Raw genomic sequence first — 57,671 nt, forward strand, 5'->3', positions numbered from 1 at the left:
TCTTGGAAAGATCATAACGGCGGTGACCTCCTGCAGTATGCTCAGAAATAATTTTGCCTTCACATTCCCAACGGCTTAGAGTTGCTGATCGAAACACGCAAAGCTTGAACGGCCTTATCTATCCCAACAAATCTATCCATAATGAAGATTATTACACAGATATAAATAGATAAATAGATTACAAGTAAAATGTTAAAGCCCTGTCGTGTTTTTTGAAGGTGTTCATTTTGTTTTAAAAATGTGCGTGTGCTCAAGAGTGAAAGCTTCCCTTTATCTTTAGGCAAGAGATTGTATCATTTCTAAACGTTGTGAGTCCTCTTTGTTCGAAGGGGATCTGATATTTGGTTTTGAAAGCGTTTTCCAAAGACATTGTGGATTATGATAGCTAATCTTGTGGGGATTGATACGATCCTTGCCCAAAAAACTTATCCTACACGCTAATATTTGCAGTCAGCATGACAAGAGACATGTTGGCAAAAAGCAAATCAAGATTGGACTTAGAAAATTTATTGCTGTGGTGAATAACTTGGTTCAAGATTTCTGTTTTTTTCACTTTGATAATCGGAATGATATTATCCAAATATCTTCAGTTTTTTGAAGAGAATCAAAAATATAAAAATTATTGCCGTTAAAAATTCTGTTTCAATGCATAAAAAAAATGACATCTCTGTCTTTCTGCTTTCCTCAACTAAGAAAAAATTGCGGTAGAATGGTGTATATTTTTATAGAAATTGCCTTTTATCAAAGGCTTCTTTAAAAAAATTAAAGATTTCAAACGTCTATTCTGGCGATTTGATAGAAATTTTTTTCTTTTATGAGGGGCTTGGTCTTTGCTTCAATGGTTCTTCGGCTTAGAAAGTGAAGTGCATAGATATAGAGTAAAAGAAGCTTTTTAGGGATCTATGTTATGATTTTTGAAGAGGCATTAAAGATGCTTTTTGTTTTTGCGGATAGATATATTGTAGTATATTTTACCACGCAATTTGCAGTAAGCGGACAAAATATTGATTTATAATGATAAATTATTGTTTTGCATGTTGAATGAGAACTCTTAATGCCGCAAGATTCTCTCATTTCAAATCTTTCTATATTGAAACAATCACAATCATTCGCTTGCACGTTACAAGCGCGATGAGCGTGTGGATAAAAACTATTAAGATAAGGAGTCGATATGCTTTTTATGAATCGTCTTAAATGCTAAGAGCTGGTACAACATTTTGAGCTGAAAGAGTATGATAGTGCCAGCTTAACCTTCATAAGCGCAAAGAGAATGATGCACAATGGATTTACTGTTATACCTTTCACGAGCACCGTCGCGAAATGGGTTTGGGTACATTAAGAGATGTCTCTTTAAAACAAGTCTTTGAATTGGCAACTCAATGGCGTTCTGTTTTGCGGGATGAGGACCACGACCAGTTGCAGAAAAAAGAAATCATTGCGAGAAAATAGGCGCGTTTTTTCAAAATTTTTAGAGCTTATGGTGAGAAGGGTACGCAGACTTTTGTTGTAGTATCACGCCTTCCTTTCCTATTCTCAGTGGGTATTGTCTATAGATCGCCGTCAATCCGCTTTTATGGATGTAATTCAAAGAATTTTTACGCCTCATAAGGTTAAGAAAATATAAAGCTAGATTTGTTGTGTTTGGTGTTTTGCAAGGTTTTTTATAAAGAATAGGAATAGCTTTCCAATCCATTGCTGGAAAGTTTGTGATTTTATGGCGTTGTTTCCCTTAATAAAAGCTCGTATTTTTGCTGTTACTTTGTAAATCAATAATTGAGATCTAGCACAGCAGCATGTTTGAGATAAAGATCAAGGCGGTTTAGTGCTATATGGGCAGTCTTTGTATGCCAGATGGAGCACTGGTAGTTCGGTTTGTGTCATCTCTAAAAGGCAAGAAAAAGCCTCATTTGGAGAGGATATGAAGTGGTGACGATAGAAACTATTTTTCAACCTTACTCTTACCTTTTGATCCGGCTTTACCACTTTCAAAAGCATTCATGGCAACGTCTTTTAAATAATAGAGAATGCATATTATTTTACGCTTTTGTTTATCGCATTTTTTATTAATAGAATTACGCATCTTTATAAAGAGCAGAACGCCATTTGTGTTGCCAATTCACGTGCTTATTTTAAGAAACATTTTTCAATGCTCTCAAGCCTATTTCACGACGGTGCTCGTGAAGGGTATAACGGTAAATCTATTGGTTCCGCCACCTTTACGCTTATGAAGGAGTAAGTTGGCACCGTTATTCCCTTGGTTAGTACAAAATGTTGTGACAGCCTTTGGCACTTAAGACAGTTCATAAGGGGCATTTTTATTTTTTTAAGTTGTTTTTATTCACACGCCAGTCTCGCTTTTGCCGTACAAGGAAATGATTTTAAGTGATTCACTAGGAGAGGGGTTGAGATGAGAGAATCCTTATGATGTTCGAGGTTCTCATTTAAGTTGAAAAATGATAAATTAATTTATAAATCAATATCTTGTCTATTTTTCAAAAAACCGCTCTTTCTTAGAAGCGGTTTTCTGTATCTTTCGTTGGTCTATAAAGAATAAATTTAAAATTGTAATTTTCTCTCTTCTTGGTGTTCTCTTATACAGGTAGGAAGCCCCATATGATCGAGATATTTGAGAAAAGGATGCGGTGGTAGTTCTTCTATGTTAACCATGGTTTTCACATCCCATTCGCCAGTGGCAATAAGAAGAGCAGTTGCTGCTGCGGGTACACCGGCTGTGTAAGAAATAGCTTGTGCACCGGTTTCATGAAAAGCTTGTTTATGATCAGCTATATTATAGATAAACACTTCTCTTGGTTTTCCATCTTTTTCGCCTTTAATAAGGTCTCCAATACAGGTTTTTCCTGTATAATCGGGTGCTAAAGAAGAGGGATCAGGTAAGACAGCTTTTACGACTTTTAAAGGAACAACTTCTTGTCCCTCTGCTGTTTTAACCGGTTGTTCAGATAAAAGGCCTAGATTTTTCAAAACAGTAAAAACAGTAATATAACGTTCGCCAAACCCCATCCAGAAGCGGATATTTTGAACATCAAGATTTTTAGATAACGAGTGAATCTCATCATGTCCCGTCATATAGGCTTTTTGTTTTCCAACAATGGGGAGATCCCATTCATGGCTGACTTCAAACATTTGATTGGAGGCCCATTTTTTATTTTGCCATGACCATACTTGTCCTGTAAATTCGCGAAAGTTAATTTCTGGATCAAAGTTTGTGGCAAACCAACGCCCATGGTTTCCTGCATTAATATCAATGATATCAATATCTGTGATTTTGTCGAAATAATCATTGTTCGCCAATGCTGCGTAAGCATTCACGACGCCTGGATCAAATCCAGCACCTAAAATGGCAGTTATACCAGCTTTTTCACATTCTTCACGTCTCGGCCATTCATAATTACTATACCAAGGAGGTGTTTCACAAATTTTCAAAGGGTCTTCATGAATTGCGGTATCGATATAAGCACACTTTGTTTCGATACAGGCTGAGAGAACAGACATATTAAGGAAAGAAGAGCCAACATTGATAACAATTTCACATTTGGTTTTTTGGATGAGTTGCACAGTTTCTGCAACATCCATTGCATTGAGTGTATGGCTTTTGAGAATGCCTTCTACTTTCATTGCTTTTTTATTTTTAATGGATGCAACAATTGCTTCACATTTTTTGAGTGTCCGTGAAGCGATATGAATTTCACCAAAAATATCGTTGTTTTGGGCACATTTATGCGCAACAACTTGTGCAACACCTCCAGCACCAATAATGAGAACATTTTTCTTCATTTTTAGTTTATCTCCTTCATTAATATTGCCGTATGATGGTTTTTTGTCGATTTGAATTATGAAAGACTTTTTTGATAATCATTGTAACTAAATTGACGTTGAATTGTTAGAGCTCCGCTACACTCTTTAATGACAATGGCTGGCATTGTGACGCCATTAAACCAGTTCTTTTTGACCATTGTATAGCCTGCTGCATCCTGAAAAGATAATCTGTCACCTATTTTGAGAGGTTCAGGAAACTGAAATGTTCCAAAAATATCACCAGCAAGACAAGATTTTCCACAAACCATAATTTCATGGGGACCTTGATTTTGTTCTAGTTTGGCATTTTCACGATAGATTAAAAGATCAAGCATATGAGCTTCTATTGAGCTATCAACTATGGCAAGATTTTTTTTCATTATACAATGTATCAAGCACACTTACTTCTAATGTTGTGCTTTTGGTGATAGCAGCTTCTCCTGGTTCTAGAAAAATGGTGACGCCATAGGTTTTTGAAAAATGTCTTAAGCGTTCTGCAAAAGTTTCTAGAGGATAATCTTTAGCCGTGAAATGAATTCCACCTCCAAGGCTTATCCAATCAACCGCAGCAAAAAGTTCTGCAAATTTTTCTTCCATATATTTTAGCATTTTGTCGAAAAGATTAAAATCGGCATTTTCACAATTATTATGAATCATTAAGCCGTTTATAAGAGGCAAAACTTCTTTAATAGCCTTTTGGTTGGTTTCACCTAAGCGGCTAAAAGGGCGAGAGGGGTTGGCAAGATCAAAGTTTGAGGCACTGATTCCTGGATTTAATCTTAAACCTCGCTGGATGGTTTTTGTCGCGTTGGCAAAACGGTGAAGCTGTTGGATGGAATTAAAGATAATTTTATCTGCATAACTACAGGTTTCATCAATTTCATGGTCTGCCCAAGCTACTGAATAGGCATGGGTTTCTTTGCCAAATTTTTCTCTTCCTAAACGGAGTTCATAAAGGGAAGATGAGGTCGTTCCATCCATATATTGGGACATTAAATCAAAAACACCCCATGTGGCAAAGCATTTCAAGGCGAGCAAAATTTTTGCTCCCGACATTTCTCGTAAGCGAGCGATGATTTCCATATTCCTTATGAGTTTGGATTTATCGATAAGATAATAGGGAGTTCTAATCATTTTTTATCCATTTTTTGAAGGATCTTATTCTTCAGATCAACGTTTAGTACATGGAGTAGCAGAATGTCTCAAGCAAAAAGAATCGTAAAAGAAAATCTGCGTCTTGTTTGGTGCGGAAGAGAGACTCTGTAATCCAATTTTGGTTCCGTTGTTATGGGATTTGTAATATGCTTATGATGAAGAGTTTTTATTATGCTTTGATTATTGCAATTATCGGAAGTGTTTTCATAATAGTAACCAATATCATTGGTTCTGTGCAAAAAAGTTATCCTGAGATGAGGGTATCTTATCCAGCTTCCATTCAAGAAAATACGGTTCCTTTAATTGTTACAGGGCGTAGAGAACTTAATGGTTTTAAAGGTTATCGTCATTATCGACGCGGTTATCGTAAATATAGTGATGATTGGTGGTATCCTGAAATGGCATTCGTTGCATTTCCAAATCAAAATGCAAAGCATGTGCCCTTAAAAGCAAGATCAACTTCGCACAGAATGCTTTTAATTTCTTCTTTGGAAGAAAAAGAACCGTGGATGCTCAAACAACATCTTGATTCTTGTCATGCACGTTATCGTTCTTACAATGAAAGTGACAATAGCTATCAACCTTTTTATGGACCTCGTAAGCAGTGTTTTTCTCGTTTTTTTAAAGGATAGGAAATGCTTGATTTTTTAAGGGATAAAAAGTGAAAAATCTTAAAGCAGTTTGTATTTTGAGCATTTTTTCAGCTAATAGTTGTTTTGTGAAAATTTTAACCGCTTTTAAGTTTTATTAAATCTTCTTGTCGTAAATAGTAGATGGGGAGGTGTAATGAAAATTTTCATTTTGTCATAGACAAAATGTTAAAGGCAAGATGGAGCTTGGAGAATGACAACACGGGAAGCAATGTTGATATTGCTGGTTTTGCTTCCCTTTGGTGGCAGTGCTGTTATTGGCTTTTTTCGTTCGACAGCAAAAAATAATGAAGCTTGGTTTGCTGGAGGTATAGCACTTTTCAGCTTTCTTTTTACAATAATGCTTTATCCGGCGATTCGCGCAAACCGTGTGGTGCGTTTGGATATCTCTTGGCTTCCTGAATGGGGGAGTGATTTGATCTTCCGTATGGATGGGTTGGCATGGCTTTTTTGCTTACTCATTACAGGAATTGGGCTGCTTGTTGTTGTCTATGCGCGCTATTATATGGATCCGGCAGATTCTGTACCACGATTTTTTTCCTTTTTTTTGGCCTTTATGGGATCAATGACAGGAATAGTTTTGTCAGGGAATCTCGTCTTTTTGGTCGTTTTTTGGGAACTCACTAGTATTTTTTCTTTTTTGTTGATTGGCTATTGGTACCATAATGCAAGCGCGCGTGATGGTGCACGTATGGCTTTAACAATCACAGGTTTTGGTGGTTTTGCCCTTTTTATTGGCGTGTTATTGATTGGATCTATCGTTGGCAGTTTTGATTTGGATAAAGTGCTGCAATCTGGAAATCTGATTCGGTCAAGCTCTCTTTATAGTCCTATCCTTATTTGTATTTTATTGGGAGCATTAACGAAAAGTGCCCAGTTTCCATTCCACTTTTGGTTGCCTCATGCGATGGCTGCTCCAACACCTGTCTCATCTTATTTGCATTCGGCAACAATGGTGAAAGCCGGGCTGTTTCTGCTTGTTCGTTTATGGCCAGTTTTATCAGGAACAGAATCTTGGTTTTGGTTGGTTGGCTTTTCAGGACTCTCAACACTGCTGCTTGGCGCCTATTTTTCCATGTTTCAGCAAGATCTGAAAGGCTTGCTTGCTTATTCAACCATTAGTCATCTTGGATTGATTACAACGCTTTTAAGTCTTGGGAGCTCACTAGCATGTGTTGCAGCGATCTTTCATATGGCTAATCATGCTACGTTTAAAGCTTCTTTATTTATGGCTGCTGGTATTATTGATCACGAAACAGGGACGCGTGATATGCGTAAGCTGACAGGACTTTATCGCTCTATGCCTATTACAGCAACCCTCGCTTTGGTGGCGAGCGCAGCAATGGCAGGAGTTCCTTTGCTGAATGGTTTTTTATCAAAAGAAATGTTTTTTGCTGAAGCTGTTGAACAACATATGGAATCATGGCTCGATTGGATTGCACCTTATGTAGCAACACTGGCAAGCCTTTTTAGTGTGACCTATTCTATACGCTTTATTCATGGTGTCTTTTTAGGACCAAAACCTGTCGACTTACCAAAAAATCCACATGAACCACCGCATTTTATGCGTCTACCAATGGAACTTTTGGTGTTTATTTGTTTGACGGTTGGTATTATGCCTCATTTAACAATCGGACCTATTTTGGATAATGCCGTTGTCTCTGTTTTAGGGCCAATGACAATTCCCTATAGTTTAGCTGTTTGGCATGGGTTTAATACTCCCTTAATGATGAGTTTTGTGGCATTATTAGGAGGTGCATTGCTCTATGCTGTCGGGCATCGTTACTTTTTATCCTGTGATGATGGAGCGCCTTTTTTTCGTCACTTAAACGGACCGCGTATTTTTGAACGTATTCTTGTGATTCTTTCTTGGAAATGGGCGCGTGCAGTGGAAGCTGTTTTATCGACACGCCGTTTGCAGATACAGTTGCACTGGATTTTCTTGCTGTGTTTTGCATTTGTTGCTCTTTTGCTGTGGTGTGATGGTTTTATTTCAGCAGGTTCATTGCCACTTTTCCCACTTGATCTTCCTTTTCTTGCTCTTTGGTTGGTTGGCGGATTGTGCGCGCTTTTAGTTGCTTGGCAAGCAAAATTTCATCGTCTTGCATCACTCATGCTGTTGGGGGGAGCAGGGTTGATGACTTGTGCGACCTTTTTATGGCTTTCTGCACCTGATTTGGCAATAACACAATTGGTTGTTGAAGTTGTGACTGTTGTCTTGTTATTGCTTGGTTTGCGATGGTTGCCTAAACGGTTATATAATCCTGCTCCAACTCCTGTTCATTTTTTTGTACGTTTGCGCCGTATGCGTGATTTCATCATAGCACTCTTGGGAGGTGGTGGTGTTGCATGGCTCTCCTTTGTGGTGATGACACGCCCTCAAGGTCAGACCGTTTCTGATTTTTTTCTAACAAGTGCTTATTCGAATGCTGGTGGTCGTAATGTTGTCAATGTGTTGTTAGTTGATTTCCGTGGTTTTGATACTATGGGAGAAATTGTCGTTTTGGGTGTTGTTTCCCTCACTGTCTTTGCTCTTTTGCGACGGTTTCGTCCTGCTCCTGAAAGTATAGATGCACCTTTTCAACAACGTATTCAGAAAGCTTTTGATATGGCACAGTCTGATCAAAATGTGGGAGATACAGTATTCAATTATCTCACTGTGCCAGTTGTTATTATGGGGTGGCTCTTTCCCATTATTATCGCTTTTTCAGTTTATTTATTTATACGGGGGCATAATCTTCCAGGAGGGGGATTTGTCGGTGGTGTGACTTTAGCGATAGGATTTATTTTACAATATCTTGCCCGTGATATTCGTTGGGTGGAAAACCATTTGAAGGTTTTGCCTTTACGTTGGATAGGATTTGGCTTGTCGTTGTCAGTTTTAACGGGAATGGGGGCTTTGCTCTTTGGGTATCCTTTTTTAACCTCCTTTTTTCAAGATACGCATCTGCCACTGATTGGAAACATTCCTGTATCCTCTGCTTTTTTATTTGATTTGGGTGTGTTTTCTCTTGTGTTGGGAGCTACAGTTCTCATTTTAATTGCGCTTGCACACCAGTCAATTCGTAGTTACCGAATCGGTAAGAAACCTCTTTTGAAAGAGAAGGAAAATTAATGGAAATTATTCTTTCTTTAGGCATTGGTGTTCTCGTTGGATCAGGAATTTGGCTTGTTTTGCGTCCACGAACTTTTCAAGTCATTCTTGGTTTGTCTTTGATCTCTTATGGTGTCAATCTTTTCATATTTTCAATGAGTAGACCACGTAGTAATGCTGCGCCAATTGTTGATCCTACCACTGTTATCAATCCAGCTAATTATGTCGATCCTCTCCCTCAAGCTTTGGTTTTAACTGCGATTGTTATTGGTTTTGCAACCACAGCTTTATTTTTGGTTATCCTTCTGGTTTCACGCGGTTTAACGGGTTCAGATCACGTTGATGGACGTGAGGTGCAGTGATGAAAATTGGAGTAAATCATCTCATTATTTTACCTATTCTTTTGCCGTTAATTACTGGAGCACTTCTTCTTTTTTGCGATGAACGTCGTTCAAAATTGAAATCATTGATCAGCATTTCTTCTGCCGGATTATTGGTTGTTCTTGCTGTTTTATTGATACTCCATGCTCTGGAAGTTGCACCAGCTGCGGATGTTTATCGGCTTGGCAATTGGCCTTCTCCCTTTGGAATTGTCTTGGTCCTTGATCGATTAAGTTCTATGATGCTGTTACTTTCTAGTTTGTTGATCACTGCTGCATTAGTTTTTGCACAAGCGCATTGGTATAAAGCTGGTCCTCACTTTCAGTCACTCATGCAATTTTTCATGGTTGGAATAAACGGCGCTTTTTTGACAGGTGATTTGTTTAATTTATTTGTGTTTTTTGAAGTGATGTTAACGGCTTCTTATGGTCTTGCGTTGCATGGCTCTGGTCCTTTACGTGTACGTGCAGGATTGCATTATGTCGTTGTTAATCTTATTGCTTCTTTGTTGTTTCTCATTGGTACCGCACTCATTTATGGAATCGTTGGTACCCTTAATATGGCCGATTTGGCTGTAAAAATGAAACATATAGCTTCTGCTGATATTGTTTTATTTGAAATAGGTGCGGCGCTTTTGGGGGTTGCTTTCTTGCTTAAAGCCGGTATGTGGCCACTTAATTTTTGGTTGATGCCAACTTACAGTGCGGCAGCAGCGCCCGTTGGAGCTTCTTTTGCACTTTTAAGCAAGGTAGGTATTTATATTATTTTACGTTTAACATTGTTGTGGTTTGGTCCTGAAAGTGAATATCTGAGCCACTTTGGTCAAACCGTTTTATTTTATGGCGGACTTGCAACTATGGCTTTTGGCTTTATTGGAGTCTTGGCCAGCCAAGTTTTGGTACGTTTGGCCGCTTATAGCGTTCTTGTCTCTTCTGGTACTTTGTTAGCAACTATTGGGATCGGCAGTACAGCACTCACAGCAGGTGCACTCTTTTACATTGTTTCTTCAACTTTAGCACTTGGCGCTTTTTTTCTTCTGGTGGAGCTCGTTGAACGTTGTCAAGATGTCGCTGCCAATGTTTTAACTGTCACCATGGAAGTTTATGGTGACGATGAAGAAGAGGAAGAAGATGAAGTTGGTACTTATTTGCCGTTAACTTTGGCCATTCTCGGGGGGTGTTTTTGTGTCTGTGCTCTTTTAATTATTGGGTTGCCGCCTTTTTCCGGTTTCGTAGCTAAATTTATGATGTTTATGGCAATTTTAAACCACACTAAGGGAGATTTATCTGTTTTTCTACCTGCTTATCAGGATTGGCTTTTTGTAATTTTTGTTACCATCTCCGGTTTTGCAGCTTTGATTGCTCTGACAAGAACAGGTATTCGAACTTTTTGGGTATCTCATGAAGGCATAATTCCGCGTGTGCAGGTGATCGAATTTGCACCTATTGCCGTTCTCCTTACTTTATGTTTTCTTATAACAATTCTAGCTGGTCCTGTTAGCCACTATATGTCTGAAACTGCTAAGACTTTGTATGAACCCCAGAACTATATTAGGAGCGTTTTAGATGATTTTTCTCTCAAAAATAGGGAGATAAATCGATGAAATATTTTTGTCTTTTTCCTGTTTTTAGTGCAGTCATTGTTTTTATGTGGCTGATTTTAAATGGTTTTAGTTTAGGTCAATTGCTTTTAGGTATTATAATTGCTTTATTTGGTGGTTGGATGATGCGGCTTCTTGCACTGGAAAAGACCACTATTAAAAGTTGGAGTGCGGTCTTTCGTCTGATTTTTCGCGTATTTATTGATTCTATAATTTCAAATATTGCTGTCGCTTGGTTTATTGTAACAAAAAAGTTCCGAGAACAACAATCAGGTTTTATTGTTGTGCCTCTTTCGCTTGAGGGCCGTACTGCTTTGGCTCTTTTAGCTTGCATCCTTTCGGTCACTCCAGGAACTTTTTGGATTGCCTATAATAGAAAAAATGGTGAACTTTTACTTCATGTCTTAAATTTAAAAAATGGATATGATTACCAACGGTTGATTAAACAACGCTATGAGCAATTACTTTTGGAGATTTTCTCATGAGTATGGTGATTCTTTATTGGGGGATTTTTCTTTCGCAGTTTTTTTTAAGTTTAGCGATGATTTTTGCATTGTTTCGGTTGATTCGTGGTCCACGGGCGCAGGATCGTGTTGTTGGTTTAGATGCTCTTTATATAACCACTATCCTTTTGTTTCTTACCTTCGATATTCGTTCAGGAACAACCATCTATTTTGTAGCAGCTCTTATTATTGCTCTTTTAGGTCCTGTCTCAAGTATTGCTTTGGCAAAATTTTTAATGCGCGGGGAAGTTATTGAATGAAGGATGAAGTATCGCTGACAGTTGCTCTTGTTATCACTCTTTTCTTAATATTAGGATCTGGACTGACACTGATTGGAACAATAGGTTTGGTACGTTTTTCCAGTTTTTACGAGCGTTTACATATGCTTTCATTGGCTACAAGCTGGGGTGTTTGGAGCATTCTCATTGCCTCATTTCTTTATTCAATTCTTGTAGATCACTGTTTTGTTTTTCATGAAATACTGCTGATGCTTTTTTTGTTTCTAACAACACCTGTTGCTTCTATGCTGCTCTCACAAGCAGCGGCTTATCGACATCATTCAGAAGATCAATCGGAAAAGCCGCTGTCTCTCTTATTGCATCAAACGCAAGGAAAGTTGTCCAAATCAGAGAAAACATCATGCGATGAAAGATAGCGGTTTTTGAAGTGGAACAGCCTTAATTCTACTCTGTGCTTTTTTCTTCCACACAGTGGATGGGCTTTTCTTCTTTAGGATCATTCATGAGATCATAAAGGACAACTCCATTTTTGGTTGTCCACCAAATATATTCGCCTCCTACATATTTTGCTCCAGAAGCAGCAATGACATTGGAACCAATAATGCGCTTATCTTCCCATTTTAAATCAACCAGCGCAATGGTACCAGCATTGTGATAGGTTGCTTCAACACGCTCTTTATTTGTTCCCATAGCGCATTGATAGGTAATAGTTTCAGTTGTTGGTTCTGGATCATCTGGAACCTCAATGACTAAAGAACCAGCAAAAGAATTGATTGAACCGAAGAATGATAAACTTAAAGCTATGAAAAATCGTACAATAAAAAGTTGTTTTTTCATGATATTTCCTTAGTTATTTAGAATAATAAGGTTGATTCATCTATACAGAGGATAGGTTTTTTTTCCTCGGGATCTTGCACAAGATCATAAAGGGTGACCTCGTTATTTTTCTTCCACCATATATACTGACCTCCCGCATATTTTATTCCTGTATTAGAAATGATCTTGGTGGCAATAACGCGATCACTGTTCCATATGAAATCAACCAACGAAATATTGTCCGCATTGAGATAGATTGCTTCAACACGTTTTTTATGGGTTCCGACCTTACACTCATAGGCAATGGTCTGAGTTGTTGTTTCTACATCCTCTGGAACTTCAATGATTAAAGAAGCAGCTAAGGTGTTGCTTGCGCTGAAGAGTGATAAGTTTAAAGCGGCGAAAAATCCTAAAATGTGTAAAGTTTTTCTCATAATGCTTCCTTATTGAGCAGAAAGAATAATTTGACTGATACGATGGTGTCTACGGCAGGATTCGAACCTGCGGCCCCAGGATTCATACCACTTCGATTTTCATCGCCAGCTTTATAGGCTGTTTGTGGTCTGGACTGTCTCTTCACCTTGGAGCTTATGCTCTTTAGGTGCTGCCCGTTCAGTCTCTACACCTTCCTCTCTTTTCAAGAGAGGTTTGGCTCGGGATTGGCATATAGTCTTCCTCTCCTATGAAGCTTTCCCCGAATTTGAGCAGATCCACTTTGAGGATTTCTCCTTAAGGTGCCCAATTTCTTTAGGAATCCTGTGCTCTATCCTACTGAGCTACGCAGACATCATCGTACTTACTCTTTTAATAGAAGTATAAAAACGAATCAATTATATTCAATATGAATTAACTGATTTCCGCTAATTTTTGTTCCAGAAAAGTTAAAACTGCTTCTGGGAGAACATTTTTTGCAACAAATGATTGACCAATTCCGCGTGTTAAGATGAAGGTTAAATTATTTTGCGAGACTTTTTTATCTTGGGCAATAAAAGTCATCAATGTTTCAGCATTTGGTAATTTTCCTGCGATATCTTTTAGCTGTGTAGGTAGTCCCATAGCTTTAAAATGTGTTTCAATGCGTTGTATGAGTGCTGGATTTATTAAATTGAGTTGAGCAGAGAATTGGTGCGCTAGAATCATCCCAATGGCTACAGCTTCGCCATGGATTAAGCGGTTTGGGTCATAAGCGGTTGCTGTTTCAAGCATGTGTCCAAATGTATGACCAAGATTTAAGAGTGCGCGTTCCCCTGTTTCGTATTCATCACGTGCTACAATATCGGCTTTAAATTGGCATGAATGAACAATGGCTTGTATTCGTGTTGGGCCGTTGGAAAAAACTTTTTGTCCGTTTTTTTCGAGCCATTCAAAGAAATCAGGCTGGTTAATGAGACCATATTTGACCATTTCCGCGTAACCAGCGCGAAATTCACGTGGTGGCAGTGTATCAAGAAGACAGGTGTCAGAAATAACGCATTGCGGTTGATAAAAAGTACCAATAAGATTTTTACCGTGTTGGCTATTGATGCCCGTTTTTCCACCAACAGAGGAGTCAATTTGTGCAAGCAGTGTTGTGGGCATCTGAATAAAGTTCATTCCACGGCGTATAATACTTGCGGCAAATCCCGCCAAGTCACCAATCACACCACCTCCAAAAGCAATAACGCAATCGCCTCTTTCTAAACGTGCAGTAAGAATTTTATCAATGATAGTTTGCAGCGTTGAAAATGATTTTGATTGTTCTCCTGCTTCGACAATAATTGGAACAGTATGAATTTTATTTTTTGTGAGTTCTTCCTGCAATGTCTCTAAATGGAGAGATGCGACATTCGTATCTGTAATAATTGCCAAACGCATTTGATGAAAATTTTTTCTGTGAAGAGAATTCTTAATCTGCAAAGCAGCTGTTGCAACCAAGCCTGGACCAATGAGGATATTGTAACAGTGTTTATCCACTTTAACAGTGACGATTTTGGTTTGCATGCTGGTTAATTCCTATGGTTATTTTCTGTTTCGAGGTAGTGTTGTACAGACCTTATGACATTTTTTGCTACGGTTTGGCGGCTTTCCTTATGACTGTTAATTGTTAAGTTTGCTTTTGCATAGATAGGATAGCGTTGTTCCATGAGCTTTTGCATGGTTTCTTTAGGACTTGCTGTTTGAAGAAGTGGTCGTGTTTTGCGCTTTGAGACACGTTGCATAAGAATATCAAGATCGACTTTAAGCCATATCGCTATACCATTTTGATGAATGGCTTGTCGGATATCGTCATTTATGTAGGCACCCCCACCTGTTGCTAAAACAAGAGGTCTGTTTTTAAGGAGATTGAGAATAACACGTTGTTCAAGAGCGCGGAATTCTGATTCACCATAAACTTTAAAGAGTTCAGTGATAGTCATTTGTGCAGCTTTTTCAATTTCTTGATCGGAATCATAGAAGGGCAAACAGAGCATGGTGGCAACGCGTTTTCCGATCACTGATTTGCCTGCACCCATAAGACCAATAAGTACGAGCGCTCGTTTATCAAGAGATGATAAAAGTTGATTTTTTATTTGGGTTATCGGAATATGTTTTGGTCGGTTACTTTTCATGGTTTTATTTCGGCATTTATCCGCCTTAAAGTCAATTCCTGTTAATCTTTATGAGGCATGATAAGCGATAAAGTATTTTTGGATAGTATTGTCTTATGCCAACATTGACCAGATGTTTTATGATTATTTTCATTTTGCTTGTTGTTTTTTTCAGTGTAATGGTTGCTCTCGTGGTTTGGGTTGAGCCGATAACTGTAGATATGTATGTCGATGTCCCTTTGGATTCATGGAATCTTTCTGCAAAAGCGAATCAATAAAATGAAAAGTAATGCTGTGATAGATCATTTTCTTGAGATGATGAGTGCTGAGCGAGGGGCTTGTGAGCATACGCTTGCCGCTTATCAACATGATTTGCAGTGGGCACAAGAGGAATTGTCTTCGCACTCTGTTTCGCTTTTTTCAGCGCAAAGAGAAGATTTAATTGGTCTTTTGTCGCTTATGTATACTCTTGGTTTTGCAGCGTCTTCGCAAGCACGTCGTTTATCGACTTTACGTCAGTTTTATCAATTTCTTTATGCTGAAGGATTGAGAGCAGATGATCCGTCTCATAATATTGAGGCACCGCGTCAGGGGCGTCCTTTGCCTAAAGTTATCAGTGAGGATGTGGTGGCGAAATTGCTCGATTTGGCGCAGTTGGAAGTCAATCAGGAAGATTATGGGTCTAAAGGTCACTTGCGCGCATTGCGTTTACAGTTGTTGATTGAAATGCTTTATGCAACAGGGCTTCGTATCAGTGAGTTGGTGAGCCTTCCAGTGCAGGCTGTCCGCGGAAAAGATTACAGTATTTTGGTTCGGGGTAAGGGCAAAAAAGAACGAATGGTGCTGTTATCAAAAAAAGCATGTCAAGTTCTTTCTCAGTGGTTAAACTTGCGTGATCAGGGAAAATATGCTGAGAGTGTTTATCTTTTTCCTGCGCGTTCAGAGACAGGGTATATTGCGCGTCAAGTCGTTGCACGGGAGTTGAAAAGTCTCGCTAAAAGAGCAGGCATAAAAAGTGATGATTTTTCGCCCCATGTTTTGCGTCATGCTTTTGCTAGTCATCTTTTGCAGAATGGTGCTGATTTGCGTGCCGTTCAGCATTTGTTAGGCCACTCTGATATTGCAACCACTCAGATTTACACACATGTGTTGGAAGAAGGACTCTCTCGTTTAGTCAATGAACATCATCCCCTTGCCGATGAGCAGAATGCTAGGTAAAGAGGATGTTTTTGAAAATACTTTATAAAGCGAATTATAAGTGTATAACTTACACTAAATAAGTTGGATGCAATGTATAATTATCTTGATTTTGAAAAACCGGTTGCTGATCTCGATGGGAAAATTCTTGAATTAAAAAAGATTTCTCAGGAAGAAGGCAGTCTTGATATGAGTGATGAGATTGCGCGTCTTGAAATGCGCTCTAAAAACGCATTGCGCGATATTTATAAAAAATTATCGCCTTGGCAAAAAACGCAAGTGGCTCGTCATCCTGACCGTCCCCATTTTATGGACTATTCTGCACGGTTGCTCAGTGATGTTACGCCTTTGGCGGGAGACCGCAAGTTTGCCGAAGATGAGGCTATCCAAGCCGGATTTGCTCGTTTTAAAGGACAAGCAGTCGCTTATATAGGGCAAGAGAAAGGTCATGATACGCAAACACGTTTGCGCTATAATTTTGGTTCTGCTCGTCCAGAAGGATATCGCAAAGCTGTACGTATTATGGAAATGGCTGACCGTTTTGGTTTGCCTTTACTCACTTTTGTCGATACAGCAGGGGCCTATCCTGGTGTTAGTGCTGAAGAGCGTGGTCAAGCAGAAGCGATTGCCCAATCAACAGCAGCAACTTTGCGTTTAAAAGTTCCTGTCGTTTCCGTTGTTATTGGAGAAGGCGGTTCTGGGGGGGCAATAGCAATTGCTGCCGCCAACAAAGTTTATATGTTAGAGCATGCAATTTACTCTGTTATTTCTCCAGAAGGAGCGGCTTCTATTTTATGGCGTGATCCAACCCGTGCGAAAGATGCGGCAATGAATATGCGTATTACTGCGCAAGATCTCTTTCAGTTAAAGATTATTGATGGCATTATTTCAGAGCCTTTAGGAGGAGCTCATAGAGGGAAAGAAAATGTAATTGATGCAACGGGCGATGTTATTTCTTCCGCTTTAGAAGCTATGGCTGGCAAAGAGGGGGACGTTCTTAAAAAAGAACGTTGGGAAAAATATCTCCAAATTGGTCGCTCTCTAGCATAACTTGTTCTTGTGAGGGGATGGATTGGAGTTTTATTCGATGACATTCAAAAGATTCCTCCCAGTATGTGTTCTGTTTGCAACTGGAATATTAACAGCATGTGAGGGAAGATTACCAGCTTCTATTCGTGCTAAAGTTGAACAGCCGCTTCCACGAGAAGTTCAAAATAGAATGCTTTTGTATAATGTTGATCCTTATGCGCCGATTATGATGCGGTTTTTTAAGGAAGAAAATATTGCCGAAATTTGGAAACAATCCCGTTCTGGACCTTTTGTGCTGATAGCCCGATATGGCATTTGTAAATGGTCAGGTCAGCTTGGACCTAAATATAAGGAAGGGGATCTTCAGACACCAGAAGGCTTTTATACTATTAGCGCAAATCAAATGAATCCTTATTCGAAATATTATCTTTCCTTTAACATAGGATTTCCTAACCTTTATGATCAAGCCCATGGTCGCACAGGGCGCAATCTTATGGTGCACGGTTCTTGCTTTTCTGCTGGGTGTTATTCCATGAGCGATAAAAATATGGCACAGATTTACGCTTTTGCACGGGATGCTTTTAGAGGTGGGCAGAGAGAATTTCAGTTGCAGGCTTTTCCTTTCCGCATGACTGATGCTAATATGGCACGTCATAGCTCTGATCCCCATTATCAATTCTGGATGATGCTTAAGGAAGGTTATGATCTCTTTGAGAAGAATCGTAAGCCTCCGACGGTTGAGGTTTATGAAAAACGTTATGTTTTTAATATTGATGAAACTGTAGTCTCTCTAAAACCATGAGTCCTACTTTATCGTAAAAGAGAGACCTTTTTGCCTCTTTCAGAATGTTTTGTTCTTCTTTAACAGAAGAAGACGTTGCACTTTTGCTGGTTTTTAAAACTATAGAACGATTAAAGTACAGATCAGGAGTTCCATAAAACAAGCTTTTTATCAAATTATAAGAAGAACTATCTCAAGAATTTAAGTTTATTGAAAAAGTAATATTTTTATAAGGGCATTCGTCATTGTTATGTATTGTTTTTTCGTTGTGACACGAAGAAGCAAGAAGAGTGCTGTTATATTTCTTCAACCGTTTTTTCTTGTCTCTGAAGTATAATCTTTATTAGGAATAACTTATGTATTTTCGAACCTTTAAAAAATTGAGAGGTTTGAATCGTATCATTCTCATTACCTTTATGAGAAAAAATACAAAGCTTGATCCAAAATATTTACTCTAGAATCACTTGTCATGGTAAATCTTGGTTTGCTTTTCGCTTATGGTGAATTTCATCTATAGACTCTAGCATAGGGAGGAGTCTGGACAAAAGGTGGTATTGATCTTCTATAGTCTATCGTTTCTTGACAAGTTTTTTCCACAATTGGATATGAGATCGCTTTCTGAAACCAGGAATTCATACCGTTTAAGAATATTACACCGTTTTTGAGTATAAGGGAAAACCTCATCCTCCCCTGAGCTTTCGCTTTAAAAGTAACGTGAACATTCTCCACAAACAACGGATAAAGTTTTTTCTTTTCACGCGTTTGTAAGAGACTTATTCTCAATAGATGGAACATCCTTTGCCAATCCTTACAGTTGGCAGAATATTTTACCTAGGTAATTTGTTTGTTCTTTCCAAATGGAACATTCTAATTCTCCACTTTGCTTTCAAATTTTAACTCTTAAAATATGGAAATGAGGATGTTTTAGAGTCTCTTTGAAAATCTGCTCTCTCTATCGGCCAAAAATTTTCTTTCATTGAAGTTTAGAGAGAAAATTAAAATTTGATTCCTGGAATAAGCAGTGGGTTCTCCAATATGGCGGTTTTGTCTGCGGTATCTATTGCTGGTTTATTTAAAAAAGCATTGAAGAGTTTTTGTACCGCTTCTTTTTCGACACCATCGGCAATGATGACAAAACGGGTTTGTGTGATTTCTTTTGGCCACGCTGGAAGTCTTATTGGTGGGTGAAAAAATGTTTGTACACTGTGCAGTACAAGCGGACGTAGGGGATCATCACGCAATGCGATAATTGCTTTTATCCGTAATAATTTTGCGCCATAAAGGTTTTTTAGGAGATCTAAAAAAGCATCGAGGGTAGCGTAATCAATCGGCTCTTCACAGTCCAGAGAAAAGGCATGAATAGTCGACTGGTGGGTATGATTGTCTGGCACAATGGAGCAGCAGTGTTTAAGCCGCGCATTTTCTATTTTTTCATCCCATAATGTTTTATTTATGAGTGCAGTTGAAAAGAAATGGTCAGAGTGAACATCGATAATTTGTGCTATAGGATTAATCGTTTTGAGTGTACTAAGAAGCGTATTTGAAAGTGTTTTTTGGGTAGCAAGATCTGTTTTTGTAAGGATAATTTTGTCAGCAAGCGCTAATTGTTTTTGTATTTCAGGGTGGTGTTTAAGGATGGAAGGCGTATTTAATGTATCGAATGTTGCAAGAACAGCATCGATGGATAATGTTTGTCTTAAAAATGGGTGGTTTAGAAGAGCTTGTAAAATAGGAGCTGGATCAGCCATTCCTGTTGTTTCAATGAGAATGTGATTGAGTTGTTTGAGATGTCCTGTATGAACGCGATTAATTAAATCGATTAATGTATCAATGAGATTGCTGCGTAAATTACAACATAAGCAACCATTCGCGAGTTCAATGATTCCTTCTGTTGTTTTTTCAACCAAAAGGTGATCAATACTCACGTCACCAAATTCATTGATGATAACAGCGCTGTCAGTTAAAAGAGGATTGCGTAGCATCCGGTTGAGCAAAGTCGTTTTGCCAGAACCTAGAAAACCGGTAATAAGTGTGAGAGGGATGCGCTTTGTTTTCATGGAAATTATCGCGCGTGTTTTGCGGACTTTGTCAGCTGGCGATTTGCGTGTTTTTTACTCGGCATAGAAAAATTTTTTAGCGATTTTCCTTTGACTTTAGGTTTCTGTGGTGCACTAATAAGTCTTACTGGTAAAGGAAGAACAGAAGAAGGTGGCGCCGCTATAAAAGGAGAGATGAGGATAATATTTCCTTGATCATCATAAGAATTTGCATTCATTTCTACGGCTTCAGGCGTGCATGTTTGTTGTCTCATATCGCTTGCTTGTGTCATTTTAGTGCCATAAGGTTCGAGTGTTGCTAATGTTAAGTGTAATGATCCTTGACGCGAAAATCCTGTTTCAAGCAGTTTTGCAGCTTTTTTTTCTCTTTCACTGATGTTGTTAGATCCTAAAATGACAGCAATAATTGTGCGTTTATTGCGGGTCGCTGAGGCAACAAGATTAAAGCCAGACGCACAAATAAAGCCTGTTTTCATACCGTCTATTCCATCAAAACGACCAATGAGGTTATTTGAATTGGATTGGATTTTGCGTTTGTTACCAAAATCAATGGCTGGAATAGAAAAATAATGGGAATATTGAGGAAATTCTCGGCGAATTTGAACTGCTAAAAGAGCAATATCACGTGCTGTGGAATAATTATTGGGGTCTGGTAAGCCACTTGCATTGGCAAAATGGGTCCCAAACATGCCTAGGCGTTGAGCTTCAGCGTTCATTCTTTGCACAAAGGCTTCCTGTGAACCAGCAACCGCTTCACTCATGGCAATGGCTAAATCATTGGTGGATTTAACCATGGTGATGCTTAATGCTGTATCAAGTGTGAGAACAGAACCAGCTTTATAACCTGAACGATATGTGGGCGCTTTTGCTGCATATTCGCTGATGGTGACGTGTTTGTTGGATGAAATTTCTCCTCGGCTCATGGCGCGAAAAATGACATAAGCGGTCATTAATTTCGTTAAGGAAGCAGGATACCAACGCTCAAAGGCTTGATTGTGTTCTAGAATGCATCCCGTTTCAACATCGACAGAAATAAAAGGCTGGGCTACAGCCAAGCTGCTTGTCAAACTTAAAACGAAAGCCAAAAACAATTTATAAAGGAGTCGCCGCATTAAGTGAATCCAATTCTTTCATTACTCGTGAGTATTTAGAATTACTTTAAATTTAGCACACAATGCTTTTGTGTCCATAATCAGAGAGGAAAGATGGTTAATGACGTATTTGTTTTTCTTCGGGGGTAAAACGAGTATTCATCTTTACAATTTCCTTGTAATGCGGCTTTCCGGCTTTCAAAAATATCAAGATTACTCTCTTTTTAATCACGGTAATTGCTGAGAAGCATACATTTTTGTCTTTCGTGTTCTTTGATTTTAGGCAGATTAAGCCTCTTACAAAAGAACAAGAAGCTATTTTCCACTCAATTCATGATTGTGCTTAAAGAGACATTCTCACTTTACTCTGTTCCTCGCATTCCTTGGTAGTTTTGGTGAAAGGAAGAGCTGTTTTTTTTACAATTTTTACTTTTAGTGAAAGGAGACATTGGCATTATATAACGATATAGCGGTGTCCTTGAATAGTGTTGTAAAAGCCATCGTGTACATCCCTCTTGATGCTTAGTTGCAAGCCGATACTATCTTGTCAATCCACATACTATCTTGTCAATCCACTATGTTGCAACAGTCCTTGTATTAAGGCGGTTGCTGAGAATCATTTATTCCTTTCTTGAAGAATTTTTATCTATATACCAATCCCGCTTGTGATGTGCAAACATTTGATTGATTCACTATGAGAAAGTTTGATAGGAGAGAATCTCACTGTTTTTAGGGCAATCATTCAACATATAAAACGACAAATTATCTTTATAAATCAATCTTGTTATTATATTCTTTTTTCTACCTCCCCATATTATTACACCTGCTCTTACAATAAAATAGTTCATAAAAAGCATGTGAGTCTTTGTTTTGAATAATGCTTCTCCATCATTTTCTTTTATGGTGTACAAACACACATTTTTTGATTTTGAATCAGAGAATTTAGAATGAGAAAAATTTCCTGTATTTTATACTCTCCATTTAAAAGACAAGTTTATAGATTATCTTTATGAATCAATGGATTCTTTACAGTCCTTCAGTTTTTGAAGCTTTTTAAGAGCACAAGGTGGCAGAGGTGGAGCGTTCTGGTCTTGTGCTGCTAATAAAAGCAATTCATCACAGGCTTTTTCTATTTTTTGGATGAGTTGGTCTAGAAAATCACGTTTACTTAAACCAGCATCTATGGGGGGAAGAATGCGGACACGGATTGTTCCAGGATAGCGGCGAAAATTGCCACGTGGCCAATATAAGCCGGCATTGTGCGCAATGGGGACAACTTGAAGTTTCAACTCATTATAAAGAGCAACAATTCCCGATTTATAATCTGGTTCTTGACCTGGCTGTCGGCGTGTTCCTTCGGGAAAAATCAGAATTTGACGCCCTTGTTTTGCTTTTTCTTTGGCTTTTTGTATGATAATTTTCAAGGACTTAATGGGTGTTGTTCGGTTAATGGGGATAATTTGTGTTTTTGCCATGTACCAGCCAAAAAATGGAATCCACGTTAGTTCACGTTTTAAAATCAGAGCGGGGTCATCAAAATAGGGGACAAGGCTAAAGGTTTCCCACGCAGATTGATGCTTTGGAGCGATGATGTAGGCGCCTTTGGGAAGATTTTCTAATCCTTCAATTTCGTAATTTGTGCCTGCAATGTATTTTTGCAAAAAGAGAGTGACACGCGCCCATGTTTTAGGGACAATCCACGCTTTTTTGCGTGGCATTAAAAAATAGATGGGAGCATAGAGAATCATTTGGATGAAAGTTGTTGTATAAAAAGCGAAGGTAAAAAGAAGAGAACGAAGGATCAGCACTAAATTTTCCATTTTATATTTACAAGAAGACTGTTTATATAACTTACTTTGACGTTGGAAAACACCTCTCTTTTATGTTTTTTCAGACATCTAACTTGGGGATACTTCTTTTTTTAATATTTAAAAACATAAGGAAAAAGGCTGATGACATTGCAGGTTAGCCAAGACACTCTTTTTATTCCACGAATTTTATCTATTGCGGGAACGGATCCTTCTGGTGGTGCTGGGATGCAAGCCGATTTGAAAGTTTTTTCAGCCATGAAAACCTATGGAATGAGTGTGGTTACCGCTGTGGTTGCACAAAATACTCAAGGTGTACGTGCTTTTCAGGCATTGGATGCGTCTTTTGTTGCTGATCAAATTGATGCGGTTTTTGAAGATATTCATGTTGATGCTGTTAAAATTGGTATGGTGGCAAATGCTCAGATTGCACAGACTATTGCAGAGCGTCTTGCTTATCATAAAGCGCGTTTCATCGTTTTTGATCCCGTTATGGTGGCAAAAAGTGGTGATGTCCTTTTAAAGCCTGATGCGATTGAAATTATGCGTGATGTTCTTGTGCCGATGTCAACTTTGATTACGCCAAATTTACCTGAAGCATCTTTGTTGTTGGGATGTGAGGTGGAATGGTCTTTAGATGCTCTGTACCAATATGGTCCACAGCTTCTAGCTCTAGGGTGTCATGCAGTTCTGTTAAAGGGGGGGCATTTGAACGTTCTTGCTCGTACAAATGAGGTAAATTACGATTGTTCTAGTCCAGATCTTTATTGTGATTGTGAAGACCTTGCCCTACTTGAAGCCCCTCGTTTTATAACCACTCATGATCATGGTACAGGTTGCACTATCTCAGCTGCGATTGCAGCTTTGTTGCCTACCAAGCCTTTGGTTGATGCGGTTAAACAAGCAAAAGACTATTTAAATGGAGCTTTATCTATCTCAAACGTTTTACAAGTAGGGAAAGGACATGGTCCCCTTCACCATTTTTATGAATTATGGAAGAATGTATAAAACAAATGATTGTAAAGCAAAAATTTTCTGCTACGCTGCATGTTTCATTATTATACTTTCCGTGGGTATACAAAACGAATCAAAAAAAGTGTCGTTTGAAAGGTTGTTTTTTATTAAATGGAAAAGGGGGGCTGAGGGAAGAAAGGTGATCATTTCTTATTTTGATGACTACTTTTTACCGTTTAATATTTTACCAAAATAGATTTTAATATCTAAAAATCGAAAAGAGAGTAACAATCACAAATATCAGGATTTGGTATAAAAATGAAAGAAGGTTTTTAAAGAGTCTTTGAAAACTCAGGAAACACTTTTAAAAAGCCTTGGAGGAAAATTCAAATAAAGAGTTTAACGTGCTTGAAAAATAGCCAAATATGAAAAAAAGATTTCTATGATCATTGGTTGGTGAGAGAGATATCTCTCTTTAATTATAGACGATAAAGACAGTCGCTCTTTTTTAGTCTGGAACTTTAGAATTGATGAGAAGAACTATTATTCTCATTTTCCTTCCAAGTTTTTCATTTCTGTTTCGTCAACGGTAATGTCGATTGACTTTTAGACCATGCTCTGCCCTCAACAATTACTGTTATGAGGGAGGGCATTTTTTATCAGTCATTGAGTAAAATGTGTCGGGAAAAATATAAAGGGAAATCCTAGTGAATATTGCGATTATTTTGGGGTGTGTACGTCAACCATCATTAACAAGAACTTTTAGCCTATTGGCTTGGCTGATTGCCTTTTGATGCAGGGTCTATCGCTTGATTGGGTTGATTTACGTGAACAGCCCTTGCCGATTGTTGATCCAGATTATCATAATCATGTAGAGGATAATCCAAGCTTTGTGGTACGTCAGTTTATTAAAACAATCGCGGCGGTTGATGGTGTTATTCTTGCAAGCCCCCTTTATCAAGGGTCTTATTCGGGTGTTTTAAAAAATGCTCTTGATTATTTAACTTATGATGCCTTTTTAAGAAAACCGATAGGGCTTATTTCTCATGGTAGTACAGCTAAAAGATGTGCGCAACCGTGTGAGCATTTATTGCCGGTAGTGCGCATGCTTTATGGTTATCCGCTGCAATGTCAAGTTGCTTCGGCTAAGCAAGATTTTGCATCGGAGGATGAGGGGCGTACATGGAAAGTCATAAGTGAAGAGGTGCGGGAGCGTTGTGAGCGGTTTGCTGATGAAATGCGTGAATTTCTAAACCAGAAAAGTGAGAGAGATGATAGGATAAAAAGTTGAGCAATCTTGTTCTTTAGTAGTAGGCAACACGAGGATACTTGTCCACTTGTGTCATTTACTAGAGTTGCAAGAGCTTATTATTGCTGCACGCTTTTTTCTCATCCGCATCAACTGGAGGTCTTGCAAAAAACTATCTGTGTGTATCGCTGAATTATTATTGTACAGCTTCGTGGAGATAATTTTTAGAAGCTGTAATATAATGGCATGGGTTCAAATATAGTACATTGTGGGTTTGTTTGTCTGCCTATGCATTTTCTTGTGCATTCATTGAGTGATTCGCCCTTTTAGCTAAGCCCTCATATGTTTTTCATGTTTTTGGTTTTACCTTATCATGGATAGAATGATTGTTGGTTACGCGCGCAAAAATAGGGTTGGTTTTATAGTTTGTTGAGTTAGAAAAAAAGAAAACGCCAAATGATTGGGAGTTGTTTTCATACTAGAAGATAAGCAAAACAGCTCTTGGAAGCAATGAAGGGTTATGTGAATGAACGAAAATGGTGATTTTTGGAGATAGCGCATTGCGTTGGGGATTTTTGTCTATTCTTTTGGAAGGTAAAGACTTGTTATGAAGAGACTCGTATCAAAGTTGGTTAAGATTTTTCTACAGTATCGCTGCAGGTTGGCTTGTACGAGGTTTGGCAAGAATGTGTGAGAAAGGTCGAAGTTAGCATAGCTACGAAGGTGGCGTACCAGTTCGCGTTGCAACTGTGCAAGACAGAGTTTGAGAGAGTTAGTGCACAAAAAAACAATCTTATATGAGGAGGCAGAAGAAATTATAGAAGACTTAAAGTGATTAAGCACTAAAGAGGAAAAATTATCAATATACTATAAAGTGCAGTGGGCGGTTTGTATGCATGATTGAAATGCGTGTTTTTTTGATGTATAAACGGAGCCGTTTTTACAAGCTTTTGCTGCTGCAGATGTTATGCTGGTTGTCCATCAATGCCGTCAAAGAATTTACTGTAAAGCTTAAAAGACAAACACTGTGTTTGCCTGAGTTTGAAACTTTAGGGATGAAGATCAATAAAAAATACTTATCGTGTGTAAGATATACTAAAGATAGAGAGATAAAAAATTTCAGCCAATTTGAAAGAGAGGTAAGAGCAGTTTATTCGTATAACGTCTTACATAATGCGATCCTCGTTGAGGGAGCATATTATCACTAATTTTGGTCTTTTCAGAGAAGAAGAAAAGACTCGTTAAGGGGTTTAAATGACCTTTGAAAGGTCTTTGAAGACCCTTTGAGAACCCCTTAAAAATCATGTGAAACAAAATAAATTGGTACAAAACTAGGTGCTAAGATAGACAAAACCTAGCGGCAAGCTACAATAAAATAGTCATTATACTACGGAGTTATTATACAATACATGGAGCGGGCGATGGGATTCGAACCCACGACCCCAACCTTGGCAAGGTTGTGCTCTACCCCTGAGCTACACCCGCTCACTGATTCGAAACATATTTGCTTCAGATGCTGTCTGTATGGCTTAGGCTTTAACGAATTGCAACAAAAAAATAACATTTCAATTCAATTTATTTTACGAATTTTGCAGAGGTAAAAATAAAGATTGATTTTGAAGGTACTCTTCAATAGAATAACCGCTCTTTAATTGTTGCAAAAGAGGGGCGGAGTGGAATGTCAAAAAAAATCAACATATTATGGGCCATAGTTGCAGCTGTTTTTATCATGAATAGTTTTGCAAAAGCAGGTGATCACATTAGACACGTTAAAGTTGCAGTTACACAAATTATGGTACATCCTGCTGCTGATGCTGTCCGTAAAGGGGTTTTGGATGCCCTGGTAGAAAATGGTTATAAACAGGGTGAAAATTTCGAGCTCACTTTTTTATCTGCACAGGGTAATATTTCTACAGCAACGCAAATTGCACGTAAATTTGTTGGTGATAAGCCCGATGTTATCGTAGCAATTACTACACCTTCGGCCCAAACAATGCTTGCGGCAACAAAAACAATTCCCATTGTTTTTGCTGCAATTTCTGATCCTATTGGAGCTAAAATAGTCTCTTCTCTTACCAAACCTGGCGGCAATATCACAGGAAGTTCTGATCGTATCGATGTGGCAGGAAGTGTTAAGCTTTTGCAGGAAGTAAAGCCAGATTTGAAAAAAATTGGTTATCTTTATAATGCCTCTGAAGCCAATTCTGTTTCAACATTGAAGACGTTAAAGGATGTTGCAAGTAAAGCTGGACTTGAGATTATTCCTTCATCTGCGCCTAAGCCTTCTGATGTTCAAGCGGCAACACGGGCTTTAGTTGGTAAAGTGGATGTCATTTTTATTCCTGCTGATAATACGGTTCTTTCTGTTTTAGAGGGTGCAATAAAGGTGACACAAGAAGCAAATGTGCCTGTATTTACTGTCGATTTTAATGCTATTGGTCGCGGTCCTTTTATGACACAGGGCGTAAATTTCTATGATGTAGGGGTTGAAGCGGGGAAACTGGTTGTGCGTATTCTAAAAGGTGAAAAGCCTGGTGATATTGATGTTGTGCAAGTTGCTAATAATGATATTAGAATTGATATGAAAGCAGTACAAAAGCTTGATATCGTTATTCCACAGACAGTTATAGAACGCGCAACAAAGATTCTTCAATAGTCTTTCATGGATATGATGTTGATACGATAAATCTGCGTTGGATTTTTATGGGGATGATCTTGAATGAGTATATTTGCGTTTTCTGGCGCTGTGGAGTTAGGTCTTATTTATGCATTTGTTGCTATAGGGGTTTATCTCTCCTTTCGCGTCTTAGATTTTCCTGATTTAACGGTCGATGGTTCGTTTCTTCTTGGATCCTGTGTTTGTGGCGTTTTGATTCTTTTAGGGTTTAATGCATGGATTGCTATGGCATGCGCTTTTTTTGCCGGTATGGTGGCAGGTCTATTAACAGCTTTGCTGAATTTGCGTTTTGGCATTTTGAATCTTTTGGCTTCTATTTTGACAATGTCGGCGCTTTATACAATTAATCTTCGTGTGATGGGGATTATGGGAGGGTCTAATATTAATTTGGCACTTGCTGACACGGCTTTAACACCCTTGTATAATCTGTTTGGCGTTCCTGATATTTTTGTGCGTCCTCTTTTCGTTGGTGCTGTCTTACTGGTGGTAGCATTTTTGATCTGGCGCTTTTTGGAAAGTGAAATAGGTCTTGCTATGCGCGCAATGGGAGCTAATCCACGGATGGCTACCGCGCAAGGAGTTCACACTTCAGCATTGATTTATTTTGGTATGGGGCTTTCTAATGCTTGTGTTGCGCTTGGGGGCTCTCTTTATATTCAAACGGCTATTGCTACCGATATTACTGGTGGAGCCGGGACGATTGTTTTCGGTTTAGCGGCCGTTATTATTGGGGAAACTCTCTTTCGTACGCGCAATATTTTTTGGGTTATTGTAAGCTGTATTGTTGGATCTATCCTTTATCGTGTTGCAGTGCAATTTGCGTTTGAGGCAAACGGGATTGGCATTGATACGTCGACGGATCTTCAGTTGATTACTGCGCTTTTAGTCGTTGCTGCTCTTGTCATACCACGCTATTGGGGGAGGCGTAAACATGATTGAATTTTCTCATGTAGGTGTCACTTTTAAACCGCAAACGCCATTGGAAAAACAAGCCTTAATTGATATTAACCTCAAAATTGATCGGGGGAGTTTTGTTACTGTTATTGGATCAAATGGTGCTGGTAAATCAACTTTGCTGAGTGTTTTGGCGGGCACAATTCTTCCTACGGAAGGAAAAGTGATCATTAACGGACAAAATGTTTCTAGGCAATCAGTTAGTGAGAGAGCTGGAAGGGTTGCTTGTGTTTTTCAAGATTCATTGGTGGGAAGCTGTGGTTCTTTAACAATTGAAGAAAATTTAGCTCTGGCTGCGCTTCGCGGGAGCCGTCGTAGTTTGCGTTCAGCTTTAAATCACCAAAAACGGCAATTCTTCCGAGATGAAATCGCTCAATTAGGCATCGGTCTTGAAGCATATATCCATAATCCTATGGACAGTTTGTCTGGTGGACAACGCCAAGCAGTGTGTCTTGTGATGGCTACTTTAGCACATGCAGATGTTTTATTGCTTGATGAGCATACTTCAGCATTAGATCCAGGAATGGCTGATTTTGTGATGCGTTTAACTGAAAAAATCGTTGAAGAGAAAAAATTAACAACTATTATGGTGACACATTCTATGCGTCAGGCTCTTGATTATGGAGATCGCACATTGATGTTGCATGGTGGAAAAGTGATTTTGGATGTGTGTCAGGAAGAGCGTAAGGGTTTGAATGTCAACGATTTAATTGGTATGTTTCAGAAAGTGCGTGGGGAAGCTCTTGATGATGATGAACTGTTAATAGGTTAATATTTTGGTTCAGAAAAAAGCGCATGAAGTTGATCATTTTCTAAAGCGCTTGTCGCGTTCTTTTCCTATTGTTCTTATTTACGGACCAGATCGTGGTCTTGTTTGCGAGCGTGTGCAACATTTTATTAAGCTCACGCGGATAGCTGTGGAAGATCCTTTTTCCAGTGTCCGTCTGGATGCGGCTGAAATTGATAAAGATCCTGCTCGATTGGTAGATGAGGCACGTACTTTATCGCTTTTGGGGGGTGATCGTTTGATATGGGTGTCTAACGGCGCTAATCAAAAAAACTTCCTTGCTGCGCTTAAGATTCTAATTCAAGAACCACCAGAGAAAAGTTTTATTCTCATTGAGGCAGGGGACCTCAAGAAAGGAACAGGGCTGCGGAATATTATTGAAACGGCATCCATAGCCATGGCTTTGCCTTGTTTTGCGGATGATATTCGTGCTCTCGATACATTAATTGATGAAGTCTTGGGTCATTTTAAGATGACCGTTTCTTTGGATGCCCGTAAGTGGTTGCTTCATCATTTGGGAGGGGATCATCTTGTTTCGCGTGGTGAATTGGAAAAGCTCTGTCTTTATACCTTGGAGAAACAACATATTGCTCTTGAGGATGTGAAAGCTGTAGTAAGCGATGTGAGTGCGCTTTCTCAAGATGAGGTGATCGATGCTGTTTTACTAGGAGATGTGGTAGGTTTTGAAGCGCATTTTAGTCGAAATGCGACATTGCAAAGCACCCTTTTTTTTATTTTAAGTACTGCGCAAAGGCATTTTCAGCAATTACAGCTTCTGCGTTATCAAATAGATGTTGAGGGTAAAAGTATGTTTACGGCGATTTCTCAGGCGCAACCGCCGATTTTTTTTCAGCGGAAAAAAACTATTGAGCGTGCTTTGGGCTATTGGGGGAGAGAACAAATTTCTTATGCCATGGAACGAATCCAACATGCTGTTTTAGAGAGTCGTAAAAATCCGCTTTTGGGTGAGGCTATTATTCGTCAAACTTTGTTGGGATTAGCAATTGTTGCACGGCGCCGAATGGCTGCTTAAAATATTGAGCCTGGTTGTGGAAAAGCCAATTTTCTTCATATTTGCTTGATTTATGGTGTTATGGCGAAGAGAGAATGTTTTTAGAAACACGATATCTTTTTACACGAGTCGCTTAAAGAAATTTCCAGCATGTAAAAAAGTTGTATTGATCGCTATCTTAGGATTTTTAGGCGATATAGCCAAACTTTTGAGGAGAAAACTTAGTATTTGCTTACTACTTTAGAGAATTTTGGGGAATGAAACTGGTGATATTTTTTGCGGAGAAGTTGTTATTATTGATTGAAAATGGATGAGAGGCATTTGTATTTTATGGAGTAACGCATGCTTTTAAGCAATAAATTAAAAAATTTTAGAGCTTGATATTGCGTTTTATCACCCATTTGTTGGGGGAATTTTCCAGATAAAAGGAATCTTTTAGGAGCTTGCGCAGATGATGATAGGGGGACGCGTGACTTTATTCTTCATTTTCTTTTTTCAGTTGTAGTTTTTTAAATGTTTGATACATCACTTTTGAATAAATAAGAGACCAATTGTGGTTTTATTGCCGTTTTCAAAGGGTTTTTAAAGGTGAAAAATGCTCGATATTCAGTTTGAAAAAATAGCACTCATTGGAATCGGTCTGATTGGGTCTTCTTTAGCAAGAGTCATTCGAAAGAAGAATCTTGCGGCTCATATTTCTATTGCAACGCGTCGGCAAGAAACGCTGAGAAGAGCACGCGAATTGCAACTTGGGGATTTTTATACCACGGATAATGCAAAAGCTGTTGAGGGAGCGGATTTGGTTATTCTTTCTGTTCCTGTAGGGGCTAGTGCGCAAGTAGCAAAATCACTTCATGATCATTTAAAACCTGGAGCGATTGTGAGTGATGTTGGTTCTACAAAGGCGTTGGTTATTGCAGAAATGGCACCTTTATTGCCCAAAACAGTTCATTTTATTCCTGGTCATCCGATTGCTGGAACAGAATATTCAGGACCAGATGCTGGTTTTGCTGATTTGTTTATGAATCGTTGGTGTATTTTAACGCCTTTGGCTGAAAGTGATCCTGCGGCTGTAGCGCAGTTGACGGCTTTTTGGGAGGCTTGTGGTGCGCGTGTTGAGAAGATGGATGCTAAACATCATGACCTTGTTTTGGCTATTGTTTCTCATTTGCCGCATTTGATTGCTTATAATACTGTTGGAACAGCGAGTGATTTAGAAAAGGTAACAAATTCAGAAGTCATTGCTTATTCCGCTTCAGGTTTTCGTGATTTTACCCGTTTGGCTGCTTCTGATCCCGTTATGTGGCGCGATATTTGTTTGCATAATAAGGATGCTATTTTAGAAATGTTGAGCCGTTTTAGCGAAGGACTTTCTTTTTTAGAACGGGCAATTCGTATGGGAGATGGGGATACACTGTTTCATTTTTTTACGCGTACACGTGCTGTTCGCCGTAATATTATTGATGCAGGGCAGGAAATTGATGCTCCTGATTTTGGGCGTCAAAGTGTTTTTAAAGGAAGCACCTAAAAACAAGGGATTTTTTTTATTAAACTTTGTTAGTTTTTCTAGAAACTATAAGAAATTTTCTGTTTTTTCATTTTCAGTCAATGATTGTGATGAAAAAAATGGGAAATTACTTCGGTGTGGGCAATGGCTCGAAGACAGATGGCTATGATTGAAAGATTTTATCCGTGTCATATGTCAAATGATTATACTTGGTGCTCTAGCACATAAGGTGCTTTAGAGACAAACAATTGATTTATAATGATAAATAAATAATTTTTTGTTGAAAAAAGCACTTTGATATTGCAATATATACCTGTTTCATGCACGTTCAGCAAAATTCATTCAATCATCAAAAAGGTGGATGAGAAGCGGATTGGTATGCAGGTGATGAATCGTTTGAGTATAAAGCAGTCACAACGTTAAGCGCTGGTAAAGCTGGTAAATATAATGATCCCGCTATCTTTAGCTTTATAAGCACGAGCATGGGAAAGTTCGGTGGTGGGGAGTGCGAACGATTCATGGATGGCGGTGAAAAATGCGGTGAGAGATCTTTAAAAGCTTTGGGAGATTCTGGTGAAGATATGTTCTTTAAAATTAACAGGGTTGGCTGAACAGGGGTGTGGTATTGTCTGTGGTTTGCGTTCTATTATAAAAAATGTGATAGATTGCAGCGTGAGAATCTATATTCCATGCGTTGAGAGAAATTATTCTTGATATTATGAAAAAGCTTTCGATTTCATAAGATGTAAAATTATGATTTTTATTATCCATTTTTATTTCCTACTTCGGTAAGAAAGTATCGTGGTTATAAAATTCTAGTTTTCAAAAAATAAGTGATAATGCAATTTTATTCATACCAAAAAAATATTGCCTTATTTTTGCAAGAAGTCATAAATTAAATAGTGTTTTATTGTGTTTGAATCCTCTTAACGAATTCATACTTTAATGCATGTTTATAAGGGGGCATTTTTTATAAAAAATTGCTATCTATGAACAGCGCATAAAAAACAAATTATGATGCAAATATTGTGATGCATATAAGCATTCAGAGGAGCTGCAAAGCAGCTATCATCATAACAGTTCATAATAGGTTTTTATTAATCTCCATAATCACTGTTAAGACCTTATCTTTTAAAATTATCGATTACAATAAATTACATGTGTTTAAAGAGCATATCTTAATAATTAGAGTGTTAATTCCATTAAATGGCAAATTTGAAGAATGGTACGGTTTTTGCTAAAAAAATAGTGAAATCTTAAACAGTCAATTTCTCAATATTTCGCAAAATCTATCTCTTTTGTGGAAATATTAGATTACATTCTTAAAAGAGGTAATTGTTTAAAACTGTCAATCATGTAAATTGTATGTGTTTAAAGAAAGACATCATAGGTTATGTCTTCAAGTTTGCAGTAAAAACCCCATGTTGTTTAGCATGGTTTATGGATGCATCCCTCTGTTTTATCAAAAATATTAACAGTTAGCGTGTAATGATCTTACTGTCTTTTGTTCTTGCTGCGCAAAATTTACCGTTTCGTCCCCTTTTCTTTTAATATAAAGTTAGGCTTGACCGTATGGATTATTGCCTTTTATATTGGCATTTATTGCCGGGATCCTTGATGATTTTTATAAAGCTTGGATAGATTGAAGAAGAGTTTTTACCAGAAAGTATGAAGATTTGTTAAGACGTATCTTTTGGTATAGTTATCGCATTTTTGTTGATGCAGTAAGCCATTATTGGCGTGATAATGGCAGTGCTTTTGCAAGTCATGTCGCCCTTTCAGGGCTTTTAGCATTTTTTCCTTTTTTATTTTTGGCACATCTCTTGCTAGTTTTATCGGTGCTTTTACATATACGCCGCAAAAAATTAAAGCACTTTTACAATTATTGCCAGATGTTATTGCAGAGCCTTTATCTCAAGAAATTGTCAATGTTTTAACCATTCAACGAGGGGGGGTGTTGACTGTTTCTGTTCTTGGAGCAGCTTATTTTGCCTCTAATGGGGTGGAGGCTTTGCGCACGGCTTTGAATAAAGCTTACCGTGTGGTTGATCAACGTAGTTTGTTGTTTTGTCGTTTTCAAAGTTTGTTTTTTGTAATCCTTGGGGCTTTTGGTCTTGTTGTGATCAGCTTTTTGTTGATTCTAGCGCCTTTGCTTATCAAAATTGTGCAAAATCATCCTCTTTTTATCACTGAATATATTGGTGTCATTCGTCTTTGGCGTTACATAATTGCTGCAGTTGTTTTATTTGTAAGTCTTTTGATTGTTCATAAATGGCTCCCTGCTCAACGACGCAAATTTATAGATATTTTACCTGGAATCGTGGTGACAATGTCTGTGTGGTTTATGGCTTCCATTGCTTTTGCCCAGTATTTGACAATGTTTGATTATATTTCTACCTATGCGGGGTTAGCCTCTATTATGGTTGCCATTATTTTTCTTTACATTTTAAGCGCTATTTTTATTTTTGGAGGCGAAATAAACGCAGCGATAATGTTTTATCGCAGTCATTTGCAGCATTCAGATGAATGAAAGAAGCTGTTTTTGTGTGAAAACCAACAGATCAATATACGAAAAAAAACTGCCATCACTTTGTTGGTTGATGCAGATGCTTGTCCTGTAAAAACTGAAATTTATCGTGTTATGAAGCGCTATCAGATTAAAACATTTGTTGTCGCGAATCGTTTTTTCCCCTCTTCCAGATGAAGTGCTTCTTGAGAGAGTGATCGTTTCTGGAAAATTCGATTCTGTCGATGATTGGATTGTCGAACATGTGCAGGAGGCGAGTATTGTTATTACCAGTGATATCCCTTTAGCCGCACGGGTTGTGCGTGCGGGTGGTGTTGGTCTTTCACCAACAGGGCGTATTTTCGATGCAAGTTCCATCGGTCAGGCTGTGGCTATGCGCAATCTTATGGAAGATTTGCGAGGGCAGGGTAAGGTGACGGGTGGTCCTAGGCCTTTTTGTCGCAAAGACCGTTCTAATTTTCTGTCGGCACTGGATGTAGTGATACAACGCTTAAAAAGGTCTGTTTATTAGGTTTATTGTGCTTCTCTTATGAAAGCTTTTATAAGTGTTTTGGCATCGTCATCAGCCCATGGGGCTGCACCATTAAATGAAGCAATCAAATGCCCCTTTTTATCGATCAGAAATGTTATAGGCAATCCTAAAGCAAGTCCTTGTTTTCTCACGTTGTTGAAAATAGCCATTGTTTCATCACGATAGTAAAGCAAATTATCAGCACCAACATTTTGTAAAAATTGCTGAATTTTTTCAGGAGAAGCAGTTTGATCGATATTAATAGCCATGACATCAAAATTTTCTCCACCCAATTCACGTTTTAATTGTGCCAATTCTGGCATTTCTGTGCGGCAGGGGAGGCACCAAATAGCCCATAGATTAATGAGCATTGGTTTTCCTGTAAATTCGCTGAGTTGATGGTTTTTTCCTTCTAGATCCTTAAAAGAAAGTTGGTTCATGTCTGTGGGCGTATCAGCAAAGCGCAAGTGGGCAAAAAAGCCTTTCGCTGATTTTTTTATCGCTACCATTTTTTCTTCTTGTATTTTTTCAACATTTTCTCTTGAAATGAAGTTAGCAAAAAAAGACCCTGTCTTTTCATGAGGTTTTTTTGTTACGTATAAGCCTATACAAAATAAGATGACCACAACAAAAAAGCATGCGATGAGGATTCGTATTTTGCTCTTCTTCTTTTTAAGACTGGTGGTATTTTGAGAAATCATCACTTTTGTCCTTTTCATGGAGAGTTTTAAAAGATAACGGATAGAAAATTGAAAAATCAAATATGAGATGGTAAGTGCAGAGTAGCAATGCAATTATAAAAGAGGAAGCTTTAGTTGATTTTGACCAGAGACTTTATTGATAAAATATTGAAGGTTTATTTTCTGATGCGGTGATGATAGCGTAAATGAAAAACATTTCAGAATTTGATTATAAAAAAATTCCCGTGATTTTAAAATTGTTTATCAAAATATAAAAACGGTTCTATTTATTTTTTCATAAAAGCCAAAAAAATCTCATGAATATTTGGGGAGCTTGTTGAAAAAATTGATTGATTGTGTAGCAGAGTGTTTACCTATAGTGTATTCACAAAACTTTTGTCACATTGGTTTCGTTGAAGAAACGTCTTGTCACAGAAACGTCTTGTCACCACTTGAATGGTTTTATTTTTAACCAAAAAATAAAGAAAGAGATCAATATGAGGAAAAAGGGCATATGAAGAGTATTGTAAAGAGTTTGATGATTGTCCTTTTGGGGAGTATTTTTGTTGTTGGATGCGGACGGAAAGGTGCTTTAGAATTGCCTTCTTCAATGATAGAGAAAACGACGCAAGAAACATTTTCTTCCAAAAACAAATTAGATAAACCTTTTATTCTTGACCGATTGATACAGTAGAGGTTTTTATGCGTTTTTTTTCTTATCATCAGGGTGTCCTGCATGCTGAAGGTCTTTCTCTTTCCGCATTGGCGCAGGATGTGGGAACGCCTTTTTATTGTTATTCAGCCAGTGCAGTGGTGACAAATTTTAAAGACTATCAAAACGCTTTTCGGGATATGCCTAGCTTGATTGCTTATGCCGTTAAGGCTAATTCTAATCAGGCGGTGTTACGGCTTTTAGCAGCAAATGGAGCGGGAGCTGATGTGGTTTCAGAAGGTGAATTGCGACGTGCACTTGCTGCTGGAATTCCCGCTCATCGTATTGTTTATTCTGGTGTTGGTAAAACGGTAAGGGAAATAGATTTTGCTCTTGCGCAGGATATTTATTGTTTTAACGTTGAATCAGAGCCTGAACTTGAACAACTTTCGGCACGTGCTGTTGTGCTTTCAAAAACAGCACGTGTTTCATTGCGCATTAATCCAGATGTAGATGCGAAAACCCATAAAAAAATTACAACGGGGAAATCTGAAAATAAATTTGGTATTCCACTGTCATTAGCGTGGGACGTATATAAAAAAGCAGCTCATTTACCAGGCATTCAGGTGTGTGGTGTGGATATGCATATTGGTAGTCAGATCTGTGATTTAAAACCCTTTGACGAGGCATTTCGTATCGTTGCAGATTTTGTGCGTCAGTTAGGGGATCATGGTTATGCACTGACCCATGTCGATATTGGGGGCGGGCTTGGTATTGCCTATGGGAATGAACATCATTCAGTACCGTCTCTTCCTGATTATGCTGCACTGGTAAAAAAGTATATTGCGCCTTTAGGGGTGCATATTATTGTAGAGCCTGGACGCAGTATTGTTGGCGAAGCTGGTGTGTTGGTGGCATCTGTTCTCTATTTAAAAAAAGGGCAAGGGCGGAATTTTGTTATTGTGGATGCTGCAATGAATGATCTTATGCGCCCAACACTTTATGATGCTTGGCAAAATGTGCTAGTTGTGAAACAAACATTAGAAGATGTATCCCTTATGAAAGCAGATATTGTTGGTGCTGTTTGTGAAACTGGTGATTATTTAGCGTTAGATCGTTCTGTGCCAACCTTGGCAGCAGGCGATCTTTTAGCGATTACGGGGGCTGGTGCTTACGGCGCGGTGATGGCAAGCACTTATAATAGCAGACTTTTGGTGCCAGAAGTTCTTGTGAGGGATACCCATTATGCGGTTATTCGTCCACGTCTTGATTATGAACAATTGATAGGCTGTGATCATGTTCCAGATTGGATTTGAGTCCAGATGAGATTGAACATTGTTCAGTGTTTTTGGTCTTATTTTTACTAAACTTTGATGAAACAATTTATTTTCTGGAAATTGTCTTGTATGAATTTTATGATTGTAATTCATCACTCTAAAAGGGGACAAATATTTGTCTATTAAAAATGAAAACATCAAAAGTTTTTTAGCAATAAAGCTTTTGTATGTGCGCATTTTGATGTGGTGTATTCTCTTTTTTGAGCGAATATGGGTACAGTTATTGCCATTTTTTCTCGTTCTCAGTCTCTTTTGTTCACTCAGTTGGTTTGGTATTTTTGGCATTCTGGGATATTGGACGCATTTACTATTATTTGTGTTTATTCTTTTTTCTGCCGTGGCAAATTTGCTTTTTCTTGTCAACTTTCGTTTGCCTACTTTCAGGGAAGTTAATTACCGTCTTGAACAAGAAAATGGTCTCAAAAATCAGCCTTTGAGTGTTCAAAAAGATCGTTTATGTCCTGAAAATAATGAAGATTTTCATCAAATTATTTGGCGCGAACATCAACGCCGTATGGCCAAACAATTATATCATCTCAAAACTGGGATTGCTTATCCTAATAGTGCGGCTTTTGATCCTTTGGCGCTTAGGACTGTTTGTGTTCTCCTTTGTGTTTGTGCTTTTAGTTTTTCTTTTGGCTCGTTAGGGGGGCGCTTGGCAGATGCGTTTGATTTTCGTCCTCTCATCGATGAAGCATCTATGCGCATTGATGCTTGGGTAACACCACCTGCTTATACCGGTATGGCACCCATTTATTTAACACAAGGTGAGACAACACATTTTGCTGTTCCTGAAGGAAGTAGTGTGGTTGTGCGTGTTGTTAATGGTGCTGGTGTTACAGTAAAAGCGCTCGTTAAAGAAGATACCCATAAAGTTTTGTTTTCCAAGAAAAGCGAAAAAACGCCTTTAAATGATCCAATTGTTCATTTTGAAACGCACTTAGAACGTTCAATAGATTTGCTCGTATCATCACGTCACAAGCAACTGCAGTGGTTTTTGCAGGTGATTAAGGATCAGCACCCGACAATTCGTTGGTTAGAAAAACCAGGGCGAATTTTGACGGGTTCGTTAGAGCTTCAGTATGAGTTGGAGGATGATTATGGAGTGACAAAGGCTTTTGTTGAAATAGAGCCTTTTCTTGATAAGCACAAAAACACTGCTGTCCTTTATAAGGCGCCTGAAATAAAACTGCTTCTCCCGCGTGGTGGAAAGGGTAAAATGCGGACGGTACAGGATGTCTCAGCGCATCCATGGGCTGGTTCGGAGGTTAAAATTACTTTGGTAGCAGAGGATGGTGCTGGGCAAAAAGCGCGGAGCAAAACGTTTGTTATGACGTTACCGCAGCGTGTTTTTTCTCATCCTGTTGCGCGTGCAGTGGGTGAATTGCGCCGTTTGTTGGCTCTTGATGCTGCTAAGAAAGAGCGTGTACTCGATATGCTTTCTGCTTTACTGGTGCGGCCAGAAGATGGGCTTAAAAATGCGACACATTTTCTTGCTCTACAGAGTGCGTGGACAAAGCTTTCTATGGCTGAGACAGAGGATGATCTGCGCAATGTGGTCGATTATTTATGGCAGATCGCTTTGGGGATTGAAGGTAATCAGCTCCAATCCACTCAGAAAAATTTAAAACAAGCACAAGCCGCTTTGCGTGATGCACTTCGCTATGGTGCTTCAGCTGCGGAAATTGAACGGTTAATGGCCGATTTACGCCAAGCTATGGATGATTATGTCCGTAGCTTGGCTGAAAGGGCACAAAATAATAGTAAAAATAGCAAAAATAGTGATCTGAACCGTTCTCCTCTTTCAGAGGATACATTAAAAGAAAAGCTCAATTTAATTGAAGAAATGGCCAAAACTGGCTCTTCTTTAGCAGCTGAACAGCTGTTGTCTGAGGTTGAACAAATCCTCGATCATTTGCAAGTGCAAAAAAATAATCAAGGGGAGGAGAAGACCAAAAATCAATTCGCACAAATGAAAGAAAAAATGGATCAGCTTGGTGAGGTGATGCGTCGTCAGCAAGAAATTCTCAATGAAACACATCAGTTGGAAATGGAACAACGACGTGGAGAAAATGTGCCAGAACAGCAAAGAAAATCTTTACAAAAACGTCAGGCTGAATTGCAGTTAGAATTATCTACTTTAGAAAAAGAACTATCAGAGAAAGGGTTTGAACAGAGTGACCAATTGAAAAAAGCAGAGGAAAAAATGAATTCCGCAGAAGTTGCTCTTGAGAACGGAGATCATCAAATATCCATGCAAAACCAGTCAGCTGCTCTAGAATCATTAAGGCAAGGCGCACAAAATATTTTAGAAAAAATGCGTAAAGTCCTTAAAGAAGCAGGAGATCATCAAAATGCTATTTCTGGTCATCAAGATCCCTTAGGACGCCCACTTTCTTCAAAAAACACTCAAGGGCAAGAAGGGGGAGCTATTCCACAAGAAAGTGATCAAATTCGCGCGCGGCAAATTTTAGAAGAAATTCGTAAACGTCTTAGTAAAGAGCATATTCTAGAAGCAGAAAAAAACTATCTTGAAAGGGTGCTTGATTTTCATTAATCGTTTTTTTCTTTATAAATATCAAAAAAAAGCCTATTGGAAAGTCTTTATAGTGTGCAAATTGCAAAATTAAGCAATATGATGCAAAGTGCATTGAGTGTAGTGGTCAGAGAAACTTTCTGTGCTGCTTTTGGGATTATTGGGGTTTAAAATATGAAATATTAAAGTTTTCGCCATTGCGGAAAAAAGGCAAAGGTCCATATAAGTGGGGTATATGGGAGCTTGTGATGTTGGAAAATTTTTTCTACACGGTATGTTGATGTGGATATAGTCACACTTAAAGATTTTTATGCTTCTGCTCTTGGTAGGCGTGTTCAGCAGACATTGTGTGATCAGTTAAATTTATGTTGGCCGGATCTTACTGGTAAAACAGTCATGGGTTTTGGTTATGCACTCCCTTATCTTTCTGCTTTGCGTACGCGTGCACAACAATGTGTAGCTTTTATGCCCGCTGGTCAGGGAGCTTTGCCATGGCCTTGTGCTGATAAGGTTGCAACAGCACTTGTTTTTGAAGAAGACTTACCGCTTCCTGATGCTTCAATTGATTGTATTTTATTGGTGCATGCACTTGAGTATACAGAAAATTCATCTGAAACATTGAATGAAATATGGCGTGTTTTAGCTCACAATGGTCAGTTGATTGTTATTGTTCCTAATCGCTCTGGTCTTTGGGCGCGCAATGCTTGCACACCCTTTGGTTATGGTGAACCTTATAGTCGGCAACAAATTGTTCGTTTGTTTGAAAAAACACATTTTATTGCTGGATCAATACAAGAAGTGGTACATTATATGCCGTCTTCAGGTTCTGTCTCACATTTTTTTTCTTTTCTTTATGAACCAATTGCACGCCATCTTTTACCTTATTTTGGTGGACTTTTAGTTTGTCAGGCTCAAAAACGTGTTTATCAAGGTTTGCTTGTGCAGCGTCGCCAGTCGCGGCGTGTTTTTATGCCTGCGCTGTTGCCACAAGCACGTGAGAGCTCTCTCTCCTTTTGATTTTGAGATTATGCTACTTGTCTTAATGCTTTTTATTTAGTACGTTCTTTCATCGGAGGAACATTCTTCATGCAAAGCAGAAATGCTATTGTGTTGCAAATTCATGCACTTGCTTGAAAAAAATTCAGTTAGAGTGCTAAATCAATCTGACGATAACGTTTCAAAGATGGAGATTGCGCATTGCTTCGCGCTTTTGTTTATTGCGTGTCTACAATGGGGTCACGACCCTCACGTAAAATAGAACGCCACCCAGTCGCAAATTCAAGGGCTTGTTTTAAAAGGACATCTCTCAACACTCCCAAGCTCATTTTACTGCGGCGTCTGTGAAGGGTATAACGATAAATCGATTGAGTATCCCCATCTTTACGCTTGTGGAGAAGCAAGCCGCAACCATCATACTCTTTGCCTCCCCTCACATGTTGCACCAGTCCTTGACATTTAAGACGATTCATAAGAGGAATTTTTAGTCCTTTCTTGAAGGGTTTTCTATCGACACACACTTATCCCGCTTGTTCTGTGCAAACAAGTGGTTTTGATTGATTCAACATACACAGATTTGAAATGAGAGAATGTTAACAGTCTTCGGGGTTCTCATACAATGTGAATAATGCTAAATTATCATTATAAATCAATATCTTGTAACAAGTTGTATAAGGCAAGATCTATGGACCACTAATTTTGGCGCTTGTAAAAAGAAAAACCAGTACTACCATTTTATTTGGCCGGCTTCCCGCTTTCATGATTTTTACAGTGAGAGGCAGTATCAGAGGAATTGTTAGTTCTTTTACAGCACTTTTATCCATACATTCATTTTGCTTATGACATGTAAGCGAATGATTTTTTCTGATTGTGAATGCTAAGGTTTGAAAGAGGAAGCTTTACTTGTACGTGGAGTTTGAATTTAAAGTGTAAAATGATAAATTCTTTTCATCAATTAAAATTTTTAAATTTGCTTTATTTTGCTGTCTGCGAGAATAAATGAATTGGCATCACAATCATTTTTGCAGCAATAAAACTGTTGTGAGACTTAAAGATTAAGACGATATCCGTTTTGATCTGTAATGAGGAGTTGTGCATTAGAGGGATCTTTTTCGATTTTTTGTCGCAAACGATAAATATGGGTCTCTAATGTATGGGTGACAATGTTCTCTTTGTAGCCCCAAATCTGTTCTAAAAGTGTTTCACGATTGACAATTTGCTCGTTGGTGCAAGAGAGATATTTAAGAATGGCAGCCTCTTTTTCTGTGAGGCGAATTTTGTTGTTTTGTTGATCAATGAGGAGTTTTTGTCCGGGTTTAAAAATATAAGGACCAATGTGCAAAATGGAATCGTCACTTTGTTCATATTGACGCAGTTGGGTGCGAATCCGTGCTAAAAGTACTGCAAAACGAAACGGCTTTGTCACATAATCGTTGGCACCTGTTTCAGGATCTAAAAGAGTATCGCAATTTGTGTCATCATTCGTGATCATAATAATGGGGGCACGAAATCCTTTGATGCGTAATTTTTTAACGGCTTTATGGCCTTCAAAATCAGGAAATTCAGTCCCAAAAATCGCCAAATCAACATTCTCTTTTTGGGCTATTGTTATCCCAGTTTCAGCTGTTTTTGCTTGGAAAACTTTAAATTCTTTATGAATTTGTAATTGCTCTATCAGAATAGGGCGCAAATCATCATCATTTTCGGCAATTAAAAGAGTATAGAAATTCATTTTTTTCCTTATAAGTTATGTTGATGCAGCAACTGTTACCAAAGTAGTTTCATGAAAAATGAGATCTCATGCAAGGAAAATTAAAAAAGAAACTCTATAAAAAACAAAGTTTTGTTCATTTTATGGTTATTCGACGACAAGCAGGTCATTGTGCACGTGGTATTTTGCGTGTTGGTCAGAATCATTTTTTTTGTGCTCTAGGGCGGACTGGTATTTCTGCGTTGAAGCGTGAAGGTGATGGTGCAACACCTTTGGCACGGATGCGTTTTTTAAGGGGGTTTCGCGGTAATTCTTCTTATTTTTTTCCACGTTCCGTTTTGCCTTTTCGTCGTATTCGAGTGCAGGATGGTTGGTGTGATGTGAGTGGTGATGCCAATTATAATCGTTTGGTACGTTTTCCTTATTGTAAAAGTGCTGAAAAAATGCATCGTGAAGATGGACTTTATGATATTGTTTTGGTTCTGGACTGGAATATTACAGAGAGAAAAATGGCAAGAGGAAGTGCCATTTTTATGCATTTAGCACGAGAAGGTTATACCCCAACAAAAGGATGTATTGCGCTTTCTCGCCGTGATATGAAACGCCTTTTGCCGCATATTAGCCGACAGACTACAATTATTATTGCCAGTTGAAGATTTCCGCTTTATTTTTATCCTCTTTCTTTCATTCTGTTTTATGGTTTTCAAAAGCATTTCAAAGTAAAATATCCTATATTATTGAGTCAAAATATGCACATCGCTTTTGTTTTTGCTTGTCGCTTTCCTGTGAGAGAGTCCTCTCTCTTTTAAAGAAGAGTGAAGAAGAGTGAGCCATTGTGCTCTAAGCTGGCACCATCATATTATTTGTCAGATTCCAAGGTTGCTATAATCCTTGCATAAGATAGTTTGTGAAAGGCATTTTTATTCCTTTCTTTGCTCGTTTTATCCACATGGTAATCTCGCTTGTAGCGTGCAAGAGAATGGTTTTGTTTGATTCGATATCAGAGGGGATAAAATGGGAGAATTTTACGGTATTAAGGTTTCTCATTCAAGGAGCAAAACAATAAATTATCTTTATAAATAAAGATGATAAATCTTTTGTCACAAACTTGTTTTAAAAAGGTATTTCACTTTGCATTCAATGCTTTTTTGGTGTTTACTATGAATGGCTATAAGATAAAAACAACTTGGTATTCTCTTGCTTATTATTGTTTTTCTTCGATCTTGATCTGATCTCTTTCTCTTTTTATCATTCGTAAGAGCTATTTTCATTTTTGCTCAAAAGTCTTTTTATCCATCTCTTTTTTTGGGGGCTGTGCGAAGAAACGATTTTTTGTTCTGAAGAGGCGGGATAGAAAGTGAGACGATATCATTTTACTGCATTGAGATGGTTTCATTCAATATTATTGTAAATTAGTCCTCTTCTCTCTTAAGATTGCCCATCAAACAGATTTCTCTCCATTCATCTTCTGTGACGGGTTGTACGGATAAACGGCTGACATTGACCAATACCATATTTTTTAGTTTTGGATTAGCCTTGATTTGTTTTAAGGAAACAGGGGTTGGTATATCATAGAGAGCACGGATATTTACACATTCCCAACGTGGATCCGTGGTTGTCGAGTCTTGGTGTGCTTCAGCACAGACTTCTACAATGCCTACGATTTCTAAACCTTTATTTGAGTGATAAAAAAAGCCTTTATCCCCATATTTCATAGCGCGCATATTGTTACGGGCTTGATAGTTGCGGACACCATCCCATTGTTCGCTAGCGGCACCTTTTTGCTTCTGCATGTCCCATGACCATTTATGGGGTTCAGATTTAAAAAGCCAGTAAGCCATGAGACCTCCTTTTTCATGAGATTGTGTCGCATTTTATAAAATATAAGCATTTGTATAGCACATCAGCAATGATTTTGGATTTTAAATGGAGTAAAGAGTGCTTCTTCCCAATTTGTTTGTTGCTTTTTTACAAAATAATAAAATTGTGAGAGAGGCATGTACCATATTACCTTGCTTCGAATATCTCAGATTAAAATTTGAGAATAAAGCTTCAATGGTGATAATGTTCTTTTTGTAACTGTTTCATTGATAACAATGTTCCATTTATAACAAACAAGATTGTCTCTCAAGGAGAGGCATTCCATCAATAAAGCGTAGGCATTGGCATAAAGTTACGATTTTTTGAGGATAAATTTCTCAGATATTTGTAAGAACTAAAAACCTTTCCTGTCCTTTTGTTGAAAACGTTCATTTTGTTTTAAAAGTGAGAATTCAAAGATGAGGATTTTCTTTTTATTGCATAGTAGAATGTATTATCCATATGTCTGTTTATGGCAAGTGGCATTAGCTTCTCTTACTCAGATTTGTGATCTTGGTATCAAAAGATAGCTTGTATCAAGTTTTGGAAGTGTTTGTTAAAGACTATGAGGTATAATGGTCAATCTCGTGAAGGAGAAATATCTCTGTTATCCGTGATCCTTCTTATAGCTGGCTTTAGACTTTTCAGCATGAGAGAGTCTTTAATAATGAGAGAGTCTTTAATAAAAAGCGGGTTACGATTTGACTGCGAAGTGTTATGCTTTAGTGGGATGTTATAAACTAAACTTTATGTTTTCTTCTTACGCTAGAGATGGCAATGATAGTATACAAGCATTTCAGTTTTTTAAAGGAGAGGGAAAACGCAAAAACTCTTGCTGAGAGAGGGGAGGCGCTGATACATAAATAGAAGCGATGAGGAAGAAAAACTGTATTGCTGTCTTCTTTCCATCCAAACAGATAAACAGTGCAGAATTATGATGAAACTTTTACGATGCACGTTATCTTATTGAAGGCTTTCGCAATAAATTTAGATACTTTCAATATCCTCTGTTCGTGATTGGATAAAAAGGCTTCTTTTTATGGGCGTGCTGGTTTCTACTTTCATTGTTCTTAGGCTTACAGAGGAAGGCGCAAAAGACCTCGATATTTTTATAGGATGCATGAAGATATTTTGACTTTAATTTCCTGTTAGCAAGAGCTATCCGGTTTTATGAAATAGACTTAAGGTCAATCATTAAGCATGTGCAATTTGAGTTGTTCTTTCGGTTTTTGTCTAGAAATTTTGACCAATATGGTCCCATTGAATGGGAAGAAAATCTGGCAAGAAATTCATTGCCTCAAGTTCAAAAATTATTGTGATAAGGGTAATGATAAGATACTAAATGATGCGAGTTCATTTTGTGCTCTTTGAATAGAAGCCGTTGATTTGTTTTCTCATGCTTTTGTTCCACGCCGTCCTGTTCCAATTAAGGGAGCGGATTTTTCATCCAGTGGCCAGCGGGAGCGAGGAGCAATGTCAAGAGAGCTTTTTTCTCCTCGTGCCAGTCTTTGTGCACCAGCAAAAGCAATCATTGCGGCATTGTCGGTGCATAAGGAAAGAGGAGGCGCTATAAATTCAAAACCTTGTTGATCGGCAAGTTCTTGCAGTGTTAATCGAATGGCTTGGTTTGCTGCTACGCCTCCTGCAACAACTAAAGCAGGAGGACGCGGTCCTTGATGATGAGAAAGAGGATATTGCTGGGTAAAGTGTTGCAGAGCTAAATGAACGCGGTCGTACACTGTGTCGGTAACCGCTGCTTGAAAACTTGCTGCAATGTCAGCAACATCGCTTTCTGTAAGAGGGGAGAGAGCTGTTGCTGCTTGTCGAACGGCGGTTTTAAGACCAGAAAAAGAAAAATCTAATCGTTTTTCACCTTTTAAAGGTCTTGGCAGAGAAATACGGTTTTGATTGCCTAATAAAGCCGCTTTTTCAAGTGCTGGACCGCCAGGGTAGGGAAGGCCTAAGAGTTTTGCTGTTTTATCAAAAGCTTCTCCTAATGCATCGTCAATGGTGGTTCCTAGACGCTGGTAATTTCCTACTCCGTGAACCAGGATTGTTTGTGTATGTCCCCCTGAAACTAACAGCAATAAATAGGGAAAATGAACATTATGCGTGAGCACTGCTGTTAAAGCATGACCTTCCAGATGATTAACACCAATAAAGGGTTTTCCAGTAGCAAGAGACAGGGCTTTCGCACTCATAACGCCTACTAAAAGTCCTCCTATCAAACCAGGACCACTTGTGACTGCAATGGCATCAATGTCTTTCAGTTTTATATGGGATTCTCTGAGAGCTTTCAGAATTAAATCATCAAGAATTTCAACATGGGCACGCGCAGCAATTTCAGGAACAACACCGCCATAAGGTGCATGATGATCTGTTTGGCTCCAAACAATGTTGGAAAGAATTTGGCTGTTGCCTCCAATAGTGTGTTCAATAACAGCAGTAGCAGTTTCATCGCAACTTGTTTCTATTCCTAACAGACGCATTTCAAACAAAACCTTATGTTTAAGCTTCTTTCATATGTGGGTAGCATGGACAGGCAAAGATGCAAAGAACTTCCCTTAAAATTAATTCCTTTCATAAAAAATGCATTTTAGCATTTTTCCTGAATATAATTGCTCTCTTGATTAAAAATGAAGCTCTGTTTTTCAGTATAAAATGATGATGTTTTTTTTAAAAGCTTGTTTCTTAAGCTCTATAATTATAAATACTTTAAAGAAGGATGCACTGTTGAAAAATTTTATGCAGAAATACTCTTGATAAAAAGAGTGTAAAATAGATTCTATTGTTTGAGAAATGTTTCAGTTTTAAAGATTTTTTCATTTTGTTATTTTATCGTTAAAAAAAGTACCAAAAAAGTGATTGAGATGGCAGATTCTCCAAAACCGAAAGATAAACCGCATTACACCGGTGTTCGCCCTAAGAAACCTGTGATTGAACAGGACATTATAAGCCATGATTCAGAGCAAAAAACACAAAATTCTGTAGAAGCAGATAGAATAGAAACAGGGAAAATAGAAAAGCAAAGCACACAGAGTAAATCCATATTGGGTATGACTTGGCTTTTCTTGCCAATTTCAGGAATTTTCGGTGGTCTTATCGCTTTGAGTCTTTTTATAGGGCTGCAATGGGCAGGATTGCTTCCGTCTTCTTTACTGGGAAATCATATGGGAGAAGAAAATGCTTTGCAGATTGCTGAAACCGCAAAAAGTCAAAGTGAAGAGACAAGGCGGCAATTGAAGCATGTACTTCAAGAAATTGATAGCTTGAAAGCAGAATTTTCTTCTTTTTCATCACGTCAACTTGGAACATTTCAAAATGATAAGGCATCGCAAGAAGAAAGCAGAAAAGCTTTTGCGGCCTTAGAAGAAAAAGTAAGTGGTCTTGAAGAGTATGTGCTCACTTTAGTTGGAGTCTCAAAAGAGATGAAAACAGCTCTGTTGGTTGGGCAGAACAATGCAAGTGCTCTGACAGCTTTAACGCAACGTTTAGAAACTCTGCAGAAAGAGATTGCTGTTAAAAGTGAGGAGAAAGAAAAGAAAAATACGGCATTGTTTATTGCGATTAATTCGTTGAAAAATGCGGTCGAGCGTGGCGGATCTTATGTCAATGAGTTGAAAATATTACAACAATTATTACCTTCGATTGAGGGGATTGATCTGTTACAAAAAACAGCCTCTATAGGATTTCCTAGTCCAGCTCAACTTGCAGCTGATTTTGCCAATGTTGCTGATACAATCGTTGCAACGCAAAAGACCGTTGTATCAGATGCTAGTTTTTTTGAACAAATTTTGGCATGGATGAAAGGTCTGATTGTTTCGCGACCAATTGGAAATGTTGAAGGGATGACATTGGGGGCAATTGCCGCGCGGATGGAAGTTGCTATTCAAACGGGTGATTACGAAAAGGCTTTGAGTGAATGGCAAACATTGCCTCAAACTGCAAAAGATGTTTCAGTAGATTTTGTTCACCAACTTGAAAGATATGTTGCTGTTCATAACCTCCTTGATCAGTTACTGTTGTCGGCACAACAAGGATCTTTTGAAGCAAAGAAGATGTAAATAGGCTGAAGATGATACGTGTTTTGATTTATACTTTTGTTGTATGTCTGTTCGGCTTAGCTTTTGGGTGGGTTGCTAATTATAATGATGCCCTTGTCATAACGGTTTCCAACTTTCGATTTTCCGTTTCATTGTTGACAGCTTTGAGTATACTTATTTTGTTACTTGGAATTTTGGTGCTTTTATGGTGGCTCTTTTCTGTACTTTTTTCTGTACCTCACGTCCTCTCCAATTATTTTTATAGACGTCATCAAAGGTATGGTTATGAAGCTCTTTCACAGGGCTTTCTTGCCGTTTTTGCGGGCGATACTGTTGAGGCGCAAAAAATGCAGATACGTGTTGAGAAATATCTTGCCGGGAATCGTGAGCCATTGGTGAAGCTCTTACAAGCGCAAACTTTATCTTTGCAGAATAATTCTGTTCGCGCCATTAATCTTTATGAGCAAATGAGAAAGGAAAAACAGACAAAGTTGGCTGGCCTTTACGGCTTATTTCGTGAAGCTATGAAGACTAATGCTTACGAAGCAGCACAACAATATGCACAAGAAGCACAGACTTTATCACCAGCACTTTCGTGGGCACATCAAGCTGTGCTCGATCGGTTGAGTGCAGAGGGAAGATGGGATAAAGCTCTTGATGTTTTTGAGCAGGCGCAAAAAGCTTTACCACGTTCTGTCCGCTTAGCTCCAGAGCGTCAACACCTACAGGCTTTGCTGCTCAGTGGGCGGGCTCTTCATTTATTGAGAACGCATCCTGTAGAGGCTCGTAAGGCTATTTTAAAAGCACATAAACTCGTGCCTGATTTTATACCTATAACAGTGATTGCCGCTGATATTCTTTATCAATTAAATGAAACACGCAAAGCTGATAAAATGATTGTTGCAGCGTGGCAGAAAGAGCCTCATCCTGATTTGGGAGCGCTTTATATCGAAAGAGAAGAAGGGGCTGTTGGGCGCTTGAAAAAAGCTAAGGCACTTGCTTCTCATAATAAAGACACATTTGAATCCACTTTTCTCGTCGCTAAAGCTGCTCTTGATGCCGGTGAAAGGGTATTGGCTAGGGAACAGGCACAAAAAGCACTGCAGTATCATAAACGGGAAAGCGTTTATTTGTTGTTAGCAGATATTGAAGAAGCACAGGGTAATAATCAGGCAGCAGTACGGCAATGGCTTTCTTTGGCGCTGCGTGCTGAACGTGATCCGGTATGGATGTGTGACGGGACTATTTTTTCTTCTTGGGCAGCAGTTTCTCCAATCAGTGGACGTTTGGGCTGTTTTGAATGGAAAGCGCCTCCCCAGATGCCTCCCTTCACATTAGAGGCTGAGACTCTTGTGTTGACAAAAAAAGATCAAGAAAATCTAGAAGATAAAAAAGAGAGCGTGGGTAAAAATGCTGTTGTTGAAGCTGAAATGCAAGAAGAGTCTCCTTCTGTAAAGGTTGATCTTTTGCATCATGTACAGATAGATAAACAAGAGACAAACAAACAAAATACAGAGGAATCTCATCAAGTCCGCTTAAATGTTGATGATCCAGGGGTTAAGACAGAAGAAAATGCGTTTTTATCGAAAAAAAAATTTCGGTTGTTTTAAAAAAACTCTACAGTGAATATTTTGTACCGAAAATGTTTTCTTGTGCTGTAAAAATGAAATTTTACTTAGCTGCAAATGAGCTGCAAAAGTGATAGATTAAAATATGCTTATAATGCAAAGATGTGCTGATAAAAAACAAAGAAAGAGCAAACCAAGGATTGCCGTTGTTATTCATCGTCAATCTTCCTATACTGGTCGTTTGGGAAAATTTTTGCAGAAAAGTGGTTTTGTTCTTGATATTTACCGTCCTATTTTTGGGCAGAGACTTCCCAATACATTACAGCATTATGCCGGTGTTGTCATTTTAGGAGGGCCGATGAGTGTCAATGACAAGGAAGACTATATTGGTGAGGAAATTGATTGGATTTCTTTGTCGTTGAAAGAGAATAAGCCTTTTTTAGGTATTTGTCTTGGAGCACAAATGTTAGCACGAAATCTAGGCGGGCGTGTTTGTACAAGAAATGATGGAACCGTTGAAGTCGGCTGGTATCCGCTGGAAGCAACTCCACAAGGTAAGGCATTGATGAATTGGCCAGAAATGGTTTATCATTTCCATGATGAAGGTATTTATGATTTACCTAAAGATGCAACGCTTTTGGCAACAGGTCAGACATATCCTACACAAGCTTTTCGTTATGGAAACAGTGCGTGGGGTTTGCAGTTTCACGCTGAATTTACACGGGCTATGATGCGGCGTTTGGTTGTGCGTTCAGCGCAAAAATTAACTGAAAAGGGCGCACAGCCGGCTTCTGTACATCTGAAAGGTCGTTTAATCTATGATCAGGCTTTGAGCCAATGGTTTGAAAATGCATTGCGACAAATTTTTTGTGTATCAACTGCGTGCGTGTGAATGTTAAAAGCCATGACTCTGTTGCTTATGAGATAAGGAGAGTTTTTATTTTGTTTATATTCTCTCAATTGACGTCATTCCGGAAAAATCTTTCTCTGAGTCATTTACTTTGTGGAGTGTTTTGTCTTGTTCTGATACTCATTTATAGTTCAGTCTGGTTTTTTTTTCACGTAAAATAGAAGAGCGTCTTTCTAGTATCCTTGCAAGGCTATCTAATGGTGATATGTCGGCTGTGTGCAAACATATCCGCAAAAATGGTTATCCGTTACGGATTGGTGTTGTTTGTGATCAATTTCAATTTGTTTGGCCGTTGTACGGTTTTTCTTTATCAACCCCGCATTTAACCGTTAGTGCACCAATTTATGTACCTCATTGGCTAGAGATAGAAGTTCATTCTCCTACATCAATTGTTTTATTTGAAAAAAATCCCATAATGTCACGTTGGCGCAATTTGGTGATTGGGACAGATCCTTATTTGAGGTCCGGTAAAACATTTAAGCTTATGGCTGAAGGGCTTGAAATTTTTCCTATGGCGTCATCCCTTAAAAATCAGAAATTTGACGAAGCACCGCAATCACAAACAGCAGATAAAAATATCATGCAAGAAGCTATTGAAAATCAGGCATCTTTGAGAGATGCTGATGACATAATTGTACATCCGTTAGAGCAAAAAAATGCTTCTCCAAAAGTAACGGCTGAATTTGTGCGGCTTGATCTTAAGTATGAGAAGAATAATTTATCGGGGCATATTACTTTCGATGATTTTGATGCTTCTGTGTTTATTAAACCTGAATTTATTGATTTTCCAAAAATTGACGGCAATTTAAAATGGATTCTCAATGATGTCTCCAATCTATTTGATGCAAATGGTAAAGGTAGTTGGAAACACCGTTTGTATGGGAAAAGTGGTCTTTTAAAGCACGCTGAATTGATGTTTCATACGGGCGGTGCACTGGGAATAAGTGGACCTTTCTCCTTTGATGATGAAGGATATTTGACAGCAGAATTTGAACTTGCCTTTATTCAGCACACAGAGCTTTTGACGACTATGCAGCGTTTGTTTCCTGTACACGCTAACAATCTTCAAGCTGTATTTTTTGTTTTGGGTGCTATGCCTAAAAATGCAGATGGCAATCCCGTTCTTCCTCTACTGATTAGTCATGGATGGGCAAAACTGGGGTTTTTAAAACTCGGCCGTCTTGCACCACTTTAAGTTTGGAAGGTGTGTTTAAAATTGCGCACTCAAGTTTATTGGTAAGTGAGATCTTTTTACTTTAAACACTCTGCTTAAAAATGCAAATGGCACTCCCGTTTTTCCTTTGCTGATTGCTCATGGATGGGTAAAACTGGGGATTTTAAAACTCGGCCATCTACACCGCTTTAAGTTTGAAAAGCAGTGTTTTGAAGTTGTGAAATCAACCCTGCCGCAAAGGTAAAACGAGAAATGTTGAGATCACTTTCAATGAGAGGACCAATACGGTTTGTTACGTTTTGAATGTGCTCTTCTTCTGTTTTGCTCCAAGCTGCAAACGGATTCTCTTTTTTTCCATAATTTTTTAAGATTTTCATAACGATTTGTCGTAAGCTTTTGGCAATATTTTCTTTGGCTTGGTTTAAAGCCATATTATCATAATAATCAACTACAGGAATTGTTTGACTCGCTTCATGAATGCGGCTGATACGCATGATTTGAGCAAGTGAGAAATAGATTTCTGCAGTTTTAATAAGATCGCTGTTGCTTTGCTTGGCAACTAAAGAAATATCACAAATTATTGGAGCAGCCTCCAAGAGAGCCAATTGCTTTGCTAAAGCTTTTGGGGCTCCCTCTTCGCTATATTTTATCGCTTTCTCATGAACTTTTTGAGTAATATCTTTACCTTTTAAATGTATAAGCTGTTTTTCAATAATCTCACGGGCTTGCTTCATTGTTTTTACAAGTTCTTCTAAGGAAACAGAAAGATCCATATTGTGCAAGCCCCAATTTGTTGTCTCAAAAAGCATAGAGGTTATTGCTGCGTAGAATTTGTTTTGAATAAGACCGGGTATCTTATTATCAAGTTTATCAATTTGGTCCGATAATTGAGGAATATCAAAACCATCGCGAAGGGCGATGAAAACACGAATAATATTTTCTACCTTTTGTTCTGTTGCATCTTGGAGGCGACTCACAAAGGTTGGTCCTCCTCGGTTTACAATATCGTTGGCAATCAGTGTTGCAATAATATTACGACGCAATTGATGATGAATAATTTCTTTCTCAAAGCTTTTTTGAATTTGAGGTGGAAAATAGTTCAACAAAATGGCATCAAAATAACGATCATCAACAATGGGGCTTTGGACGATTTCTTCTTGTAGGGTTAGTTTAGCATAAGCCAAAAGAACAGCGAGTTCCGGACGAATAAGCCCTTGCCCTTGGGGTGTTCTTTGACGCAAAACTTGCTCATTGGGAAGAATTTCAACTCTACGATCGAGAAGCTTTTTCTGTTCCAAGTCGTGCATAAAGCGTATTTGATAAGGCAAATCCGTAGCGCTTTGGCTTTCAGCCAAGGAAAGAGAAAGTGTTTGCAAATAATTGTTACGCAGGACTAACTTCTCAACTTGGGGAGTCATCTTTTTCAAGAGTTCATTGCGTGTTTCGCGGGTAAGCATTTTTGCACGAAGTGCTGATGCCAGAACAATTTTAATGTTCACCTCAACATCTGAACAATTAACGCCTGCGGAATTATCAATGGCATCCGTATTGCAGCGTCCACCGTTTAACACATATTCAATTCGACCACGTTGTGTAACGCCAAGATTAGCGCCCTCACCAATCACTTTTGCACGCACTTGTTCACCGGTGATACGGAGTGCATCATTCGCACGGTCTCCTACTTGTGCATCGGTTTCTGTTGTTGCACGGATATAAGTACCAATGCCACCAAACCATAAAAGATCAATAGGTGCTTTGAGAAGTGCAGAGATAATTTCAAAGGGCGTTCCGGTTTGTTTTTCAAAGCCAATGGCTTTTGCTGCTTCTGGTGAAAGAGTAATGGTTTTTGCTGTGCGTGAGAAGATACCACCGCCCTTTGATAATTTTGTCTGGTCGTAATCTTGCCAACTGGAACGAGGGAGTTGAAAGAGTCGCATACGCTCTGCGTAGCTTTCAGCTCTATTGGGATCTGGATCGATGAAGATATCACGGTGATCAAAGGCAGCAATAAGTTTGGTTTGTTTGGAAAGCAACATTCCATTGCCAAAAACATCACCGGACATATCACCAACCCCTACACAGGTGAAGGGGGTTGTTTGGATATCATGATTAAAGGATTCTCGAAAATGTCTTTTAACTGCTTCCCATGCACCTTTGGCTGTAATTCCGATGGCTTTGTGATCATAGCCTGCTGATCCTCCAGAGGCAAAAGCATCATCAAGCCAGAAGTGGTTTGCTTGGCTGATGGTGTTGGCTGTATCAGAAAAGGTTGCCGTGCCTTTGTCGGCAGCGACAACAAAATAAGGGTCATTGTCATCATGGCAAATGATCTCGTGAGGTGGGATTATTTTGCCATTCATCAAATTGTCGGTGATGGAAAGTAAAGCCGTGATAAAGTCAATGTAAGCTTGACGCGCGGCTTCTATGATTACGCCACGATCATTCGTTTGAGGAAGACGATGAGGGTAAAATCCCCCTTTCGCGCCAACAGGAACAATAACTGCATTTTTAACCTGTTGGGCTTTGACTAAGCTTAGCACTTCAGTACGATAATCAAGTGCACGATCTGACCAACGGATTCCACCGCGAGCAATAGGACCAAAGCGTAAATGAACACCTTCAACTTCTGGTCCATAAACAAAAATTTCTCGATAAGGACGCGGTTCAGGTAAACCCTCAATTTGGCGTGGATCTAACTTGGTTGCTAAAATACGCCGTGGATTGCCATCGGCAAGAGGCGTAAAGGCATTGGTGCGTAAACTTGCAATGATAAGGTTACGATAACGGCGTAAAATCAGATCATCATCTAAACCGGATACTTTCTGTAATTTTTCTTCAATGCGTTTTTGTATGATTTTTTGGTTTTTTCTCGCTCTTTTTCTGTATGGCTTTGATGAAATTTCAAATGAAACAAAGCATAAAGATCTTGGGTAATGTCAGGATAGGCATTTAAGGTTTGGGCAACGCGGTCTTGTGAATAAGGAATTCCAGCTTGTTGGAGATAGCGCCCATAATGCCGCAAAATGACAATTTCACGCCAATCAAGCTCTGCTGTTTGAGTTAGTGCATTAAAGGCATCGTTATCCGCATTGTGCGCCCAAACTGCTTCGAATGTTGCTGCGTGTTTTTGACCGGTTTTTTCGAAATCCATACAAAGTTGGAAGGCGCTTTCTAGTTGCATATCGTGCAGATATACAGAGTGTCCGTTGCCATCTGGTAATTCAAGTGTTTGTTCAGCGATGACTCTAAATCCCATATTTTCAAGGAGCGGCACGCGCTTGGAAAGAGCTAGTGCTTCGTGGCGGTGAAAGAGGCGGAGAGAAATATTTTGTTTTTCTTTATTGTGTGTATGATAAAATGTCACAAAAAGCGGTTTTTTATCATGAAGACTTAAAATATGTCCGGCATCTTCAATGGCCTCTTCTGGTGAAAATAAGTCACGATAGCTGTTGGGAAATTGGCTAGCTAAACGTGTTTGTTGCTCTGTTGTTTTGCGGCTAAGAGCTATGGTTTGGACACTCTCTTCCCAACTTCTGGCTATAAAACGTACATGCTGTTCAAGTTTGGTGCGCTCAATAAGAGGAGCATTCTCACTCCCCTTGCGGTGGATGATATAATAGACACGTGTGAGTGTGCTTTCCAAAAATAGCGGATAGGACTCAAAAAAATCACCATTATAGAGCTCAACAAAATATTCGCCAACTTTTTCGCGAATGTTACTGCTGTATTGATCACGCGGGACATAGACAAGTATCGAGACAAAGCGCCCAAAAGAATCCGTGTGCGCAAGCACGCGCAAACGTGGACGTTCATCTAATTGCATGATAAGTTTGGCATTTTCTGTCAATGTGTCAACGTCAGAGCGAAACATTTCATCTCTTGGATAGGTTTCTAAAACACTGATAAGTGCTTTTCCAGAATAGTCAGCACGGTTGTATCCAAGGCGTTGAATGATAGTTTTGGCTTTTTCTTTTAAGAAAGGGATTTGCAAAATAGAGCGCGTATAAGCTGAGGAGGTAAATAACCCTACAATGCGCAATTCTCCACAGAGCTTGCCTTTTTTGCCAAAGATTTTAAGACCAATATAATCGAGCCAAACAGAACGATGAATTTTTGAGCGGCTGTTGGCTTTTGTCACAATAAGTAAGTTATCATTTTCCATAAAGGATAGGATTTCTTGCGGAAGCTCTTCCAAGCCTGCATCGCCAATAATACGAATAGAGGCATCGGTGAGAATGCCTAGTTCAATGTTACTGGATGTAAAGGCTTCCCTGGGTTCTTGGTTTTTGATGACGTTATAAGTGCGCATGCCAAGAAAGATGAAATTATCGTCCATCAACCAATTGAGAAATTCAATGGCTTTTTCACCTTCTTGTTTATAGTGTTCGGGGAGGTTCGTTTGATAGGCATGGATATGCTTTCTCACTTCTTCAAGCATAGGTTGCCAGTCTTGTACAGCGGCATTGACTTGTTCAAGGACTAAGGCAATCTCTCCTTTGAGCTTTTGGATCTGCTGTTCATTTAAGGATTCAATATGGATTTGAATCAAGCTGATGCGCTGTCCGCAGGCACAATCAAGAACAGGGTGTGCAATCAAATAAATGTGATTTTTATGCTGATTAAAGAGATTTAAAATAGAATCGAGAAGAAAAGGTTTGTTATCGTTTACCAGCGTGATAACGGTTATAGGCTTCTTATTACGGGTCAAATTTTGTTCAAAGCAGATAACACTTTTGCCTGCTTGATGAAGATGAAAAGCTTCAATGGCAGTTATTGTGGCTTTTTGGAGTTCTGTACTTTCGTAACAGGTGATATCTTCTTTATCGGTGTGAGCAAAAAGGATTTGTTTTATTTGATCTTGATGGTTTTTTGTTTCTAATGTTTTTTGTTTTAACACAATAATATTCCCTTTTTGCTCTTAAGAGTCTCTCTTGCACTGCAGCAGACCAATTTATTATTCTCTGCAGTGTTACACGTTATTCTTTGAAGCGTAACCTTCCTTTTGAAGAGAATAGTTCTTTATTAGGGAAGGATAAAGGTATTTCTTTTATTTTACAGTAATAATTTGCCGCTTTATGAAATATTTTGCGCGATGAAAGAATATTTTTAGTGTTTTTTATGTTAATAGTCTGTTTTTTTTAAAAGAGACAAAATGAAAGTAAATCTCAAATGACGCGTTTGCCAGAAAGACTTTTAAGCGGTTATCAGTCTTTTATAAAAAATCATTTTTTATATAGAACAG

The 57,671-nt window shown here is 38.6% G+C and carries 39 protein-coding genes, 1 tRNA gene and 8 pseudogenes (1 of these 48 only partly in view); 31 read left to right on the plus strand and 17 right to left on the minus strand.

The window, feature by feature from the left end:
- Positions 1–140 (minus strand): annotated as a pseudogene (locus BN200_RS10060) (MerR family DNA-binding transcriptional regulator); the annotation flags it as partial.
- 1,105 nt (positions 141–1,245) lie between these two features.
- On the opposite strand from BN200_RS10060, the pseudogene BN200_RS10065 reads away from it, so the two are divergent.
- A pseudogene (locus BN200_RS10065) lies at positions 1,246–1,440 on the plus strand (integrase); the annotation flags it as partial.
- A 1,116-nt stretch (positions 1,441–2,556) separates the two neighbouring features.
- On the opposite strand, the gene BN200_RS03065 reads toward BN200_RS10065, so the two are convergent.
- Both BN200_RS03065 and BN200_RS03070 read right to left on the minus strand, forming a co-directional pair.
- Positions 2,557–3,795 carry a saccharopine dehydrogenase family protein gene (locus BN200_RS03065; protein WP_019220979.1) on the minus strand — a complete coding sequence of 413 codons (1,239 nt, stop codon included), beginning with the start codon at positions 3,793–3,795 and terminating at the stop codon, positions 2,557–2,559.
- A 56-nt stretch (positions 3,796–3,851) separates the two neighbouring features.
- Positions 3,852–4,950: pseudogene (locus tag BN200_RS03070) on the minus strand (carboxynorspermidine decarboxylase).
- 167 nt (positions 4,951–5,117) lie between these two features.
- On the opposite strand from BN200_RS03070, the gene BN200_RS03075 reads away from it, so the two are divergent.
- The 7 genes from BN200_RS03075 (at position 5,118) to mnhG (ending at position 11,854) form a co-directional block, all read left to right on the plus strand.
- Positions 5,118–5,603: a BA14K family protein gene (locus tag BN200_RS03075; protein WP_019220980.1), complete on the plus strand. Its 486-nt coding sequence runs from the start codon at positions 5,118–5,120 to the stop codon at positions 5,601–5,603.
- A gap of 211 nt (positions 5,604–5,814) precedes the next feature.
- Positions 5,815–8,736 carry a monovalent cation/H+ antiporter subunit A gene (locus tag BN200_RS03080; RefSeq protein ID WP_019220981.1) on the plus strand — a complete coding sequence of 974 codons (2,922 nt, stop codon included), beginning with the start codon at positions 5,815–5,817 and terminating at the stop codon, positions 8,734–8,736.
- Complete coding sequence (locus tag BN200_RS03085; RefSeq protein WP_019220982.1) at positions 8,736–9,077, plus strand: Na+/H+ antiporter subunit C; 342 nt, start codon at positions 8,736–8,738, stop codon at positions 9,075–9,077. The genes BN200_RS03080 and BN200_RS03085 overlap by 1 nt, the downstream gene beginning before the upstream one ends.
- Positions 9,077–10,699 (plus strand): monovalent cation/H+ antiporter subunit D, encoded by a 1,623-nt coding sequence (locus BN200_RS03090; protein ID WP_019220983.1) that lies wholly within the window; start codon positions 9,077–9,079, stop codon positions 10,697–10,699. The genes BN200_RS03085 and BN200_RS03090 overlap by 1 nt, the downstream gene beginning before the upstream one ends.
- Positions 10,696–11,181, plus strand: coding sequence for a Na+/H+ antiporter subunit E (locus BN200_RS03095; protein WP_019220984.1), 486 nt, complete (start codon positions 10,696–10,698; stop codon positions 11,179–11,181). Before BN200_RS03090 ends, BN200_RS03095 begins: the two co-directional genes overlap by 4 nt.
- The gene (locus BN200_RS03100) at positions 11,178–11,459 is read left to right on the plus strand and encodes a K+/H+ antiporter subunit F (protein WP_019220985.1); all 282 of its coding nucleotides are present in this window, start codon (positions 11,178–11,180) and stop codon (positions 11,457–11,459) included. The genes BN200_RS03095 and BN200_RS03100 overlap by 4 nt, the downstream gene beginning before the upstream one ends.
- A complete protein-coding gene (gene mnhG, locus BN200_RS03105; protein WP_019220986.1) occupies positions 11,456–11,854 on the plus strand; it encodes a monovalent cation/H(+) antiporter subunit G in 399 nt (132 codons plus the stop codon). The genes BN200_RS03100 and mnhG overlap by 4 nt, the downstream gene beginning before the upstream one ends.
- Positions 11,855–11,882: 28 nt before the next feature.
- Here mnhG and BN200_RS03110 read toward each other — a convergent pair whose 3' ends face one another.
- The 4 genes and pseudogenes from BN200_RS03110 to BN200_RS03125 form a co-directional block, all read right to left on the minus strand.
- Positions 11,883–12,275, minus strand: a complete 393-nt coding sequence (locus BN200_RS03110; protein WP_019220987.1) for an MliC family protein — start codon at positions 12,273–12,275, stop codon at positions 11,883–11,885.
- Positions 12,276–12,292: 17 nt separating this feature from the next.
- Positions 12,293–12,688 carry an MliC family protein gene (locus BN200_RS03115; RefSeq protein ID WP_019220988.1) on the minus strand — a complete coding sequence of 132 codons (396 nt, stop codon included), beginning with the start codon at positions 12,686–12,688 and terminating at the stop codon, positions 12,293–12,295.
- Positions 12,689–13,100: 412 nt separating this feature from the next.
- Positions 13,101–14,234, minus strand: coding sequence for a 3-dehydroquinate synthase (gene aroB, locus BN200_RS03120; RefSeq protein WP_019220990.1), 1,134 nt, complete (start codon positions 14,232–14,234; stop codon positions 13,101–13,103).
- Positions 14,209–14,842, minus strand: a pseudogene (locus BN200_RS03125) (shikimate kinase). The gene aroB and the pseudogene BN200_RS03125 overlap by 26 nt, the downstream one beginning before the upstream one ends.
- Positions 14,843–14,961: 119 nt before the next feature.
- On the opposite strand from BN200_RS03125, the gene BN200_RS09455 reads away from it, so the two are divergent.
- From BN200_RS09455 to BN200_RS03140, 4 genes are all read left to right on the plus strand, one after another.
- Positions 14,962–15,099: a hypothetical protein gene (locus BN200_RS09455; RefSeq protein WP_210160879.1), complete on the plus strand. Its 138-nt coding sequence runs from the start codon at positions 14,962–14,964 to the stop codon at positions 15,097–15,099.
- A 1-nt stretch (position 15,100) separates the two neighbouring features.
- Entirely contained in the window at positions 15,101–16,039 is a 939-nt protein-coding gene (locus BN200_RS03130; protein WP_019220993.1) for a site-specific tyrosine recombinase XerD, read from the plus strand.
- A 72-nt stretch (positions 16,040–16,111) separates the two neighbouring features.
- Positions 16,112–17,068, plus strand: coding sequence for an acetyl-CoA carboxylase carboxyltransferase subunit alpha (locus BN200_RS03135; protein WP_034988673.1), 957 nt, complete (start codon positions 16,112–16,114; stop codon positions 17,066–17,068).
- Between the two features lie 37 nt (positions 17,069–17,105).
- The gene (locus BN200_RS03140; protein ID WP_019220995.1) at positions 17,106–17,849 is read left to right on the plus strand and encodes a L,D-transpeptidase family protein; all 744 of its coding nucleotides are present in this window, start codon (positions 17,106–17,108) and stop codon (positions 17,847–17,849) included.
- 974 nt (positions 17,850–18,823) lie between these two features.
- On the opposite strand, the gene BN200_RS03150 is transcribed toward BN200_RS03140, so the two are convergent.
- From BN200_RS03150 to BN200_RS03160, 3 genes are all read right to left on the minus strand, one after another.
- Positions 18,824–19,885 (minus strand): CobW family GTP-binding protein, encoded by a 1,062-nt coding sequence (locus tag BN200_RS03150; protein ID WP_019220997.1) that lies wholly within the window; start codon positions 19,883–19,885, stop codon positions 18,824–18,826.
- A gap of 5 nt (positions 19,886–19,890) precedes the next feature.
- Positions 19,891–20,997 carry a D-alanyl-D-alanine carboxypeptidase family protein gene (locus BN200_RS03155; protein WP_019220998.1) on the minus strand — a complete coding sequence of 369 codons (1,107 nt, stop codon included), beginning with the start codon at positions 20,995–20,997 and terminating at the stop codon, positions 19,891–19,893.
- A 986-nt stretch (positions 20,998–21,983) separates the two neighbouring features.
- The gene (locus BN200_RS03160) at positions 21,984–22,796 is read right to left on the minus strand and encodes a lysophospholipid acyltransferase family protein (protein WP_195886750.1); all 813 of its coding nucleotides are present in this window, start codon (positions 22,794–22,796) and stop codon (positions 21,984–21,986) included.
- Positions 22,797–22,928: 132 nt separating this feature from the next.
- On the opposite strand from BN200_RS03160, the gene thiD reads away from it, so the two are divergent.
- Entirely contained in the window at positions 22,929–23,792 is an 864-nt protein-coding gene (gene thiD, locus BN200_RS03165) for a bifunctional hydroxymethylpyrimidine kinase/phosphomethylpyrimidine kinase (RefSeq protein ID WP_019221000.1), read from the plus strand.
- A gap of 739 nt (positions 23,793–24,531) precedes the next feature.
- A complete protein-coding gene (locus BN200_RS03175; RefSeq protein ID WP_019221002.1) occupies positions 24,532–25,029 on the plus strand; it encodes an NADPH-dependent FMN reductase in 498 nt (165 codons plus the stop codon).
- Positions 25,030–26,397: 1,368 nt separating this feature from the next.
- Here the strand turns inward: BN200_RS03175 and BN200_RS03185 are convergent.
- A tRNA-Gly gene (locus tag BN200_RS03185) sits at positions 26,398–26,472 on the minus strand.
- Between the two features lie 193 nt (positions 26,473–26,665).
- On the opposite strand from BN200_RS03185, the gene BN200_RS03190 reads away from it, so the two are divergent.
- From BN200_RS03190 to BN200_RS03220, 7 genes and pseudogenes are all read left to right on the plus strand, one after another.
- Positions 26,666–27,643: an ABC transporter substrate-binding protein gene (locus BN200_RS03190; RefSeq protein ID WP_019221004.1), complete on the plus strand. Its 978-nt coding sequence runs from the start codon at positions 26,666–26,668 to the stop codon at positions 27,641–27,643.
- 63 nt (positions 27,644–27,706) lie between these two features.
- Entirely contained in the window at positions 27,707–28,603 is an 897-nt protein-coding gene (locus tag BN200_RS03195) for an ABC transporter permease (protein ID WP_019221005.1), read from the plus strand.
- Positions 28,596–29,390, plus strand: coding sequence for an ABC transporter ATP-binding protein (locus BN200_RS03200; protein WP_019221006.1), 795 nt, complete (start codon positions 28,596–28,598; stop codon positions 29,388–29,390). The genes BN200_RS03195 and BN200_RS03200 overlap by 8 nt, the downstream gene beginning before the upstream one ends.
- Before the next feature lie 4 nt (positions 29,391–29,394).
- Positions 29,395–30,438: a DNA polymerase III subunit delta gene (holA, locus tag BN200_RS03205; protein ID WP_019221007.1), complete on the plus strand. Its 1,044-nt coding sequence runs from the start codon at positions 29,395–29,397 to the stop codon at positions 30,436–30,438.
- Positions 30,439–31,012: 574 nt separating this feature from the next.
- Positions 31,013–31,945, plus strand: coding sequence for a prephenate/arogenate dehydrogenase family protein (locus BN200_RS03210; RefSeq protein WP_019221008.1), 933 nt, complete (start codon positions 31,013–31,015; stop codon positions 31,943–31,945).
- 1,655 nt (positions 31,946–33,600) lie between these two features.
- A pseudogene (locus tag BN200_RS03215) lies at positions 33,601–34,454 on the plus strand (YihY/virulence factor BrkB family protein).
- Between the two features lie 12 nt (positions 34,455–34,466).
- A pseudogene (locus BN200_RS03220) lies at positions 34,467–34,962 on the plus strand (YaiI/YqxD family protein).
- 2 nt (positions 34,963–34,964) lie between these two features.
- Here the strand turns inward: BN200_RS03220 and BN200_RS03225 are convergent.
- Positions 34,965–35,663, minus strand: a complete 699-nt coding sequence (locus tag BN200_RS03225; RefSeq protein ID WP_019221011.1) for a TlpA disulfide reductase family protein — start codon at positions 35,661–35,663, stop codon at positions 34,965–34,967.
- A 493-nt stretch (positions 35,664–36,156) separates the two neighbouring features.
- On the opposite strand from BN200_RS03225, the gene lptM reads away from it, so the two are divergent.
- The 4 genes from lptM to BN200_RS03245 all read left to right on the plus strand — a co-directional run bounded on the left by lptM (position 36,157) and on the right by BN200_RS03245 (position 41,184).
- Positions 36,157–36,336, plus strand: coding sequence for an LPS translocon maturation chaperone LptM (gene lptM / locus BN200_RS03230; RefSeq protein WP_034988681.1), 180 nt, complete (start codon positions 36,157–36,159; stop codon positions 36,334–36,336).
- Between the two features lie 8 nt (positions 36,337–36,344).
- Positions 36,345–37,610, plus strand: coding sequence for a diaminopimelate decarboxylase (lysA, locus tag BN200_RS03235; protein ID WP_019221013.1), 1,266 nt, complete (start codon positions 36,345–36,347; stop codon positions 37,608–37,610).
- A gap of 142 nt (positions 37,611–37,752) precedes the next feature.
- On the plus strand, positions 37,753–40,188 hold the full coding sequence (locus BN200_RS03240) for a TIGR02302 family protein (RefSeq protein WP_034988899.1): 2,436 nt from the start codon (positions 37,753–37,755) through the stop codon (positions 40,186–40,188).
- 261 nt (positions 40,189–40,449) lie between these two features.
- Entirely contained in the window at positions 40,450–41,184 is a 735-nt protein-coding gene (locus tag BN200_RS03245; RefSeq protein WP_019221015.1) for a methyltransferase domain-containing protein, read from the plus strand.
- Between the two features lie 166 nt (positions 41,185–41,350).
- Here the strand turns inward: BN200_RS03245 and BN200_RS03250 are convergent.
- Positions 41,351–41,645: pseudogene (locus BN200_RS03250) on the minus strand (Arm DNA-binding domain-containing protein); the annotation flags it as partial.
- Between the two features lie 566 nt (positions 41,646–42,211).
- Positions 42,212–42,895: a response regulator transcription factor gene (locus tag BN200_RS03255; RefSeq protein ID WP_019221018.1), complete on the minus strand. Its 684-nt coding sequence runs from the start codon at positions 42,893–42,895 to the stop codon at positions 42,212–42,214.
- A gap of 68 nt (positions 42,896–42,963) precedes the next feature.
- Here BN200_RS03255 and BN200_RS03260 point away from each other — a divergent pair, with 68 nt between their 5' ends.
- Positions 42,964–43,527, plus strand: a complete 564-nt coding sequence (locus BN200_RS03260) for a L,D-transpeptidase family protein (RefSeq protein ID WP_019221019.1) — start codon at positions 42,964–42,966, stop codon at positions 43,525–43,527.
- A 759-nt stretch (positions 43,528–44,286) separates the two neighbouring features.
- Here the strand turns inward: BN200_RS03260 and BN200_RS03265 are convergent.
- Both BN200_RS03265 and tsaD read right to left on the minus strand, forming a co-directional pair.
- Positions 44,287–44,715: an EVE domain-containing protein gene (locus BN200_RS03265; RefSeq protein WP_019221021.1), complete on the minus strand. Its 429-nt coding sequence runs from the start codon at positions 44,713–44,715 to the stop codon at positions 44,287–44,289.
- Positions 44,716–46,128: 1,413 nt separating this feature from the next.
- Positions 46,129–47,223 (minus strand): tRNA (adenosine(37)-N6)-threonylcarbamoyltransferase complex transferase subunit TsaD, encoded by a 1,095-nt coding sequence (gene tsaD, locus BN200_RS03270; protein ID WP_019221022.1) that lies wholly within the window; start codon positions 47,221–47,223, stop codon positions 46,129–46,131.
- Between the two features lie 381 nt (positions 47,224–47,604).
- On the opposite strand from tsaD, the gene BN200_RS03275 reads away from it, so the two are divergent.
- From BN200_RS03275 to BN200_RS03290, 4 genes are all read left to right on the plus strand, one after another.
- Positions 47,605–48,798, plus strand: a complete 1,194-nt coding sequence (locus tag BN200_RS03275; protein ID WP_034988901.1) for a COG4223 family protein — start codon at positions 47,605–47,607, stop codon at positions 48,796–48,798.
- Between the two features lie 11 nt (positions 48,799–48,809).
- Positions 48,810–50,387, plus strand: a complete 1,578-nt coding sequence (locus BN200_RS03280) for a heme biosynthesis protein HemY (protein WP_019221024.1) — start codon at positions 48,810–48,812, stop codon at positions 50,385–50,387.
- Positions 50,388–50,490: 103 nt separating this feature from the next.
- Entirely contained in the window at positions 50,491–51,237 is a 747-nt protein-coding gene (locus BN200_RS03285) for a glutamine amidotransferase (RefSeq protein WP_019221025.1), read from the plus strand.
- A 223-nt stretch (positions 51,238–51,460) separates the two neighbouring features.
- Positions 51,461–52,450 carry a DUF2125 domain-containing protein gene (locus BN200_RS03290; protein ID WP_019221026.1) on the plus strand — a complete coding sequence of 330 codons (990 nt, stop codon included), beginning with the start codon at positions 51,461–51,463 and terminating at the stop codon, positions 52,448–52,450.
- Positions 52,451–52,617: 167 nt separating this feature from the next.
- On the opposite strand, the pseudogene BN200_RS03295 reads toward BN200_RS03290, so the two are convergent.
- A pseudogene (locus BN200_RS03295) lies at positions 52,618–57,326 on the minus strand (NAD-glutamate dehydrogenase).
- A 272-nt stretch (positions 57,327–57,598) separates the two neighbouring features.
- Here BN200_RS03295 and BN200_RS03300 point away from each other — a divergent pair.
- A protein-coding gene (locus tag BN200_RS03300; RefSeq protein ID WP_019221027.1) for a carbonic anhydrase crosses the window boundary here: on the plus strand, positions 57,599–57,671 show its start. Its footprint extends 584 nt past the window's final position; only the first 73 of its 657 coding nucleotides appear in the window; its start codon is at positions 57,599–57,601; its stop codon lies beyond the right edge, outside the window.

The sequence above is a fragment of the Bartonella senegalensis OS02 genome (assembly GCF_000312545.1).
GTDB classification, from domain to species: Bacteria; Pseudomonadota; Alphaproteobacteria; order Rhizobiales; family Rhizobiaceae; genus Bartonella; species Bartonella senegalensis.

Coding starts and splice junctions, on each gene's coding strand:
- BN200_RS03175 (WP_019221002.1), top strand. CDS start 24,532: ATGCAGGGTCTATCGCTTGATTGGGTTGATTTACGTGAACAGCCCTTG.
- BN200_RS03135 (WP_034988673.1), top strand. CDS start 16,112: ATGTATAATTATCTTGATTTTGAAAAACCGGTTGCTGATCTCGATGGG.
- BN200_RS03100 (WP_019220985.1), top strand. CDS start 11,178: ATGAGTATGGTGATTCTTTATTGGGGGATTTTTCTTTCGCAGTTTTTT.
- BN200_RS03090 (WP_019220983.1), top strand. CDS start 9,077: ATGAAAATTGGAGTAAATCATCTCATTATTTTACCTATTCTTTTGCCG.
- BN200_RS03080 (WP_019220981.1), top strand. CDS start 5,815: ATGACAACACGGGAAGCAATGTTGATATTGCTGGTTTTGCTTCCCTTT.
- thiD (WP_019221000.1), top strand. CDS start 22,929: ATGACATTGCAGGTTAGCCAAGACACTCTTTTTATTCCACGAATTTTA.
- BN200_RS03225 (WP_019221011.1), bottom strand. CDS start 35,663: ATGATTTCTCAAAATACCACCAGTCTTAAAAAGAAGAAGAGCAAAATA.
- BN200_RS03265 (WP_019221021.1), bottom strand. CDS start 44,715: ATGGCTTACTGGCTTTTTAAATCTGAACCCCATAAATGGTCATGGGAC.
- BN200_RS03155 (WP_019220998.1), bottom strand. CDS start 20,997: ATGCGGCGACTCCTTTATAAATTGTTTTTGGCTTTCGTTTTAAGTTTG.
- BN200_RS03150 (WP_019220997.1), bottom strand. CDS start 19,885: ATGAAAACAAAGCGCATCCCTCTCACACTTATTACCGGTTTTCTAGGT.
- aroB (WP_019220990.1), bottom strand. CDS start 14,234: ATGCAAACCAAAATCGTCACTGTTAAAGTGGATAAACACTGTTACAAT.
- BN200_RS09455 (WP_210160879.1), top strand. CDS start 14,962: ATGATTATTTTCATTTTGCTTGTTGTTTTTTTCAGTGTAATGGTTGCT.
- BN200_RS03190 (WP_019221004.1), top strand. CDS start 26,666: ATGTCAAAAAAAATCAACATATTATGGGCCATAGTTGCAGCTGTTTTT.
- BN200_RS03110 (WP_019220987.1), bottom strand. CDS start 12,275: ATGAAAAAACAACTTTTTATTGTACGATTTTTCATAGCTTTAAGTTTA.
- mnhG (WP_019220986.1), top strand. CDS start 11,456: ATGAAGGATGAAGTATCGCTGACAGTTGCTCTTGTTATCACTCTTTTC.
- BN200_RS03160 (WP_195886750.1), bottom strand. CDS start 22,796: ATGGAAAATTTAGTGCTGATCCTTCGTTCTCTTCTTTTTACCTTCGCT.
- BN200_RS03285 (WP_019221025.1), top strand. CDS start 50,491: ATGCTTATAATGCAAAGATGTGCTGATAAAAAACAAAGAAAGAGCAAA.
- BN200_RS03200 (WP_019221006.1), top strand. CDS start 28,596: ATGATTGAATTTTCTCATGTAGGTGTCACTTTTAAACCGCAAACGCCA.
- BN200_RS03140 (WP_019220995.1), top strand. CDS start 17,106: ATGACATTCAAAAGATTCCTCCCAGTATGTGTTCTGTTTGCAACTGGA.
- BN200_RS03130 (WP_019220993.1), top strand. CDS start 15,101: ATGAAAAGTAATGCTGTGATAGATCATTTTCTTGAGATGATGAGTGCT.
- BN200_RS03275 (WP_034988901.1), top strand. CDS start 47,605: ATGGCAGATTCTCCAAAACCGAAAGATAAACCGCATTACACCGGTGTT.
- BN200_RS03280 (WP_019221024.1), top strand. CDS start 48,810: ATGATACGTGTTTTGATTTATACTTTTGTTGTATGTCTGTTCGGCTTA.
- BN200_RS03085 (WP_019220982.1), top strand. CDS start 8,736: ATGGAAATTATTCTTTCTTTAGGCATTGGTGTTCTCGTTGGATCAGGA.
- BN200_RS03095 (WP_019220984.1), top strand. CDS start 10,696: ATGAAATATTTTTGTCTTTTTCCTGTTTTTAGTGCAGTCATTGTTTTT.
- BN200_RS03115 (WP_019220988.1), bottom strand. CDS start 12,688: ATGAGAAAAACTTTACACATTTTAGGATTTTTCGCCGCTTTAAACTTA.
- lysA (WP_019221013.1), top strand. CDS start 36,345: ATGCGTTTTTTTTCTTATCATCAGGGTGTCCTGCATGCTGAAGGTCTT.
- BN200_RS03210 (WP_019221008.1), top strand. CDS start 31,013: ATGCTCGATATTCAGTTTGAAAAAATAGCACTCATTGGAATCGGTCTG.
- tsaD (WP_019221022.1), bottom strand. CDS start 47,223: ATGCGTCTGTTAGGAATAGAAACAAGTTGCGATGAAACTGCTACTGCT.
- BN200_RS03195 (WP_019221005.1), top strand. CDS start 27,707: ATGAGTATATTTGCGTTTTCTGGCGCTGTGGAGTTAGGTCTTATTTAT.
- BN200_RS03260 (WP_019221019.1), top strand. CDS start 42,964: ATGCAAGGAAAATTAAAAAAGAAACTCTATAAAAAACAAAGTTTTGTT.
- BN200_RS03075 (WP_019220980.1), top strand. CDS start 5,118: ATGCTTATGATGAAGAGTTTTTATTATGCTTTGATTATTGCAATTATC.
- BN200_RS03255 (WP_019221018.1), bottom strand. CDS start 42,895: ATGAATTTCTATACTCTTTTAATTGCCGAAAATGATGATGATTTGCGC.
- lptM (WP_034988681.1), top strand. CDS start 36,157: ATGAAGAGTATTGTAAAGAGTTTGATGATTGTCCTTTTGGGGAGTATT.
- BN200_RS03290 (WP_019221026.1), top strand. CDS start 51,461: ATGTCGGCTGTGTGCAAACATATCCGCAAAAATGGTTATCCGTTACGG.
- BN200_RS03065 (WP_019220979.1), bottom strand. CDS start 3,795: ATGAAGAAAAATGTTCTCATTATTGGTGCTGGAGGTGTTGCACAAGTT.